General features: G+C 67.8%; 52 protein-coding genes, 4 tRNA genes and 1 pseudogene (2 of these 57 running past the window's edge). 27 read left to right on the forward strand and 30 right to left on the reverse strand.

What is annotated here, in order from left to right; translation table 11 throughout:
- Positions 1–493, reverse strand: a protein-coding gene (locus tag HMPREF1529_RS13315) for an IS3 family transposase (RefSeq protein ID WP_157533859.1) whose coding sequence is annotated in 2 segments (ribosomal slippage) — positions 1–206 and positions 209–493 — 1,191 coding nt in all (it extends 700 nt beyond the left edge of the window). Because the reading frame shifts where the segments join, the coding sequence is not laid out codon by codon here.
- 346 nt (positions 494–839) lie between these two features.
- On the opposite strand from HMPREF1529_RS13315, the gene HMPREF1529_RS15745 reads away from it, so the two are divergent.
- Positions 840–1,799 carry an IS481 family transposase gene (locus HMPREF1529_RS15745; RefSeq protein WP_084675221.1) on the forward strand — a complete coding sequence of 320 codons (960 nt, stop codon included), beginning with the start codon at positions 840–842 and terminating at the stop codon, positions 1,797–1,799.
- 32 nt (positions 1,800–1,831) lie between these two features.
- Here HMPREF1529_RS15745 and HMPREF1529_RS16505 read toward each other — a convergent pair.
- From HMPREF1529_RS16505 to HMPREF1529_RS13360, 7 genes and pseudogenes are all read right to left on the reverse strand, one after another.
- Positions 1,832–2,101, reverse strand: a pseudogene (locus tag HMPREF1529_RS16505) (helix-turn-helix domain-containing protein); the annotation flags it as partial.
- On the reverse strand, positions 2,067–2,318 hold the full coding sequence (locus tag HMPREF1529_RS13335) for a hypothetical protein (RefSeq protein WP_157533949.1): 252 nt from the start codon (positions 2,316–2,318) through the stop codon (positions 2,067–2,069). The gene HMPREF1529_RS13335 and the pseudogene HMPREF1529_RS16505, both read right to left, overlap by 35 nt.
- Positions 2,319–2,329: 11 nt before the next feature.
- Positions 2,330–2,662 carry a helix-turn-helix domain-containing protein gene (locus HMPREF1529_RS13340; RefSeq protein WP_016465193.1) on the reverse strand — a complete coding sequence of 111 codons (333 nt, stop codon included), beginning with the start codon at positions 2,660–2,662 and terminating at the stop codon, positions 2,330–2,332.
- A complete protein-coding gene (locus HMPREF1529_RS13345; RefSeq protein WP_016465194.1) occupies positions 2,659–2,931 on the reverse strand; it encodes a hypothetical protein in 273 nt (90 codons plus the stop codon). The genes HMPREF1529_RS13340 and HMPREF1529_RS13345 overlap by 4 nt, the downstream gene beginning before the upstream one ends.
- Entirely contained in the window at positions 2,928–3,395 is a 468-nt protein-coding gene (locus HMPREF1529_RS13350; protein WP_016465195.1) for a hypothetical protein, read from the reverse strand. The genes HMPREF1529_RS13345 and HMPREF1529_RS13350 overlap by 4 nt, the downstream gene beginning before the upstream one ends.
- A 3-nt stretch (positions 3,396–3,398) precedes the next feature.
- Positions 3,399–3,614 carry a hypothetical protein gene (locus HMPREF1529_RS13355; RefSeq protein ID WP_157533950.1) on the reverse strand — a complete coding sequence of 72 codons (216 nt, stop codon included), beginning with the start codon at positions 3,612–3,614 and terminating at the stop codon, positions 3,399–3,401.
- Between the two features lie 29 nt (positions 3,615–3,643).
- Positions 3,644–3,847: a helix-turn-helix domain-containing protein gene (locus HMPREF1529_RS13360; RefSeq protein ID WP_016465197.1), complete on the reverse strand. Its 204-nt coding sequence runs from the start codon at positions 3,845–3,847 to the stop codon at positions 3,644–3,646.
- A 117-nt stretch (positions 3,848–3,964) separates the two neighbouring features.
- Here HMPREF1529_RS13360 and HMPREF1529_RS13365 point away from each other — a divergent pair, with 117 nt between their 5' ends.
- Together HMPREF1529_RS13365 and HMPREF1529_RS13370 are read left to right on the forward strand one after the other, a co-directional pair.
- On the forward strand, positions 3,965–4,600 hold the full coding sequence (locus tag HMPREF1529_RS13365; RefSeq protein WP_036283559.1) for a hypothetical protein: 636 nt from the start codon (positions 3,965–3,967) through the stop codon (positions 4,598–4,600).
- Positions 4,600–5,685: a tyrosine-type recombinase/integrase gene (locus HMPREF1529_RS13370; protein ID WP_016465199.1), complete on the forward strand. Its 1,086-nt coding sequence runs from the start codon at positions 4,600–4,602 to the stop codon at positions 5,683–5,685. Before HMPREF1529_RS13365 ends, HMPREF1529_RS13370 begins: the two co-directional genes overlap by 1 nt.
- Before the next feature lie 116 nt (positions 5,686–5,801).
- Here the strand turns inward: HMPREF1529_RS13370 and HMPREF1529_RS13375 are convergent, their stop codons facing one another.
- Positions 5,802–7,049 carry an IS256 family transposase gene (locus HMPREF1529_RS13375; RefSeq protein WP_016463647.1) on the reverse strand — a complete coding sequence of 416 codons (1,248 nt, stop codon included), beginning with the start codon at positions 7,047–7,049 and terminating at the stop codon, positions 5,802–5,804.
- Between the two features lie 356 nt (positions 7,050–7,405).
- On the reverse strand, positions 7,406–8,830 hold the full coding sequence (gene glnA, locus HMPREF1529_RS13380) for a type I glutamate--ammonia ligase (protein WP_005049465.1): 1,425 nt from the start codon (positions 8,828–8,830) through the stop codon (positions 7,406–7,408).
- A gap of 131 nt (positions 8,831–8,961) precedes the next feature.
- Between glnA and HMPREF1529_RS13385 the strand changes: the two genes are divergently transcribed.
- Positions 8,962–9,411 (forward strand): RDD family protein, encoded by a 450-nt coding sequence (locus tag HMPREF1529_RS13385; RefSeq protein ID WP_016465201.1) that lies wholly within the window; start codon positions 8,962–8,964, stop codon positions 9,409–9,411.
- Positions 9,412–9,414: 3 nt separating this feature from the next.
- On the opposite strand, the gene HMPREF1529_RS13390 is transcribed toward HMPREF1529_RS13385, so the two are convergent.
- Positions 9,415–10,125, reverse strand: a complete 711-nt coding sequence (locus tag HMPREF1529_RS13390; RefSeq protein WP_005049467.1) for a DUF4191 domain-containing protein — start codon at positions 10,123–10,125, stop codon at positions 9,415–9,417.
- A 144-nt stretch (positions 10,126–10,269) separates the two neighbouring features.
- On the opposite strand from HMPREF1529_RS13390, the gene HMPREF1529_RS13395 reads away from it, so the two are divergent.
- The gene (locus tag HMPREF1529_RS13395; RefSeq protein ID WP_016465202.1) at positions 10,270–11,628 is read left to right on the forward strand and encodes a hypothetical protein; all 1,359 of its coding nucleotides are present in this window, start codon (positions 10,270–10,272) and stop codon (positions 11,626–11,628) included.
- Positions 11,629–11,656: 28 nt separating this feature from the next.
- On the opposite strand, the gene sucB is transcribed toward HMPREF1529_RS13395, so the two are convergent.
- The 3 genes from sucB to HMPREF1529_RS13410 form a co-directional block, all read right to left on the reverse strand.
- Positions 11,657–13,345, reverse strand: coding sequence for a 2-oxoglutarate dehydrogenase, E2 component, dihydrolipoamide succinyltransferase (gene sucB / locus HMPREF1529_RS13400; RefSeq protein WP_016465203.1), 1,689 nt, complete (start codon positions 13,343–13,345; stop codon positions 11,657–11,659).
- Between the two features lie 102 nt (positions 13,346–13,447).
- Positions 13,448–14,827 carry a dihydrolipoyl dehydrogenase gene (gene lpdA, locus HMPREF1529_RS13405; RefSeq protein WP_016465204.1) on the reverse strand — a complete coding sequence of 460 codons (1,380 nt, stop codon included), beginning with the start codon at positions 14,825–14,827 and terminating at the stop codon, positions 13,448–13,450.
- Positions 14,824–16,293, reverse strand: coding sequence for a leucyl aminopeptidase (locus tag HMPREF1529_RS13410; RefSeq protein ID WP_016465205.1), 1,470 nt, complete (start codon positions 16,291–16,293; stop codon positions 14,824–14,826). The genes lpdA and HMPREF1529_RS13410 overlap by 4 nt, the downstream gene beginning before the upstream one ends.
- A 124-nt stretch (positions 16,294–16,417) precedes the next feature.
- Between HMPREF1529_RS13410 and HMPREF1529_RS13415 the strand changes: the two genes are divergently transcribed.
- From HMPREF1529_RS13415 to HMPREF1529_RS13425, 3 genes are all read left to right on the forward strand, one after another.
- The gene (locus tag HMPREF1529_RS13415) at positions 16,418–17,386 is read left to right on the forward strand and encodes a proteasome assembly chaperone family protein (protein ID WP_016465206.1); all 969 of its coding nucleotides are present in this window, start codon (positions 16,418–16,420) and stop codon (positions 17,384–17,386) included.
- A 206-nt stretch (positions 17,387–17,592) separates the two neighbouring features.
- The gene (locus HMPREF1529_RS13420; RefSeq protein WP_016465207.1) at positions 17,593–18,924 is read left to right on the forward strand and encodes an RNA polymerase sigma factor; all 1,332 of its coding nucleotides are present in this window, start codon (positions 17,593–17,595) and stop codon (positions 18,922–18,924) included.
- A complete protein-coding gene (locus tag HMPREF1529_RS13425) occupies positions 18,921–19,622 on the forward strand; it encodes a coenzyme F420-0:L-glutamate ligase (RefSeq protein WP_005049476.1) in 702 nt (233 codons plus the stop codon). The genes HMPREF1529_RS13420 and HMPREF1529_RS13425 overlap by 4 nt, the downstream gene beginning before the upstream one ends.
- A 66-nt stretch (positions 19,623–19,688) precedes the next feature.
- On the opposite strand, the gene HMPREF1529_RS13430 is transcribed toward HMPREF1529_RS13425, so the two are convergent.
- Entirely contained in the window at positions 19,689–20,714 is a 1,026-nt protein-coding gene (locus HMPREF1529_RS13430) for a sugar-transfer associated ATP-grasp domain-containing protein (RefSeq protein WP_005049477.1), read from the reverse strand.
- A gap of 60 nt (positions 20,715–20,774) precedes the next feature.
- On the reverse strand, positions 20,775–20,993 hold the full coding sequence (locus HMPREF1529_RS13435; protein ID WP_005049478.1) for a DUF7455 domain-containing protein: 219 nt from the start codon (positions 20,991–20,993) through the stop codon (positions 20,775–20,777).
- A gap of 192 nt (positions 20,994–21,185) precedes the next feature.
- Here HMPREF1529_RS13435 and HMPREF1529_RS13440 point away from each other — a divergent pair, with 192 nt between their 5' ends.
- Positions 21,186–23,258 carry a DNA topoisomerase IV subunit B gene (locus tag HMPREF1529_RS13440; protein ID WP_036283561.1) on the forward strand — a complete coding sequence of 691 codons (2,073 nt, stop codon included), beginning with the start codon at positions 21,186–21,188 and terminating at the stop codon, positions 23,256–23,258.
- A 312-nt stretch (positions 23,259–23,570) separates the two neighbouring features.
- On the opposite strand, the gene HMPREF1529_RS13445 is transcribed toward HMPREF1529_RS13440, so the two are convergent.
- Complete coding sequence (locus tag HMPREF1529_RS13445; protein WP_232212133.1) at positions 23,571–24,740, reverse strand: sensor histidine kinase; 1,170 nt, start codon at positions 24,738–24,740, stop codon at positions 23,571–23,573.
- A gap of 212 nt (positions 24,741–24,952) precedes the next feature.
- Between HMPREF1529_RS13445 and HMPREF1529_RS13450 the strand changes: the two genes are divergently transcribed.
- Positions 24,953–25,615 (forward strand): response regulator transcription factor, encoded by a 663-nt coding sequence (locus tag HMPREF1529_RS13450; protein ID WP_051120865.1) that lies wholly within the window; start codon positions 24,953–24,955, stop codon positions 25,613–25,615.
- A gap of 6 nt (positions 25,616–25,621) precedes the next feature.
- On the opposite strand, the gene HMPREF1529_RS13455 is transcribed toward HMPREF1529_RS13450, so the two are convergent.
- Positions 25,622–28,066: a DNA gyrase/topoisomerase IV subunit A gene (locus HMPREF1529_RS13455; RefSeq protein WP_016465211.1), complete on the reverse strand. Its 2,445-nt coding sequence runs from the start codon at positions 28,064–28,066 to the stop codon at positions 25,622–25,624.
- 72 nt (positions 28,067–28,138) lie between these two features.
- Between HMPREF1529_RS13455 and HMPREF1529_RS13460 the strand changes: the two genes are divergently transcribed.
- Complete coding sequence (locus HMPREF1529_RS13460; RefSeq protein WP_016465212.1) at positions 28,139–29,275, forward strand: alkaline phosphatase family protein; 1,137 nt, start codon at positions 28,139–28,141, stop codon at positions 29,273–29,275.
- 30 nt (positions 29,276–29,305) lie between these two features.
- Here the strand turns inward: HMPREF1529_RS13460 and sepH are convergent, their stop codons facing one another.
- Complete coding sequence (gene sepH / locus HMPREF1529_RS13465; RefSeq protein WP_016465213.1) at positions 29,306–30,346, reverse strand: septation protein SepH; 1,041 nt, start codon at positions 30,344–30,346, stop codon at positions 29,306–29,308.
- 247 nt (positions 30,347–30,593) lie between these two features.
- Here sepH and HMPREF1529_RS13470 point away from each other — a divergent pair, with 247 nt between their 5' ends.
- Positions 30,594–30,884: a DUF4193 domain-containing protein gene (locus HMPREF1529_RS13470; RefSeq protein ID WP_005049487.1), complete on the forward strand. Its 291-nt coding sequence runs from the start codon at positions 30,594–30,596 to the stop codon at positions 30,882–30,884.
- 43 nt (positions 30,885–30,927) lie between these two features.
- On the opposite strand, the gene HMPREF1529_RS13475 is transcribed toward HMPREF1529_RS13470, so the two are convergent.
- The gene (locus tag HMPREF1529_RS13475) at positions 30,928–31,404 is read right to left on the reverse strand and encodes a DUF3093 domain-containing protein (protein ID WP_016465214.1); all 477 of its coding nucleotides are present in this window, start codon (positions 31,402–31,404) and stop codon (positions 30,928–30,930) included.
- 12 nt (positions 31,405–31,416) lie between these two features.
- On the opposite strand from HMPREF1529_RS13475, the gene dut reads away from it, so the two are divergent.
- From dut to dxs, 5 genes are all read left to right on the forward strand, one after another.
- A complete protein-coding gene (dut, locus tag HMPREF1529_RS13480) occupies positions 31,417–31,866 on the forward strand; it encodes a dUTP diphosphatase (RefSeq protein WP_198013073.1) in 450 nt (149 codons plus the stop codon).
- Entirely contained in the window at positions 31,863–32,447 is a 585-nt protein-coding gene (locus HMPREF1529_RS13485) for a DUF3710 domain-containing protein (protein ID WP_016465216.1), read from the forward strand. Before dut ends, HMPREF1529_RS13485 begins: the two co-directional genes overlap by 4 nt.
- Entirely contained in the window at positions 32,444–33,202 is a 759-nt protein-coding gene (locus HMPREF1529_RS13490; protein ID WP_016465217.1) for a DUF3159 domain-containing protein, read from the forward strand. Before HMPREF1529_RS13485 ends, HMPREF1529_RS13490 begins: the two co-directional genes overlap by 4 nt.
- 202 nt (positions 33,203–33,404) lie before the next feature.
- A complete protein-coding gene (locus HMPREF1529_RS13495) occupies positions 33,405–36,242 on the forward strand; it encodes an aconitate hydratase (RefSeq protein WP_016465218.1) in 2,838 nt (945 codons plus the stop codon).
- Between the two features lie 86 nt (positions 36,243–36,328).
- Positions 36,329–38,308: a 1-deoxy-D-xylulose-5-phosphate synthase gene (gene dxs, locus HMPREF1529_RS13500; protein ID WP_016465219.1), complete on the forward strand. Its 1,980-nt coding sequence runs from the start codon at positions 36,329–36,331 to the stop codon at positions 38,306–38,308.
- A 6-nt stretch (positions 38,309–38,314) separates the two neighbouring features.
- On the opposite strand, the gene HMPREF1529_RS13505 is transcribed toward dxs, so the two are convergent.
- Positions 38,315–38,818 carry a hypothetical protein gene (locus tag HMPREF1529_RS13505; protein ID WP_016465220.1) on the reverse strand — a complete coding sequence of 168 codons (504 nt, stop codon included), beginning with the start codon at positions 38,816–38,818 and terminating at the stop codon, positions 38,315–38,317.
- Positions 38,815–39,495 carry a TetR/AcrR family transcriptional regulator gene (locus tag HMPREF1529_RS13510; protein ID WP_016465221.1) on the reverse strand — a complete coding sequence of 227 codons (681 nt, stop codon included), beginning with the start codon at positions 39,493–39,495 and terminating at the stop codon, positions 38,815–38,817. Before HMPREF1529_RS13510 ends, HMPREF1529_RS13505 begins: the two co-directional genes overlap by 4 nt.
- A gap of 42 nt (positions 39,496–39,537) precedes the next feature.
- Here HMPREF1529_RS13510 and pepN point away from each other — a divergent pair, with 42 nt between their 5' ends.
- Positions 39,538–42,051, forward strand: coding sequence for an aminopeptidase N (gene pepN, locus HMPREF1529_RS13515; protein ID WP_016465222.1), 2,514 nt, complete (start codon positions 39,538–39,540; stop codon positions 42,049–42,051).
- A gap of 117 nt (positions 42,052–42,168) precedes the next feature.
- Here the strand turns inward: pepN and HMPREF1529_RS13520 are convergent, their stop codons facing one another.
- The 4 genes from HMPREF1529_RS13520 to HMPREF1529_RS13535 all read right to left on the reverse strand — a co-directional run bounded on the left by HMPREF1529_RS13520 (position 42,169) and on the right by HMPREF1529_RS13535 (position 47,396).
- On the reverse strand, positions 42,169–44,313 hold the full coding sequence (locus tag HMPREF1529_RS13520; RefSeq protein WP_016465223.1) for a 3-hydroxyacyl-CoA dehydrogenase NAD-binding domain-containing protein: 2,145 nt from the start codon (positions 44,311–44,313) through the stop codon (positions 42,169–42,171).
- Between the two features lie 13 nt (positions 44,314–44,326).
- The gene (locus HMPREF1529_RS13525; protein ID WP_005049503.1) at positions 44,327–45,529 is read right to left on the reverse strand and encodes a thiolase family protein; all 1,203 of its coding nucleotides are present in this window, start codon (positions 45,527–45,529) and stop codon (positions 44,327–44,329) included.
- Between the two features lie 72 nt (positions 45,530–45,601).
- Positions 45,602–46,798, reverse strand: a complete 1,197-nt coding sequence (locus HMPREF1529_RS13530; protein WP_016465224.1) for a ribonuclease D — start codon at positions 46,796–46,798, stop codon at positions 45,602–45,604.
- Entirely contained in the window at positions 46,791–47,396 is a 606-nt protein-coding gene (locus tag HMPREF1529_RS13535) for a DUF3000 domain-containing protein (protein WP_016465225.1), read from the reverse strand. Before HMPREF1529_RS13535 ends, HMPREF1529_RS13530 begins: the two co-directional genes overlap by 8 nt.
- Before the next feature lie 25 nt (positions 47,397–47,421).
- Here HMPREF1529_RS13535 and HMPREF1529_RS13540 point away from each other — a divergent pair, with 25 nt between their 5' ends.
- The 4 genes from HMPREF1529_RS13540 (at position 47,422) to HMPREF1529_RS13555 (ending at position 51,812) form a co-directional block, all read left to right on the forward strand.
- Positions 47,422–48,666, forward strand: a complete 1,245-nt coding sequence (locus HMPREF1529_RS13540; RefSeq protein WP_016465226.1) for an alpha/beta hydrolase family protein — start codon at positions 47,422–47,424, stop codon at positions 48,664–48,666.
- Positions 48,663–49,691 (forward strand): cell division protein ZapE, encoded by a 1,029-nt coding sequence (zapE, locus tag HMPREF1529_RS13545; protein WP_016465227.1) that lies wholly within the window; start codon positions 48,663–48,665, stop codon positions 49,689–49,691. The genes HMPREF1529_RS13540 and zapE overlap by 4 nt, the downstream gene beginning before the upstream one ends.
- A 191-nt stretch (positions 49,692–49,882) precedes the next feature.
- A complete protein-coding gene (locus HMPREF1529_RS13550; RefSeq protein WP_016465228.1) occupies positions 49,883–51,154 on the forward strand; it encodes an ammonium transporter in 1,272 nt (423 codons plus the stop codon).
- Positions 51,155–51,245: 91 nt separating this feature from the next.
- Positions 51,246–51,812: a type II toxin-antitoxin system PemK/MazF family toxin gene (locus HMPREF1529_RS13555; RefSeq protein WP_005049512.1), complete on the forward strand. Its 567-nt coding sequence runs from the start codon at positions 51,246–51,248 to the stop codon at positions 51,810–51,812.
- 24 nt (positions 51,813–51,836) lie between these two features.
- On the opposite strand, the gene HMPREF1529_RS13560 is transcribed toward HMPREF1529_RS13555, so the two are convergent.
- The 3 genes from HMPREF1529_RS13560 to HMPREF1529_RS13570 all read right to left on the reverse strand — a co-directional run bounded on the left by HMPREF1529_RS13560 (position 51,837) and on the right by HMPREF1529_RS13570 (position 52,824).
- Positions 51,837–52,184: a YnfA family protein gene (locus HMPREF1529_RS13560; protein ID WP_005049513.1), complete on the reverse strand. Its 348-nt coding sequence runs from the start codon at positions 52,182–52,184 to the stop codon at positions 51,837–51,839.
- A 12-nt stretch (positions 52,185–52,196) separates the two neighbouring features.
- Positions 52,197–52,664 carry a hypothetical protein gene (locus HMPREF1529_RS13565; protein WP_016465229.1) on the reverse strand — a complete coding sequence of 156 codons (468 nt, stop codon included), beginning with the start codon at positions 52,662–52,664 and terminating at the stop codon, positions 52,197–52,199.
- An 84-nt stretch (positions 52,665–52,748) separates the two neighbouring features.
- Positions 52,749–52,824: transfer RNA gene (locus HMPREF1529_RS13570), tRNA-Val, on the reverse strand.
- 160 nt (positions 52,825–52,984) lie between these two features.
- On the opposite strand from HMPREF1529_RS13570, the gene HMPREF1529_RS13575 reads away from it, so the two are divergent.
- The 4 genes from HMPREF1529_RS13575 (at position 52,985) to HMPREF1529_RS13590 (ending at position 54,222) form a co-directional block, all read left to right on the forward strand.
- Positions 52,985–53,057, forward strand: a tRNA-Gly gene (locus HMPREF1529_RS13575).
- Between the two features lie 67 nt (positions 53,058–53,124).
- Positions 53,125–53,195 (forward strand) — tRNA-Cys (locus tag HMPREF1529_RS13580).
- A 28-nt stretch (positions 53,196–53,223) separates the two neighbouring features.
- Positions 53,224–53,295 (forward strand) — tRNA-Val (locus tag HMPREF1529_RS13585).
- Positions 53,296–53,712: 417 nt separating this feature from the next.
- Positions 53,713–54,222 carry a glycine cleavage system protein R gene (locus HMPREF1529_RS13590; protein WP_016465230.1) on the forward strand — a complete coding sequence of 170 codons (510 nt, stop codon included), beginning with the start codon at positions 53,713–53,715 and terminating at the stop codon, positions 54,220–54,222.
- Positions 54,223–54,250: 28 nt separating this feature from the next.
- On the opposite strand, the gene HMPREF1529_RS13595 is transcribed toward HMPREF1529_RS13590, so the two are convergent.
- Entirely contained in the window at positions 54,251–55,411 is a 1,161-nt protein-coding gene (locus tag HMPREF1529_RS13595; RefSeq protein ID WP_016465231.1) for an SLC13 family permease, read from the reverse strand.
- 182 nt (positions 55,412–55,593) lie between these two features.
- Between HMPREF1529_RS13595 and thrS the strand changes: the two genes are divergently transcribed.
- Positions 55,594–55,897, forward strand: the start of a protein-coding gene (thrS, locus tag HMPREF1529_RS13600) for a threonine--tRNA ligase (RefSeq protein WP_016465232.1). It continues 1,715 nt past the right edge of the window; only the first 304 of its 2,019 coding nucleotides appear in the window; the start codon lies at positions 55,594–55,596; its stop codon lies beyond the right edge, outside the window.

Consider the following 55,897-nt stretch of genomic DNA (forward strand, 5'->3'; position numbering starts at 1 on the left):
GCGAGGAGCCGATGGCCGAACTCGGGGTCGTCCTGGTGGGCGTCGAACAGCGCGTTCGCGCGATACGCCTCGACCACCTCACTTGGGGTGATGGGGTTCGTCAGCCACCGGTAGTAGGGCTGGCGGGAGAGCTTGAGCACCCGACACGTCACCGTCACAGGGATCCCTGCGTCGGCGAGCTCGCTCACGAGCGGGTAGAGCCTTTTCCCGGCAGGTTCGCCTGCGACAGATACGCCGCCGCGCGGCGGAGGACCTCGTTCTCCTGCTCGAGCAGACGGTTCCGCTTCTTCAGCTCACGGATCTCCGCCGCCTCGGTCCGGGACTGGCCGGGCTTCGCACCTGCGTCGATGTCGGCGCGACGCATCCACTTCTGCAGCGTCATCGGGTGAACACCGAAGTCTTTCGCGATCTGCTCGATCGTCACTCCGGGCTCACGGTTACTCGCGACGCGCACGACGTCGTCACGGAACTCGGACGGGTAGGGCTTGGGCACAGCAACATCCTTCCAGGCCCACCCCCGCGGGCAAGCCAGATCAGATGTCACCTATTCGTGCAGCAGTCCCAACCCAGCGACTGGGAGTCTGCGGGGCGTGGTCGCTTCGGGATACGTCGGCCGCGGGCCGAATCCGCCCAGATGAACTGTGGCGTCTCGTCCGCGAGCGCCACGCTGTAGACGTTGGGCTTGTTCTCCCGGAGAGTGCTGCGCCGTTCCACACGGATCATTCCTCGACGCTCTAGGTGTACCGGGTCAGGACGTTGGTGGCTGGTTGGGGCTTGTGGATGGGGAGAACCTCCGGCTGAGTGGAGATGTCTGACGTCTTCACAAACCGGAGGTTCTCGTGCCCCACCGTAATGCTCGGCTGACTCCGCGGGGTCGGTTGCTGATCGTTGAGCGTGCTGCTGCAGGCTGGAAACATGCGCATATCGCTGCCGCGATGGGTGTCTCCCGTCGCTGCGTGCAGCGTTGGATCGCTCGACATCGATCCGAGGGCGTCGCCGGATTGAACGACCGGTCGTCTCGACCGGTGTCGTCGCCGTCACGTACCCCGGAACGCGTCGAGATTGAACTGCTCCGGTTGCGGCGGGAGCAACGCTGGGGCCGTGACGAGCTCGCGGCAGCGGTCGGAGTATCGCCGCGGACCGCGTCACGGGTCCTGGCTCGTCGCGGTCAGCCGCACCTGTCCCGGCTCGACCCGATGACCGGCGAGGTGATCCGAGCATCGAAGACGACCGCGGTCCGATACGAACGCGACCGCCCAGGCGAACTGGTCCACATGGATGTGAAGAAGCTCGGCCGCATCCCCGACGGCGGCGGTTGGCGCTCCCTCGGCCGCGCCGTCGCCGACCGGCACCGGGACACGCCGGTCGGGTTCGACTACGTCCACTCCCTCGTCGATGACCATTCCCGGCTCGCCTACTCCGAGATCCTCCCGGACGAGAAGGGTCCGACCTGCGCGGGATTCCTGGAACGCGCGATCGAGTACTTCGCCGAGCACGGCATCGCCCGCATCGAGCAGCTGATCACCGACAACGCCTGGGCATACCGATTCTCACTGCGGCAGGTCTGTGCTGAACGAGGCATCCGGCAGAAGTTCATCCGTCCGCACTGCCCCTGGCAGAACGGCAAAGTCGAACGCTTCAACCGGACGCTGCAGACCGAGTGGGCCTACCGGCAACCCTTCGAAACCAACGCTGCCCGGGCCGCGGCACTTGCGCCGTTCATCGAGCGATACAACACTCGACGCATCCACTCAGCCATCGGAACCCCACCGATAAGCCGAACCGCACCAACGTCCTGACCGGGTACATCTAGGGCGGGGATGGCGCGCTCGACGCTCTTACGCGAGATCCTGGCGCGATCAGCGATCGTGGTCATGCCCGGGAAGCACCTGCCGGTCTTCGGGTCGCGGAAGCGCAAGAGGACGGTGTAGACGACGAGTTCGTGCAGGGTGAGGTTGCTGTCGTCGATCAGCCAGTTCGGGCTACGGACGAACCCGTCAGTAGTCGAAGCCAACGTTTCCTCCTTCCATATGGGTAGGGCCGCCCCGTAGGGACGGCCCTGACCTTCAGTCGTCAAGCTCACGCAGGTGATCGTCGACATCGGCGGCTCGCCGAACGATCCTCACGGGTTCCGGCAGGTCGTCGGCAAGGTCGAGGAGGCGCAACGCGAGCGCCTTCGCGAGGTCGCGGTCTATCTCCTGCGCGACCTCACCGCACGGGTCCAGCAGCAGGATTGCGGTGACCGTCCCGGTAGCCAGATCGCGTCCGTGGACCGCGATGGTCGCGGCCTCGCAGGCGTACCACGCAGATTCGTCCATCGGGGTGTGCATCAGTACGCCCTTCCGTTGTGCCGGCGTGCGCGCGGAGGTTGAGCGAATGGGTCGTGCTGGAGTGGTGGCTCGGGTTCGGTTTCCTGCGTTTCGATGGGGTCCCCGATGCGCTTTCCGAGAATTGCCGACTCGATGAGCCGCAGCGTGTCCACACCGATCACGTCGGCGATCCGGTCGAGCTCTCGAATCGTGAAGGACGACTTCCCCGCAAGCCGCGAGTATAGAGTTGGACGGCTGACGCCGAGGGCATCAGCGACGTGTGGGGTCTTGATGCGCTGCCGGGCGAGCTCAGCCCGCACTGCATCAGCAACATGCTTGTCGGAATCGTTCATACTGTCACCCACTCCGCGATCGCGACACGAGCTTCCGTGAGTCCGGCGATCAGTTCGTCGAGCTCGTTGAGGTCGTCGGTGATCGAATCGGGATCGAACGTGAACTCCGAAATGTTGGGCACCCACGCGGCGCTCTTGACGTGCCCCTCGAGCGAGAAGGCGATCGTCACAGACTTGTGGTCGACGTCACGTACATGGAGATCGGTGAACCCGTTGGCGTGGTCCTCCGCGAGAATGCAGTCCTCAAAGTCGCAACACGCGGCGTTCATCGCGAGCGCTCCGAGACGACGGGGATGAACGTGTAGACGTCGACGGGTCTGAGCTCGCCGAACATCTTCGGCTCCACCACGGTCTCGATGCCTGCGAGGACGTGGTCTCCTCGGCGGGTGTAGAAGGTCCGGTTGCCGACGTGATGGTGCTTCGGGAACTTGACCCGATCGCCGGGGCGGCACCATTCGTGGTCGCAGCTGGCGGCGAGGTGGGCGGTGGTCTCGTCGTCTCCGCCTTTCCACTCGTGGTGGACGTCGGTGATGTGGAAGACGTCGCCGGGTGATGCGTGGTCGTTCTCGCGCACGTGGAAGTAGTAGAGCTGCAGGACGGGGATGTCCATGAACTCGCAGTCGTCGATGAGGTTGCGGAGGGCGAACGTGCGCTGCTCCTTGAGCGCCTCGATCTCCGCGGTCAGGCTGATCAGGGTGGCGACGCTGGGGGTCGGGACCGTTACGATGGTCATGAGTTAGTGCTCCTTCGTGAGTGCTTGGCCGTCGTCCTGTTGCAGCAGGGCGGCGGCTTCTTCTTTGATGCGGCCGTGGAGTTCGCCGGCCGGGTCGCGCCGGACATGGAGGATGCCGGCGAGGGTACGTGCGGTGGCTCGGTCGAGCCAGACACGTTCGGAGGTTGCGCCGCGGAAGACGAGCGCCGCGGTCCTGTCAGCGGTCTCGATGCTCCTCATCGCAGCTTTCGCGGTCGGGTCCTTCGGCATCAGCTGGCATCCGCGAATGCGTCGTTGACGAACTTCTCGAGGTCGATGCGCCGGACGACGACGCGTCCGCCGAGTTTCGCGGCCTTGAGCTGCTTGGTGTTGATGAGCCATCGGATGCTGTCGACCGAGCGGCGCAGATACTCTGCAACCTCCGGGACGAACAGGATGTCGGGGGCAACCTCCCCGAACGCGGTGCGTGCCATGCCAGTCTCCCTTCCACTATTGCGTCTTCCTGACAGAGGTAAGCAAATCAGACAGGCGCATACCTGTCAAGCGTGTGCAATAGCGTATTTCTGACGCGGAGCGGCTACAGTGGGCGAGTGCTCAAGATCACACGCAGTGCGACGGCGTTCCAATACGCCGCGCTTGGCGCCGGCTTATACGCCCCAAAGAAGTTCACGGCGACGTTCGAAGGTGACAAATGGCTATCTGTTCGAGCACGCGTCACTATCGATGCCGAATGGGAGAAGGCCGAGTTCGGCTACCGCGTGACCCGCCTTCAGGTCGACGAGGTCGACGGAGGCGAGAAGATCACGAGTGAGATGGTCCGCGAGATTCCGGTCACCACACTGCTGCGCAAAGCAGCACTTCGCGCGATACTCCGCGGTCCACATAGGACACCCCCAGTATTCCGGTTCTCGATCGACATCCCCGAGGAAGAGGTCCAGCGCCTTGTCTCTGAGGGACCAAAGCCGGCAACGCTCCGACTCGTATCCCACTTCTATACGGTCGCCAGCATCGTTGGACTACCACCGGTCGAGTTTGTGATCAAGAAACTAGGTCTGAAGCCACGAACTGCGTCGCACTGGATCAAGCTCGCCCGCGAACGTGGGTTCCTGAAAGTTATCGCACTGTCAGAAGTGACTAGGCAAGAAGAGGCGATGGAGTTCGAAGACGACGTCGCCGGCCCTGACTTGATTGAGAACGTCGGAATGGAACAAGTCTCGGGAGCCTAATGGCGAGCATCAAGCAGAGGCCCGACGGCTCGTGGCGGGCACGCTATCGGGGGCCTGATGGCCGCGAGTATGCGAAGCACGCGAAGCTGAAGCGCGACGCGCAGGCGTGGCTCGACGATGCGACGGCTGCTATGAAGGCCGGCACGTGGGTGGACCCGTCGACGTCGAGGATGACGGTCGGGGAGTGGCTCACGAAGTGGGAGGCGGGTTACGCGGTCAATAAGCCGGGGACGGTGAAGTCCGCGTCCGTGCATGTGAAGCTCATCCGGGCGAAGTTCGGGGCCCGGCAGTTGCGGACGATCCGTGCGTCGGACGTGAAGGAGTGGATGGCGGAGCTGTCGCAGAAGTACGCCCGCTCATACGTGTACTCGATCCACAGGCGCCTGCACCAGGTGCTCGAGGATGCGGTGCACGACGGCATCCTCATGAAGAACCCGGTATCGCGGCGCACGTCACCACCGACACCGCAGCAGCGGCCCTACGTCGCTACGACGGAGCAGGTGTGGGCGCTGTACGACGCGCTGCCGAAGGAATACCGGTCGGTGGTGCTCCTCGGTGCGTTCGCGGGCCTCAGGGCGGGGGAGATGGCCGCCCTGACCCGAGATGACATCGACTGGGGCGGGCACTCGATCACGGTGTCCGCTCAGCATAACGACGAGGATCTGAAGTCAGACGCATCTGCCGGGACGATCCCGATCCCCGCGGCGCTCACAGCGATGCTGCAGGCGGATGCTGGCGCGCGAATGATCGTTCCCGGGGTCTTCGGTCGCGGTGTCACCGCCTGGCAGCTCAACCGAGTGTGGGCAGACACGCGGGGGAGTGTGAATGGTCTACCCAAGGGGTTCCGCATTCACGACCTGCGGCACTACTTCGCGTCGCTGCTAATCGCTGCGGGCCTCGACATCAAGGTCGTGCAGACCCGCATGCGCCACGCGTCGCCGGTGGTTACGCTGCGGACGTACGGCCATCTCTGGCCGGACACCGACGACACTTCGAGGGCAGCTGTGGCGGTAGCCCTCAGCGAGCGGACGAGCGTCCCGCGAGCTTCTCCAGGGCTGCACCCTCTACCCAGTACACAAGCTTGACCTCAACGGCGTAGCCCGACGGCGTTTCGGTAGTTGGTGTCCGCTGCAACACCTCGACCTGGTCAAGCCCCAGTACGTGGTGTAGCGGTCGGTGATCCTTCTGCTGTTGTTTTCGGTTAGGCGCTGAGTTCGAGGACGGTGTCGGTGTTCACCTCGCTTCCGGTGTCGGGGACGAGGGCGAGGCGGCTCTTGGTGAGGATCTCGAGGCCAAGGTAGCGGCGGCCTTCGACCCATTCGTCGGTTTGCTCGGCGAGGACGGCGCCGACGAGGCGGATGATCGCGTCGCGGTTGGGGAAGATGCCCACGGAGTCGGTGCGGCGGCGGATCTCCCTGTTCAACCGCTCGTTGGGGTTATTGGACCAGATCTGCTGCCAGAGCCCGTCGGGGAACCCCGTGAACGCGAGGATGTCCGCGCGGGCGTTGTCGAGGTGCTCGAACGCGTCGGGGAGCTTCTCCTCGACGTAGTCCAGGAGCCTGTCGAACTGCGCGTTGACGGCGTCGGCGTCGGGTTGGTCGTAGACGGAGTGCAGCATCGCCTTAACGGCCGGCCACATGCTCTTCGGGCAGACACTCATCAGGTTCGCTGCGTAGTGGGTTCTGCAGCGTTGCCAGACCGCGCCGGGCAGGTTCGCCGCGATCGCGTCCACGAGCCCGGCATGGGCGTCGCTGGTGACGAGGCGGACCCCGCCGAGACCGCGGGCGACCAGGTCAGCGAAGAACGAGTTCCAGGCGGCCCCCGTCTCGCTGGTCGCGACCCGGAGGCCGAGGACTTCCCGGTGCCCGTCGCCGTTGACGCCGGTCGCGACGAGCACGACCGCGTTGATCACCCGCCCGCCCTCACGGACCTTCATCGTGAGGGCGTCGGCGGCGACGAACGTGAACGGCCCCGCGTCACCCAGGGGGCGGTGCCGGAACTGGTCGACGTGCTCGTCGAGGTCTGCGGCCATCCGTGAGACCTGAGACTTCGACAAGCTATGGATCCCGAGGGTCTTCACGAGCTTGTCCATCCGGCGGGTCGAGACGCCGGCGAGATAGCAATCCGCGACGACGGTGATCAGCGCGGTCTCGGCCCGCTTGCGGCGCTCAAGCAGCCATTCCGGGAAGTACGTGCCCTGGCGGAGCTTCGGGATCGCTACGTCGATCGTCCCGACACGGGTGTCGAGGTCGCGGTGCCGGTAACCGTTGCGTTGCGCGGTCCGGTCGGGACTGGGCTTTCCCCATTCCGCGCCCACGACGGCATCCGCGTCAGCGGAGAGGAGCGCGTTGATCGTGGTCTGCAGCAGGCTGCGCATCAGATCCGGCGACGCGTCGGTCAAGGCTTCAGCGAGCACGCTCGCAGGGTCGACAATATGAAGTGCGGTCATCGTGATGATGCCTTTCGAGTGGGATGTGAGAGTTTCCTCGAAGGATCACACGGTGACCGCGCCTACGTCGTGAACGACGAGCCGGCCACCGTGGGCTACACCACCTTAAGGGGCACTACTCTCGACCTCCACATTGTTCGCGTCACCGCGTGAGAAGCCGTGCGTAGCCGCGAGGTGCTCGAGGAGGGCATCATCGGGAATGGTGAACTTGATCGTTGCCATAGCACCCACCTTGGCATCGCTCGCCGGGCACCGAAAAGGGCCCGCCAGAGTGAATCGGGCGGGCCCTCTCGAGGATTCTGCGGACTAACCGCGGACTCAGAGGCGATCAGGCCCCGGAATCACGCGGCAGAACGTCAGACGCCGAAGTACAGCTCGTACTCGAACGGGTGCGGACGCGCGGCGAGCGGCTTGATCTCGTTCTCGATCTTGTACTCGATCCAGGTCTCGATCAGCTCGGGCGTGAACACACCGCCGGCGAGGAGGAACTCGTGGTCTGCACGAAGCGCCTCGAGCGAGTCGAGCAGCGAGTTCGGCACCTGCGGAATGTTCTTGGCCTCCTCGGGCGGCAGCTCGTAGAGGTCCTTGTCGACCGGCTCGTGCGGCTCGATGCGGTTCTTGATGCCGTCGAGGCCGGCCATCATCTGCGCCGCGAAGGCGAGGTAGGGGTTGCCCGAAGCGTCGGGCGCGCGGAACTCGATGCGCTTGGCCTTCGGGTTGCTGCCCGTGATCGGGATGCGGATCGCGGCTGAGCGGTTGCCCGCGGAGTAGACCAGGTTGACCGGAGCCTCGTAACCCTTGACGAGACGCTTGTAGGAGTTGAGCGTCGGGTTCGTGAAGGCGAGGACGGCCGGCGCGTGCGCCAGCAGGCCACCGATATACCAGCGGGCGAGGTCGGACAGGCCGCCGTAGCCCTTCTCGTCGTAGAAGAGGGGCTTACCCTCGAGCCACAGCGACTGGTGGGTGTGCATGCCCGAGCCGTTGTCACCGAAGAGCGGCTTCGGCATGAAGGTCGCGACCTTGCCCCACTGCTCGGCGACGTTCTTGACGATGTACTTGAACTTCAGGATGTCGTCCGCCGCGTGCACCATCGTGTCGAAGCGGTAGTTGATCTCCTGCTGACCACCGGTGCCCACCTCGTGGTGCGCGCGCTCGAGGATGAGGCCGGACTCGATGAGGTGGAGGCTGATGTCGTCGCGGAGATCGGCCGTCTTGTCGACGGGGGAGACGGGGAAGTAGCCGCCCTTGTAGGCCGTCTTGTTGGCGAGGTTGCCGCCTTCTTCGGCGCGACCCGTGTTCCAGGCGCCCTCTTCGGAATCGACGCTGTAGAAGGAGGCGTTCTGCTTCACTTCATAGCGGACGTCGTCGAAGATGTAGAACTCCGCCTCGGGGGCGAAGAACGCGGTGTCGGCGATGCCCGTCGACGCGAGGTACTTCTCGGCCTTCTTGGCGACCTGACGCGGGTCCTTGCTGTAGATCTCGCCGTTGCGCGGGTTGTAGATGTCGAAGAGCATGATCAGCGTCTTCGCTTCGCGGAACGGGTCGAGGTAGGCCGTCGACACGTCGGGGATGAGCTGCATGTCCGACTCGTGGATGTTCGCGAAACCGCGGATCGACGAACCGTCGAACAGCTGGCCGACCGTGAAGAACTCCTCGTCGACGGTCGAGGCCGGGATGTTGAAGTGCTGCTGCACACCAGGCAGATCCGTGAACCGGATGTCGAGGAACTTGACGTCCTCGTCCTTGATGAACTTCAGAACCTCGGATGAATCTTTGAACATGGAGTCTCCAAGATCGGGTGCGGAACACGCCTGAACGGGATCAGGCCCGCCTCGACGCTATCGATGACCGGTTGCCCGGCAGTATCCCCCGTGTTTCGGGGATGTTACAGCGACGCGGATAAGCTGGCCCGGTGACGGCAGGTACCTCCGACAATACGGGACATCGCGACAGCACCTATCCCGGGGAGCGACTCGGGCTGCCCCGGTCGGGCTCGGGGAGCATCGCGAGACTCGGTCGACGCGTCGGCGCTCTCGCCGTCGATCTGGCAACGGCGACATTGATCGCCTCCGCGTTCTTCCCGGTCCTGGACGAGGTCACCGGGTTCCGGTACGCCAATCCGGTCGCGTCGAACCTGATCTTCGTCGCCGTGCAGGTGCTGTTCATCCCGACGCTCGGGGGAAGTCCGGGACATCGACTGTTCGGCATGCGGATCGTCCGTGTCGACGGGGGCTGGAGCGGCCTCTGGCGTCCGGTGGTGCGCACACTGCTGCTCGCCCTGATCATCCCCGCCGTGATCTGGGATGGCGATCACCGCGGCCTTCACGACAAGACCGCGGGGACGGTCCTCGTCCGCGGTTGAGGCTCAGCGCGGGCGCGGCGCGCGCGCACGCATCGGGTCGATGCCCTTCGGGATCGGCAGCGAGGTGACGGACTGCGAGACCGAGTCCACGCGCTTGACGACAGCGGCCATCGTCGTACGGTCGACCTTCTTGGGGAACGACTTGATGGTCGCGGAGAGCTTCGAGATGGGCACGTCGCCCTCACCGTGGCCGATGTACAGCACATTGATCGGAACGCCCGAGGCCACGCGCTGGACCTTCATCTTCTCGTCGTTGACGAGTCGGGTCAGCCGCCCCCGCGCGCCCTCGCCCACGATCACGACACCACCGCGGCCGATCACGCGGTAGACCGCGTCCTGCGTCTTCGGGTTGACCCCCACGGGCATCTCCGAGGCCACCCAACTGCGGCCGAGCGAGGTCGACAGCACGTGACCGGCAGCTCCCGGCATCCCGTCGAGCTTGATGTACATCGCGCGGGTGGACAGACGTGTGAGCACGATCATGGCGCCCAACAGACCGAACAGCAGGCCGGTGACACCCCACAGGATCACGCTCCAGATGGCCGCAGGCGGGATGAGGAACCCGATGAGGACGCCGATGCCGATTCCGACGACCACGACAGCGGCCAGCACCCACGGCAGCCACGAGAATTCGGCCTTCGTGAAGGTGTAGAGCGAGCGGATCTGGGAGAAGAAGCCAGGGCCCTTGTCGGGTGCGGAACTGCGGGATGCCATGGCACACAGCCTACCGTCGCGGCGACACGGCGCACGCGCACGCGGTGCGACGAGAACTCCTCCCCAGCGTGGCGAACCCTTGGCGTCTGCACAGGTTGACCCGCGCGGCGGCCGGCCCGGTCCACGAGCGGCGACACTCACGATATGAGCATCGATTCCGGTGTGCTCGCCCCGTCGCCGCTGCTGAGGACGCTGGGCGCCGCCGACGCCCCGTTTCCCGGCGACCTGCGCGCGGGCACGCCTCCGAGAGTGTGGGTGCCCCTGCAGGATCTGCCGAGCGAGATCTGGCGGGTACGGGGCGGCGAGCACGTGCTCACCCCCGTCGACCTGGCGCGCACTCCGGACGGTCACGCCGCCCTGCTCCCGCACTGCCCGCACCGACTCATCACTCTCGTCGCCGGGCGTGTGTGGGAGGCGGGAGCGCTCGTCACCGCCGCCGTCAGTGTGCTGCGTGGCGCCGCCGAGGCAGAGCGCTGCGGGTTCACCGTCGGCTCCTGGTGGGTGGATGCCGACGGGTGTCCACTCCTCGCTACGACCGGACCGGCCTGGCGGGACGATTCCGTCGCACTGCTGAAGGAGCTCGCCGAGGCTGCCGCGCCGGGTCTGCGGCAGGCGGTGCTCGACGCCGCGGAACTGATCAGCGAGGGTCGCATCACGCCGGGGCGGCGCGAGCGTGCGGAAGATGAGCTCTTCGCCGCCGCTGAACCGGCTCCTCTGCCGACCGCCGACGCGAACAGGGGGGTCGCGGCCATCCCGGCGCCGCGTCGGGCCGTACACCGCGGTCGAACCGGCGACGACCTCGCCTCGGATGCGTCGAGCTGGGTCGCGCCGCTCGTCGAGCGCGATCTTGCCGCTCGTGCGCTGAACGTCCTGGGCGATGTTCGCTCCGCGCTGAGGCGCACGATGAGCGCGACGCGCAGGCACGGGCTGACGGCGGTACGAGACCGGGCCGGACGCCGCGCCCTGTCGGCGACGACCACACGGGCGCACAAGGATCGTGCGCCACGCCGCCGCCGGCGATCCCCGCTGCTCGTGGCCGCTGCCGCGGCCGCGATCATCATCGCCGTGGGTCTCGCGTGGCCGGTCGACGAGAGCGCTTCATCCACGACGCCCGCGGCATCCACACCGTCGCTGGACAGCGGCGCCGTGTCCACCCCGGCGGCGACCCTCGACTCCGGCGCGTCGGATGCCGCAGCGCCTGCGCCGTCGCACAGCGCCGACGAAGGCGACATCGCGCGCCGCCTGCTTGCCGATCTCGCGTCATGCGCCCGGGAGCAGGTCGCCGACTGCTCCGACATTCTGGAGGACCCGAGCGCCGGCGTTCCTGACAGCGTCGTCGTCGAGGACGCTGAACTGCGCGAGGTCACCCTCCTCGACGAGTACGGCGGCGTGGCCGCCTATCGCGTCTCCGGCGGACAGCAGCCCAGCCAGGTGCTCGTTCTCGTGCAGGTCGACGGAAAATGGCTGATCCGCGACGTGTACGACGTCGCGGATCAGCCATGACATGCGAGCCCGTTGGCCGGGCGCGCGCTCAGATTCCCAGGTTGGCCTCGAAGTCCGCCGTCTCCAGGCGGGTCTTGACCGCACCCAGGAAGCGGGCCGCGTCGGCGCCGTCGACGATGCGGTGATCGTACGACAGTGCCAGATAGACGTAGGAGCGCACGGCGATCGCCTCGACGCCGTCGACCTTGACCACACCGGGCTCCTTCACGACCGCGCCGGTGCCGAGGATCGCGGACTGCGGAAGGAAGACGACCGGGGTGTCGAAGAGGGCGCCGCGGGAGCCGGTGTTGGTCACGGTGAACGTGCCGCCGGCGAGCTCGTCGGGCTTCAGCTTGTTGTCGCGCGTGCGAGCGGCGAGGTCGGCGATCTCGGACGAGATCCCCGCCAGCGTCTTGGCGCCGGCGTCACGGAGAACGGGGGTCAGCAGGCCGCGCTCGGTGTCGACCGCGATCGAGATGTTCTCGGTGGCGGGGTAGACGATGTCGGTGCCGTCCACCGTGGCGTTGATCACCGGGAACGCCTGCAGCGCCTCGGCGGCAGCGAGGACGAAGAACGGCAGGAACGACAGCTTGCCGCCCGTCTTCGCGACGAAGTCCTTCTGGACCGCCGTGCGGTACGACGCGACCTTCGTGACGTCCACCTTCACGACCGTGGTGAGCTGGGCCGTCTGCTGCATCGAGGCAACCGCGCGCTCGGCGAGCACCTTGCGAAGTCGGGACATCGGCTGGGTCGTGCCGCGCAAGGGCGAAACCTCGAGCGGGGCGGCCGCCGCCGGAGCGGGCGTGACAGCCGCGGCTGCAGGAGCGGCCTGGGCAGCCTCGGCTGCCTTGAGCACGTCTTCCTTGCGGATGCGACCACCGACACCGGTCCCGGTGACGGACGCCAGGTCCACACCCTGCTGCTGCGCGAGTCGGCGCACGAGGGGAGTGACGTAGGTCGCCGCGTCGTCGGCAGGCGCGGCAGCGGGAGCAGGAGCAGCGGCCGGTGCAGGCGCCGCAGCGGGAGCAGGAGCGGCAGCGGCAGCAGGAGCGGCCGGCGCTTCGGCAGCCGGAGCGGCCGGTGCTTCGGCAGCCGGAGCAGGCGCAACTGCCGCCGGAGCAGCGGCTGCAGGGGCACCCGAACCGATGCGCGCGAGCACGGCGCCGACGGCGACCGTCTCATCCTCGGCGACGAGGATCTCCTGCAGCGTGCCGGCGATCGGAGAGGGGATCTCGGTGTCGACCTTGTCGGTCGAGATCTCGAGGAGCGGCTCGTCGACGGCGACCTCTTCGCCGACCTGCTTGAGCCAACGCGTCACCGTTCCCTCGGTGACGCTCTCACCCAGCTCGGGAAGAACGACGTCCTTCGCATCGCCGGACGGCGCAGCGTTGGCCTCAGGAGCCGCGGGAGCCTGATCGGGGGCGGGAGCCGCTTCGGCCGGAGCCTGCTCAGCGGCGGGCTGCTCCGCGGCGGGCGCATCGTCGGACGGTGCGGCAGCCGAGCCGTCTCCGATCTTCGCGAGAACGGCGCCGACCTCGACGGTCTCGTCCTCAGCGACCAGGATCTCCTCGATCACGCCGCTGACGGGAGAGGGGATTTCGGTGTCGACCTTGTCGGTCGAGATCTCGAGCAGCCCTTCGTCGGCCTGGATCGTGTCACCGACCTTCTTGAGCCAACGGGTGACCGTTCCCTCGGTGACGCTCTCTCCGAGCGCGGGGAGGACCACGGATGTGCTCATGACTGTGTCTCCTTCAGAAGTTCGATGTCCGACAACTAGCTTAGTGACCCTCACGGGGCCGAAGCGGTGACGTGTCGGACGGGGGAGGAATGGTGGGGGCTTTCAGAGGGCGTGCAGAGGCTTGCCCGCGAGGGCGAGGAACGCCTCGCCGAGCGCCTCGCTCTGCGTCGGGTGCGCGTGCACGTACGGCGCGATGTCTTCCGGGTGCGCTTCCCAGGCGACGGCCAGCTGGCCCTCGCTGATGAGCTCGCCGACGCGATCGCCGACCAGATGGACGCCGATCACGGGCCCGTCGACCAGGCGGACGATCTTGACGATGCCGCCCGTGCCGATGATCTCGCTACGGCCGTTGCCTGCCAGGTTGTACTCAGAGACGGCGACCGCGTCGCCGTGCGCGGCACGCGCGGCTGCCTCGGTGATGCCGACGGAGGCCACCTCGGGGTGCGAGTACGTGACCCGCGGGATGGTGTGCTCCGCGACCATGACGGGGCCGAGGCCCGCGATCTCCTCGGCCACGAAGATCCCCTGCTGAAAGCCACGGTGGGCCAGTTGCAAGCCGGGGACGATGTCGCCCGCCGCCCAGACGTGCGGGACCGATGTCCGCAGGCGCTCGTCCACGCTCACGAAGCCGCGCTCGAGAGCCACCCCCGCCTCATCGAAGCCCATCCCGGCCGTCGACGGACCGCGTCCGACGGCCACGAGGAGGTAGTCCGCGCTCAGCTCGCTGCCGTCGGCCAGGACGATCGTGACCCCGGCATCCGTCTGCGAGACGGAGGCGAAGCGGGAACCGAGTCGAGAGACGATGCCGCGCTTGCGGAAGGCACGCTCCAGGGCTTTGCTCGAGGAGATGTCCTCCGCGGGCAGGAGGTGGTCGAGCGCCTCGACGATCGTGACCTCCGCACCCATCGATCGCCACGCGCTCGCGAACTCGACGCCGATGACCCCGCCGCCGAGGACGATGACCGACGCCGGCACCTCTGCGAGCGCGAGGGCCTCTTCGCTGGAGAGGACCCGGCCGCCGATCTCGATGCCGGGGAGGGTTCGCGTGTGCGAGCCGGTGGCGAGAAGGACGTCGGCACCGCGATAGGTGTCCTCGCCGACCGCGACGGCGGGACCGTCGTCGTCGACGACCAACCGTCCCTCTCCGGTGACCACCGTGATCCCGCGCGCCTTGATGAGGCCGGTGAGTCCCGCGAACTTCTTGGCGACGATGCCCTCGCGGAAAGCGGTGACCCCCGCCACGTCGATGCCCTCGAACGTCGCCGCCACGCCGACGCTCGACGCGTCGCGGACGGCATCGGCGATCTCTGCCGCATGCAGGATCGCCTTGGTCGGGATGCAGCCGCGATGAAGGCACGTGCCGCCGAGCTTGTCCTTCTCGACGAGGGTGACCGAGCGACCGAGCTCGGCCGCGCGGATCGCCGCTGCGTATCCGGCCGACCCGCCGCCCAGGACGACGAGATCGGAGTGGTGTGCGGTCATCGTGCGTCTCCTTCGACGAATGCGAGCAGGGATCGAACGGTGGCCGCGGTGGGGCCCTTGTCCGTGGCACCGGTCGCGGATTTGGTGCTCCCGCTGCCGGCGATGTCCAGGTGCACCCAGGGGATGCGAGGCGCGTCCGCGTCGTCGGAGACACGCCCGACGAACCGCTGGAGGAAGAGTCCGGCGAACAGCGAACCGCCCGTCGGGTCGCCGATCTTCGCGTTGACGAGGTCGGCGATGGGGGAGTCGAGCTCCTCTTCCATATGCGCCGGCAGCGGGAGCGGCCAGGCCAGCTCGTCCGCGGACTCCGCCGCATCCAGGTACTCGGCAACCGCTTCCTCCGAGCCCATGACGCCGGTGTGGCGAGAGCCCAGCGCCACCGAGATGGCTCCGGTGAGCGTGGCGACGTCGACGATCACGTCCGGGTGCGTGCGGCTGGCCGCGACGAGACCGTCGGCCAGGACGAGCCGTCCCTCGGCGTCGGTGTTCAGCACCTCGACAGTGGTGCCGCCCAGAATCCGCAGCACGTCTCCGGGACGCGTTGCTCGTCCCGACGGCATGTTGTCGGCGAGACACAGCCATCCCGACACGCGCACCGGCAGACGCAGCTGCGCGGCCGCACGGACCACGGCCAGAACCGTCGCCGCACCGGCCATGTCGTACTTCATGCCCACCATTCCCGCGGGCGGCTTGAGCGAGAGCCCACCGGTGTCGAAGGTGATGCCCTTGCCGACGATGGCGACGTGGCGCTCGGCATCCGCAGGGGAGTAGTCGAGTCGCACGAGACGGGGCGGTCGGTCCGACCCCTGCCCCACGCCGAGGATGCCCCCATAGCCGTCAGCGGCGAGCTGCTCCTCATCGAGGACGACGACGTCCACGGGGAGCTCCGCCAGCGCCTCCCGAGCGGCATCCGCGACATCCTGCGGCCCCAGCCACTCGGCCGGGGTGTGGACGAGATCCTTGACGAGCGCGGCGGCAGCGCCGACGGCCTGCGCTCGAGCCAGCGCCGAGGCGGCGGGGGGACGCTCACCACGAATGACCACGTGTGACGCGCGAGCGGCAGCGGCAACCGACTTGTACCCGTCGAAGCGGTACGCGCCGAGCGCGGCGCCCTCCGCCACGGCTCGCCACCCGTCCTCATCGACTGCCGGGGCTTCGACGGCCACGGTGTCGAAGCCGGTCGTCGTTCTCAGAGCGGCGCCGACCGCTTCACGCAGCGCCGCGGTGTCGGGCGCGGGTCCGGTGCCCACGACGATCAGGGGCAGCGACGTCGCCTCCGGCGCGTAGGCGCGCACCGTTGAGCCGAGAGCGCCCGAGAAGCCCACGGCGTTCAACGCCGAGGCCAGCCCCGGCCACTGGTCGAGAGCACCCGCATCATGATCGAGGGGAGGGAGGGCGAGCACGAGGGCATCGGCCTTCGTCTCGCGCAGCGGATCGGTCGTGCACGACAGCTCGGGAAACGCCATGACCTCCATCCTAGGTTTGCGTCCTCCGGGGTCGGCGACGCTCGACGGCGGCGAGCCGCACCCCGCGTGTTCGCTGTCAGCGGCACGCGGACCTGCGCCCGGGGAAGGCTCGTACAGTGGACTCATGCCCTTGAGCGGTCCCCTGTACGAGCGTGTGGCGTCGGCCCCACCGGTCCCTGCCGACCTTCCGCTGGTGATCGTGCTGACCGGGTTCACGGATGCCGGGGGCGCCGTCTCGCAGATGGTGGCGATGTTCCGCGACGACCTCGAGCCGGCGCCGATCGTGACGTTCTCGGCCGACGTGCTCCTGGATTACCGCGCGCGCCGCCCGACGATCACCTTCGACGCCGACCATCTCGCCGACTACCGCCCGCCGCGCCTGGAGCTCTCGCTCGCGCATGATGCGCTCGGTCAGCCCTTCGTTCTGCTGGCGGGGTACGAGCCGGACTTCGCCTGGGAAGCATTCACCGAGACGGTCGTGGGCTTGGCCGAAGGGTTGCAGGTGTCGTCGGTGACGTGGGTGCACGCCATTCCCATGCCTGTACCGCACACGCGCCCGATCGGCACGACGGTGAGCGGGACGCGCGCCGACCTGACACAGGCGCACTCGGTGTGGCAGCCTCACACGCAGGTGCCGGCGACGGTCGGTCATCTCCTGGAGCACCGCTTCGCGCAGAGCGGAGCCTCGGTCGCAGGATTCGTGCTTCTGGTGCCCCATTACCTCGCCGACACCGACTACCCGGCCGCCGCACTGGCGGGACTGGACAGCCTCTCGGTGGCCAGTGGCCTCGTCTTCAACGTCGACGATGTGCGCGAGGAGAACCGAGAGTACGTCGCGAAGGTCGACGACCAGGTTGAGGGCAACGCCGAGCTGACCTCCATGCTGCACGCTCTGGAAGAGCGTTACGACGCGTACATGGCTGGATCGAACCTCGGTCAGCCGATCATCCACCCCGGTGATCTGCCCAGCGCAGACGAGCTCGCTGCGGAACTGGAGCGCTTCCTCGCTGACCGTCGCACCGACGACCACCGCCGGGACGACGACCGCCGAGGCGACGACTGGCGCGGCGAGGACCGCCGCGGTCGACGCTGAGCGGAATGCGCAGCGTCCCCGCGATGTTATGGATGCTGTGGGGATCCTGACGGACTGTTGCGCACGGTCTGTCCGATGATGTATGCGACAATGGAAACCTGACCCGTTGTCGAACCGGGGTCGGCTCGTGACGAGGCGACTGCGGACTTGACAAGGGTCTTACTCCTGTCCGAAAACCCGGCGCGTGCGTCGGTGAAAGGCAAGACGTGACCTCAGGCACGAAGACCACCCGCTCCCGCAAGGTCGAGGAGGAGGAAGCCACGGAGTCCGCCACGGAACAGGCGACGACCACGACCGCCGCCAAGAAGGCGACGTCGAAGGCTCCGGCCAAGGCGAAGGCGGCGCCCAAGAAGGCGTCGAAGAAGACCGCGGACGACGACGAAGAGATCGACGACGACGTCGAGCTCGATGACACCGACATCGAGGACGCCGCGGACGACGAGTCCAGCGATGATGCTGCCGAGGCGTCGACCGGAGCCGCCGGCAAGAAGGGCGAGGACGACGACGAGGACGAGGACGGCACGACGAAGCCTGCATTCTCCGAGCCGCTCCCCACGGGCGCCATCGTCATTTCCTCGAGCGACGAGGACGATGTTCCCGTCTACTCGACACAGATCACCGGCGCGACCGCCGACCCCGTCAAGGACTACCTGAAGCAGATCGGTAAGGTCCCGCTGCTGAACGCGGCCGAAGAGGTCGAGCTCGCGATGCGGATCGAGGCGGGTCTGTTCGCCGAAGAGAAGCTCTCGCACATGTCGGCGTCGGAGAAGTCGAGCCAGCTCGGGCTGGACCTCCAGTGGGTCGCTCGCGACGGCCAGCGCGCCAAGAGCCACCTGCTCGGCGCCAACCTGCGCCTGGTCGTCTCCCTCGCCAAGCGCTACACGGGCCGCGGCATGCAGTTCCTGGACCTGATCCAGGAGGGCAACCTGGGCCTCATCCGCGCGGTCGAGAAGTTCGACTACACCAAGGGCTTCAAGTTCTCGACGTATGCCACCTGGTGGATCCGTCAGGCGATCACGCGCGCCATGGCCGACCAGGCTCGCACGATCCGTATCCCCGTTCACATGGTCGAGGTCATCAACAAGCTTGCGCGCGTGCAGCGTCAGATGCTGCAGGACCTCGGCCGCGAACCCACGCCCGAAGAGCTCAGTCGCGAACTCGACATGACCCCCGAAAAGGTCATCGAGGTGCAGAAGTACGGGCGCGAGCCGATCTCGCTGCACACCCCCCTGGGTGAGGACGGCGACAGCGAGTTCGGTGACCTCATCGAGGACACCGAGGCGGTCGTCCCGGCGGATGCCGTCGGGTTCACCATGCTGCAGCGTCAGCTCGAGTCGCTGCTGGACTCGCTGAGCGAGCGCGAGGCGGGTGTGATCCGCATGCGCTTCGGCCTGGGTGATGGACAGCCCAAGACGCTCGACCAGATCGGCGATACCTTCGGCGTCACGCGCGAGCGCATTCGTCAGATCGAGTCGAAGACCATGGCGAAGCTCCGACACCCCTCGCGATCGCAGTCGCTGCGGGACTACCTCGAATGAGCGGGGAGCTTCCCAACGACGGCAAGGCCCTCACCGTCACCATCGAGGGGACGACGTTCGCACGGATTCCGATCCGCACGCGCGTCGTCATGCCCGGTGACGATCTCGACGAGGTCGTCACCGCGTACGCAGCCGACCAGGTGACGGACGGCGACCTGCTGTTCATCACGGAGAAGATCGTCGCGATCACGCAGGGCCGTTCCTACACGCTCGACGAGATCCGCCCACGCCGCCTGGCGCACTTCCTGTCGAAGTACGTGACGAAGACCTCCTACGGTATCGGGCTCGGCATGCCGGAAACGATGGAGATGGCCCTTCGGGAGTGCGGCACCCCGCGGATCCTCTTCGCTGCGGCGATCAGCGCGGTGACGAAGGCGTTCGGACGCCGCGGCGACTTCTACCGCATCGCCGGCGACAAGGCGCGCGCGATCGACGGTCCGACCAACGGGACCATCCCGCCGTACGACCGCGCGGTCGTTCTGGGCCCGACGCGCCCGGCTGAGGTGGCCGCACGCGTTCAGGCGCTGCTCGGCGGGAACGTGCAGGTCGCGGTCGTCGACATCAACGACATCGGTGGGAACATTCTCGGCTCGACGCTCGACAAGGCGGGGGAGCGTCAGCTCGTCCGCATCCTTGCGGACAACCCCCTGGGCCAGGGCCGCGAGTCCACCCCCCTCGGCATCATCCGGGCGGCGTGACACCGCGCTGAAAAGTGCGAAACGCCGGCGACCTCCGTGAGAGGCGCCGGCGTTTCTCGTCGGTGATCAGAATCCCATTGCAGCGCGGTAGCGGGGAAGATGCCCGTGGCGGATCCCCGTCGCGGACGGCTTGTTCTCGAACACGCCCGCACCCCAGTTGCCTTCGACCAGGACGGGGCCGGTCGGAGTGACGACGACGTCCCAGCCGACGTAGCGCACCTCGGGGATCACCAGCGCCACGTCGGTGATGAGCGCACGCACCTCGTCCATCATCGGCAGCCGGTAGTCGGCGATGCGGAAGCCGGTGTCCGGGTGGGTCTCGAAGAGCTCGCCCGACGTCGAGTAGCCCATCCCCATGGCGCGCCCGTCTTCGTGGAGGGCGGTGTAGAACCCGCCGAACGACGCCTGGTCGCTGACCTGACCGCGCCCGAACTTCTGCGCCATGTTGATGATCGCGACCGTTCCGTCATCCTTGACGAAGGTCGTGACGCGGGTCGTGTTGGCCGTGCCGGGAGCGATGGCTTCGAGGTCCGGATGCTGCATGATGCGCTCTTCGATCAGGACCTCGCCCTTCGCCAGCAGCTCAGCGTGGAACGCCTCCCAATCGGCGACGGCGCTCGCGTCGTAGCGGCGCACCCCGAGTCCGGACTTGCTCACGGGGACCTTGGCGATGAACACGGGATGCCGCTGGGCGAAGGCCGCGAGCTGGTCAGCATTGCCGGCGACGAGCTCGAGCCACTCTCGGCCCAGGAAACGATCGAAATCGCGATTGAAGTCCACTTTGTTGTGGAAGCGATGGACCTGAGCCGGATCGTCGTAGCGGTTCGAGAGCTCCAGTGCCAGGGGACTGGTCACCCATGTGGCCCGCTCGGCGCGCGTCAGGATGGCGAAATCGAACTCCATGTAGTCGTTGAATCCGACGCGATGGCGCGCCGCCGACCAGAGCATGTCGACGAACACCAGCGGATAGCTCTTCCCGTGCACGCGCGCAGTGAAACGCGCCCTCTCACGCACCGATGCGAGATCGAGCCCGCGGGCACGCTCGAAGAGCACTTCGAAACGGTGCAGGAGAGGAAGGCCTCGAGGCGCCATGACAGAGTCCTTCCGGGGACGGACGGAAAAGGGGAACTCCGCCAGTCTACGTGTGAGGGCTCAGCGCGCGTCGGCCAGACGAGCCGTCTCGTCGTGCCACGACGTCGCGATTGCGCGCAGCTTCTCTTCGTACTTGCGTCCGTGGTGCGCGCAGAACAGCAGTTCGCTGCCGTTGACTTCGGCCGCGATGTAGGCCTGGGCTCCGCACGAGTCGCAACGGTCCGTCGCGGTCAGTCGGTACTCGAGGACGTCAGGCTCAGCGGTGGTCGACATGCTCATTTCGGTTCCTCCTCGGTACATGAGATGCGGTGCGGTGTCATGACATACAACCACGCCGCGAGCTCAGCAATGCCGCGATCCGGTCACATTTCGCTGTGCGCGTACCCCGCCTCCGTCGCCATCGCCCGCGGTAGGAGGTGCTTCTGTGTGTCGTGGCGCGGGTGTCCGTGGGGCTGGATACGCTTGAGGATTGTGACCGCCGAGTATTCCGCCCACCACCTCCAGGTGCTTGAGGGCCTGGAGGCTGTCCGCAAGCGTCCCGGCATGTATATCGGCTCGACCGACTCCCGCGGGCTCATGCACTGCGTGTGGGAGATCATCGACAACTCGGTCGACGAAGCCCTCGCCGGCTACGGCTCACGAATCGACATCGTCCTGCACTCCGACGGCAGCGTCGAGGTCCGCGACCGCGCACGCGGCATCCCTGTCGACATCGAGCCGCGAACCGGGCTCAGCGGCGTGGAGGTCGTGTTCACCAAGCTGCACGCCGGCGGCAAGTTCGGCGGCGGCTCCTACGCGGCATCCGGCGGTCTGCACGGTGTGGGCGCCTCCGTCGTCAACGCATTGTCCGAGCGTCTGGACGTCGAAGTCGACCGGGGCGGCAAGACCTATGCGATGTCGTTCCGTCGCGGAGAGCCCGGCCTGTTCGCAGGCCCGGGGCCGGAGTCGCCGTTCACCCCGTTCGAGAAGGCCTCGCAGTTGCGTGTCATCGGCACGGCGCCCAAAGGCGTCACCGGGACGCGCATCCGCTACTGGGCCGACCGTCAGATCTTCACCAAGGACGCGACGTTCCATGCGGAAGAGCTGGAGCAGCGGGCGCGCCAGACGGCCTTCCTCATCCCCGGCCTCGAGATCGCGATCGTCGATCAGCGCGGCGAGGAGCCCGTCGAGACGTCTCATCGATACGACGGAGGCATCTCCGAGTTCGCGGACTTCCTCGCACCGGATGCCGCGATCACGGACACCTGGCGTCTGACCGGAGTCGGCACATTCACCGAAACCGTCCCCGTGCTGCAGGCCGGTGGAGCGATGGTGCCGACGGAGGTCGAACGCGAGTGCGAGGTCGACATCGCGCTGCGTTGGGGGACAGGCTACGAAACAGTCACGCGCTCGTTCGTGAACATCATCTCGACGCCGAAGGGCGGAACCCATCAGACCGGCTTCGAGCAGGGGCTGATGAAGGTCGTCCGCGGCCAGGTCGAGCAGAACGCTCGACGCCTCAAGGTCGGCGCGGGGGAGAAGCTCGAGAAGGACGACATCACTGCCGGCCTGACGGCTGTTCTCACTGTCCGACTGCCCGAACCCCAGTTCGAGGGCCAGACGAAGGAGATCCTGGGCACGCCCGCGGTTCGCGCCATCGTCGCGAATGTGGTCGCCAAGGAGCTCGCCGAGCGATTCTCGTCGAGCAAGCGCGACGACAAGGCGCAGACAGCGCTGCTGCTCGACAAGGTCGTGTCCGAGATGAAGGCGCGCATCTCGGCTCGCACGCACAAGGAGACCCAGCGTCGTAAGAACGCCCTCGAGTCGTCGTCGTTGCCGGCGAAGCTCGCCGACTGTCGAACCTCGGATGTCGAGCAGTCGGAGTTGTTCATCGTCGAGGGTGACTCGGCCCTCGGCACGGCGAAGCTCGCGCGCAACAGCGAGTATCAGGCGCTGCTGCCCATTCGCGGCAAGATCCTCAATGTCCAGAAAGCGTCGATCAGCGACATGCTCTCGAACGCGGAATGCGCGGCGATCATTCAGACGATTGGGGCCGGCTCCGGTCGAAGCTTCGACCTCGATGCGGCGCGCTACGGCAAGATCATCCTGATGAGCGACGCCGACGTTGACGGCGCGCACATCCGCACGCTTCTGCTGACGCTGTTCTTCCGCTACATGCGCCCTCTCATCGAAGCTGGCCGCGTATACGCTGCCGTGCCGCCGCTGCACCGCGTCATCGTGGTCAATCCGGGCTCGAAGCCGAACGAGACGATCTACACGTACTCGGAGCAGGAGCTGCACACTCTCCTCGCGAAGGTGCAGAAGTCGGGACGGCGCTGGCAGGAGCCGGTGCAGCGCTACAAGGGACTCGGCGAAATGGATGCCGATCAGCTCGCCGAGACCACGATGGACCGTGCGGGGCGACTGCTGCGGCGCGTACGCGTTCAGGATGCCGAGGCGGTCTCGGGAGTGTTCGAGCTGCTCATGGGGAGCGATGTGGCACCGCGACGCGACTTCATCGTCACCTCCAGCGACCGACTCGACCGTGAGGCCATCGACGCCTGACCGCCGGCGTCATCCGGGCCCGCTCTCGCGGAGCCCAGAAAAGACGCGGGGCCCGAGGCCGATCTGGGGGGATTCGGTCTCGGGCCATCGCCGCGGCTACGGGGGACATCCGGATGACGTCGAGCCCCGAACGGTCTCTTCGTCCCCGAAATCACGGACGTCTCGCGCCGTGCCCTGTGAAGAACCGACTGGGGATCAGTTCTTCGGCTAGCAAAAGGTTAGGCGCGCATAGGCGCCGCCAACGTGAACCATCGGCGGATTCGACTGCGACTTTCGTCTACTTTGACGCTGCGCGTAGAAATCTCGTGCTGATCAGCCCGAGAGCGGAAGTGAGGCACTGACGACCCAGCCCTGGGACTTTCGTTCCGATTCGAAAGTGCCGCCGAAAAGTCGGAAGCGCTCACGAAGACGCATGATGCCGTAACCCGACGCGGGCAGACCCGCCGTGCGGGCAGGCGGCGAGTCGTCGGCAAAGGTGAGGTGCACCCAACCACGCTCGACCCGAAGGACGATGGAGACGGTGTGGGCGCCGGTGGCGTGCTTGAGCACGTTCGTTGCACTCTCGCGGATCACGCGGGTGAGAGCAACGAGGGATGCACTCGGCAGCCGCAGGTCAGAGGGGACATCCGCGGTCACCGCAATGCCCGCCTGTCCGAGTTCTTTCGTGACGGCGGCGATGGTGCCCGTGATCCCGTCCGGCGAAGACACGCGTTCGGGGGAGAGGTTCTCTTCACCTCGAACCATCCCGAGCACGCGACGGATGTCGGTGAGCGCCTGAACCGCCGCTTCGCGGATCGCCGTCTGCGACTGCGACCGCGTCTGCATGTCTTCGGTGCGGTCCAAGACCGCGGCGTGCAGAGCGACGATGGTGATCTCGTGCGCGACGATGTCGTGCAGTTCGTCGGCGATGAGGTCTCGTTCGTGTTTGAGCTGCTCCGCGACCTCTCGCTCGCTCACTTCGAGTTGCAATGCCAAAGATTGTGCCCTCTCGAACTGCCGCCGAATCGCCAGCCCGATCAGGAGACTCACGAGGCTGAGAAGTGCTATGACTAATCCGCCTAGAGGTTGGAAGCCGGACTCGGGTCTGCCGAGAACCGCTAGTAGCCATCCACCGAGCGAAACCGCGTAAAGCAACGTCAGCGCTGCGCTGCAGGTGTAGCTGACAAGTCCCAGGATCGCCGCACCGGCAATCAGGCTGTCCGCAACCCCCGCCGCACCGGCCACGGCTGCCGCAGCGATAAGAACTATGGTAGCCACCGGAGGACGCCACACGAAGATCCAGACGGCCAGCGTGATGCTGGTGGTCACGATCGCCGAGGTTATGCTGCTCGCGCCGCCCACGGTCGCTCGAAAAAGGGAGTCGATCACGATCGCCGTAACGACGAGAATGATGACAAGTCGCCGAACCACAGGGCTCAGCGATTGATACGCCCAGAAGGGCGTCCGCACGTAGCGGAGGACGTTGTCTCGGACGGAGGTCACCTCGCGATTATCTCGCGAACCCACCATCACTTACTTCCAGATGCCCAGCTGCTGACCGATCCAGTACCACATGTGTTTCACCTCCTGCAATCTCTCGAATCGATTCTTCAAACAGAGGTCATCGCGCACGACCGACGTATGGCTACATCAATAGCGACTTTCGTCGACATCGATCGAAAGAGTGCACATCGCGCGGTTCGTAAGATGGTGCTGTGACCCAACCGATTCGCGTGATCATCGTCGACGACGAGTCGCTGGTGCGCGCTGCACTGCGCGTCTTCCTGGACTCTTCGGACGGGTTCGATCTCGTCGGAGAGGCCGACAACGGCATCGACGCCATCGCGCTGGTGCGCAGCACGCACCCCGACGTCGTGCTCATGGACGTGCAGATGCCCAAGATGGATGGCATCGAGGCGACCCAGCGCCTCACCCGGGAGTTTCCCGGGATCAAGATCGTCGCGCTGACCACGTTCTCCTCGGAGCGCGTCATCGTCCCGATGCTCAGTGCCGGCGCCGCGGGCTTCCTGGTGAAGGACACGTCGCCCGACCGCATCCTCGACGCCGCGCTCCTGGCTCACGAGGGCGGCTACGTGCTGTCGCCACGCGTCGCGAAAGAACTCGTCAGCTCGGTGCAGCAGAACGAACCTCCCGCGCCGCGCCAGCTGGGCCGAGAGGAGGAGCTCACCGAACGGGAGCTCGAAGTGGTCACCCTTCTTGCCCAGGGAATGTCGAACGCCGAGATCGCCGCCGCCATGTTCGTGTCCGAGGCGACCGTCAAGTCACACCTCGGCCGCATCACGGCGAAGTGGGGTGTGCGCGATCGCATCCAAGTGCTGATCCGTGCGACCCAGTACGGTCTCGTGTCGCTGGGCTGACGCTCGTCAGGCGATCGCCGCGCCCACGGCAGCGACAACGGCATCCAGCGGGTGACCGGACGCATCCCGCTTCGCGCCCGCGTCCGGCAGCGTGCGCACAGCACCGTCTGCAGCAAGCCCACGGGGCTCTGTACCGACCCAGGCGAGGGTGAGGACGTCCTCGCCCTTCAGGAAGCGCTGGGCGCGCACACCGCCGGTGGCGCGGCCCTTCGGCGGGAACTCCTCGAACAGCGACACCTTCGCGCTGCCCGCGTCGGTTCCGGCGATCGCCTGGGATGAACCGGCGATCGTGACGACCACGGCATCGGCCGGTTCAGTCACCACATTGAAGGCCACGACGGAGGCTCCCGTGCTCAGCCGGACTCCGGCCATGCCCCCCGCCGCGCGGCCCTGCGGTCGCACGCTCGCAGCATCGAAGCGCAGGAGCTGAGCGTCGGAGGCCACGAAGACGAGTTCAGCGCCGTCGGGGGCCACGGCAGCGCCCACCACGAGGTCTCCGTCCTTCAGCGCGATGATCTCGGCCTCGTGCTTTCCGGGCGCGAGCTCCGAGGTCGCAACGCGTTTGACGACTCCCTGTGCGGTGCCGAGCGCGATGACGACGTCACCCAAGGGCACGACGGCCACGACGTGCTCACCCGATCCCAGACCGAGGTACTGATCGGCGCGGGTGCCCGCTGCGAGCTGCACGGCATTGGCCGGCACCGACGGCAGATCGACGGGCGAGAAGCGCACCAGCCGGCCGCGCGTTGTCACTGCACCGAGCTCGCCCCTCGTCGTCGTGTCGACAGCGGACAGGATGCCGTCGTGCTTCGCCCGCCGCGTCGGAGCGACGATCTCGCCGGACTCGCCGAGTTCGGCGCGCACCATCCGCCCGGTCGCGGACAGGAGCACGCGGCAGGGGGAGTCGGCGATCTGCAGGTCTGCCGCTGCGGCGCTGCGTGAGCGCGCTGCGACGGGTCCGCCGTTGAGCAGAAGGGTGCGGCGGGGTGTGCCGAAGGTCTCGGCCGCGGCATCCAGCTCTCGGGCGACGTGCTGCCGGAGGAGCACATCGCTGGCCAGCAGAGCCTGGAGGTCGGCGATCTCCTTCTTGAGCGTGTCCTGCTCGGACTCCAGCTCGATCCGGGAGAAACGCGTGAGACGCCGCAGACGCAACTCCAGGATGTATTCGGCCTGCACCTGCGACAGGTCGAAGACGCTCATGAGCTTCGCTCGCGCCTGCTCGGTGTCGTCGGAGGCGCGGATGACCTGGATGACCTCGTCGATGTCGAGGATCGCGATGAGAAGACCCTCGACGAGGTGGAGGCGTTCCTGCTTGCGCGCGAGGCGGTAGCGGCTGCGGCGCGTCACGACCTGGATACGGTGATCGAGGTACACCCGCAGCAGCGGCTTGAGACCGAGGGTCTGCGGCTGCCCGTCCACGAGGGCGACGTTGTTGATGCCGAAGGAGTCCTCAAGCGGCGTGAGCCGGTAGAGCTGCTCGAGGACGGCTGCGGGATCGAAGCCGGTCTTGATGCCGATGACGAGGCGCAGGCCGTGGTTGCGGTCGGTGAGGTCGTTGACGTCGGCGATGCCCGTGAGCTTCTTGGCGTTGACCGCATCTTTGATCTTCTCGATGACGCGCTCGGCGCCCACCATGTACGGCAGCTCCGTCACGACGATGCCGGTGCGGCGGGGGCCGAGCGACTCGATCGATGTCTTCGCACGCGTGCGGAAGGTTCCGCGTCCGGTCTCGTAAGCCTCGGTGATGCCGTCGAGTCCGACGATGATGCCGCCGCCGGGGAGGTCCGGTCCGGGGACGAACTCCATCAGCTCAGCCGTCGTGGCGTCGGGGTTCTCGAGCAGATGGATCGCGGCGGCGACGACCTCGTTGAGGTTGTGCGGAGCCGTGTTGGTCGCCATGCCCACCGCGATGCCGGAGGCGCCGTTGACGAGCAGGTTGGGGAATGCGGCGGGGAGGACCGCCGGCTGCTGGAACTGCCCGTCGTAGTTCGGGACGAAGTCCACGACGTCCTCGTCGAGGTTCTCCGTGAGGGCGAGGGCGGCGGGAGCGAGGCGCGCCTCCGTGTAACGAGCCGCCGCGGGCCCGTCGTCGAGCGAGCCGAAGTTGCCGTGGCCGTCGACCAGGGGCACGCGCAGCGCGAACGGCTGGGCCAGGCGCACGAGGGCGTCGTAGATCGCCGAGTCGCCGTGCGGGTGCAGCTTTCCCATGACCTCGCCGACGACGCGGGCGCTCTTTACGTGCCCCCGGTCGGGTCGCAGTCCCATGTCCGCCATCTGGAAGAGGATGCGCCGCTGCACCGGCTTGAGACCGTCGCGGGCATCGGGGAGAGCGCGCGAGTAGATGACCGAGTAGGCGTACTCCAGGAACGAGTCCTGCATCTCGGCGGAGACATCGACATCCTCGATGCGGCCGTGGTCTTCAGGAATGGACGCGGTGCGCGAAGCTGCCATGGATCTGCGGTTCCCTCGGTGCTCGGGTGGGCCGGGAAGTGGGGCCGCGCGCCATGTGCGAGACTGGCCCCGATGTCGTTCAGCCTACCCGCGGACCCGCCCACAGCCCGGAGCCTCACCGCCATCGTGCCGCAATTGCTTGCGTCGCTGACGGGCGACGGTGACTGGTTCGCGCCGGCCCGATCGGCGATCCTGATCCTCGTCGACGGTCTCGGTCGCGGGAACCTCACTGCCCGGGCCGGACACGCCCGGTTTCTGACGGGCGCGATGACGAAGAAGGATGCCGCGCGCAGCACTTTTCCGTCGACGACTGCCACGGCCCTCACCGGGCTTCTCACGGCGACCGATGCCGGCACCCACGGGATCGTCGGATACCGCGCCCGTATCCCGGGGACCGACATCGCCCCCAACCAGCTCAAGGGGTGGGAGAGCGACGGACTCGACCCGATGACGTGGCAGCGCTCGGCGCCCCTGCTCGAACGGGAAGCCCACGCCGGACGACCCACCTTCGTGGTCACGAAGGGGCTGTATCGCGACAGCGGCTTCACGCGGGCGATCCAGCGCGGGGCGGAGTTCGTCGCCGCCGCGACGCCGTCCGAGCGTCTCGCCGCTGCCGCGGCGCGCGCGGCCGCGCACCCCGGCGCGCTGGTCTACGTGTACATCCCGGAGCTCGACACCCTCGGACACACCTACGGGTGGGAGTCCCCGCAGTGGCTGCAAGGACTGGAAGAGCTCGACGCGGACCTTCGCCGGTTCGACGCTCTGCTCGCCCCGGGTGTCGGCGCCCTCGTGACGGCCGACCACGGCATGGTCGACGTGCCGGCTCATCGGCAGGTACTGCTGCGGGACGGCGATCCGCTGCTCCAGGGTGTGCGGCTGGTGGCGGGGGAGCATCGAATGCTGCAGCTCTACACGGAGGACGGCGAGTCGCACGCCGTCGCGGAGCGCTGGCGTGAAGCCGAGCAGTCGCGCTCGTGGGTGATGACGCGCGACGAAGCGATCGATGCCGGCCTGTACGGCGCCGCGGTGCACCCCGACGTCCGTCCCCGCATCGGCGACGTGCTCGTCGCGGCCCGCAGCGCGGTGGCCTACTACGACGACCGCCTGGCCGACAAGAAGCCACAGCGGATGATCGGCCAGCACGGATCGTTGACAGATCAGGAACGCATCGTCCCGCTCATCAGACTCGGCGCGCTCGCGACGGGCTGAGCATCCGTCCCGCGCCGACCTCGACGCGACTCACCCGTCTTCGGTGCGCGCTCCGAAGACGATCTCGTCCCACGACGGCATCGAGGTGCGCCCCTTGCGGCGAGACGAATCGCTGATGACGGTGTCTTCCATCGTGGATGCCGAGTCCTCGGCATCCGTCGCCGATTCGTCGTAGCCGGGCTCGAGCGCGTCGAACAGCGCCACGGGGGAGTGGGGACGCTCCGTGGAGGACTCCTCCGCGGGCATGGGCTCACGCTGGCCGCGACGGCGGCGCAGCGCCTCGAGGAGGTCGGCTGTCTCGGCCGATGTGACCGCGTGGTCGGGAGCGCGCTTGATCGCGGCATCCTGAACCGCGGGCGCGACGGGCACGCGCACGTCCGGCCGCGTGATGTCCGCGTCGGGAGCGAGGGAGTCGGCGTCCAGTCGCCGCGGGCCGAACGCGCCGGAGTCGAACCGCGGCGCGTCCTTCAGCGGCGATGCATCCAGCGCGCGCAGGCGGGGGATCAGTCCTTCGGGGAGCGACCCCTGACGAGAGAGCTGGGTCGCATCGGCGTTGAGCGGAGCGAGACTGCTGCGGCGCGGGTCGAAGCCCCACCGTGCGTCGTGGTCGACCTCGTTCGCCGTGAACTCGAGCTTGACGACCCAGCCGTCCTCGTCCTTCCAGCTGGTCCACCGTTCACCGCTCGCGCCCGCTTCGGCGAGCTTCGCCCGCACCGCGACCCCGAACGTCGGCTGCGCCGCGGCATCGAGCTCACCCGCGATCAGCACCGGGACGGCCAGCGCCTGGCCCACGATGTGCTCGCGCTCGGCGAGAACGGGACGCTCGAAGCGCTGCACGTCCTCCAGACGAGCGCCGAGCAGCTCCGCGACCTCCTGCGCCGACAGACCGGAACGGATATGCGCCTGGATGTCGCGAGGGCTCGGCCGCGCCGCACGCGGCTCGTTGTCGCGCTGTGCGCGGCGCAGCTGACTGCGCAGCGTCTCGTCGATCGGCAGCGCGTACCGTTCGCCGGACTCCGTGGCGAGAACGAGGACACCTTCCTCGGTTCCGATCACCTTGAGCTGTTCCATGCGAAACACCCTCCCGTTCCCTGTTCGGGCACGATTCGATTGCCGGGGCCATGCTGTCACAGCACTTCGCCGCACTCGGGAATATCGCGGGCGCGCCGCGAGTTCCATGCGACGCACCCGCCGGAAGCGGGCACGCACACGACGATCATTTGCGAAATCCGAACCCGTCGTGCAAACTATCGCCGCCCCACGTCGGTCCCCCCGGCCGCGAGTCGGCACTTTGGCAACACACCTGGAAGTTGAGAGCATGGCGACCGATTACGACGCCCCCCGTAAGACCGACGACGACAGCGAGTCGATCGAGGCTCTGAAGGAGCGCGTTCCCGACAAGATGTCCGGGGCCGTCGACGTCGAGGATGCCGACAACCCCTCGGGCTTCGAGCTGCCCGGCGCCGACCTCTCCGACCTGGAGCTGGACGTCGTCGTCCTGCCGCCGCAGGAAGACGAGTTCACCTGCGTCGAGTGCTTCCTCGTGAAGCACCGCACCCAGATCGACCACGAGATCGCGGGCGGCGCCGTCTGCATCGAGTGCGCCTGAGAACCCTCGGCCCCGCAGAGCCGATCCCGCTGTCGAGCTGATCTCAGCGCGACTGCGCACGCGTGATCGCGGCGACCACCCGGTCAGGTGTGCGCGTCGCGAACACCCACTCCGTGACGGGGTCGCCGGGATCGAGGACGGGAACGCGGACCACGGGGTCGATCCCGCCGCGGAACATGTGCCATGCCGTCGCGGACAGCTGAGGACCACGCGCGGCGCGCGCCTCGTCTGCCCACAACGGGTCGGCGGTACCCAGCTGATCGACCGGGATATGCGCGCGACCGACTCGCAGCTCGCCGCCTCGCACCTCCACGACCGGAGACGCGAAGACGAGCAGGCAGATCAGGACGGCACCCACGGCGATCCCCGCGGCGAGGGCGATGGTCGGATCCAGCGGGACGAACACCAGCGCGACCATCGGCGCCACCACCGCCGAGCTGAGCAGCGTCCACAGCGACGGACTGAGCCGTTCGCGGTAGCGGACGTCGGAAACGGGAGCGGCTGGAGCGGCGATGTGCATTACCCTCGTGGAGTGATCGAATCCGTGGACGTTCCCATTATCGCGCCGCAGGTTCCCGTCTATGCACATCCCGGCGACGCCGGCGCAGATCTGGTCTCCTCCGAGAGCGTAAGACTCGAACCGGGCGCCCGCGCACTGGTGGGCACGGGCGTGCGGATCGCCCTGCCGGACGGATACGCCGCTTTCGTCGTGCCGCGCAGCGGTCTGGCCGCGAAGCACGGCATCACCATCGTCAATGCGCCCGGAACGATCGACGCGGGCTACCGCGGTGAGATCAAGGTCGCGCTCCTGAACACCGATACGCGCGAGGCGTACGACATCGCCGTGGGCGACCGCATCGCACAGCTCATCGTCATGCCCGTCCCGCGCGTCCACTTCCTCCCCGTCGACGACTTGCCCGACACCGCACGCGGCGAGGGCGGGTTCGGCTCGACGGGCTATCAGACAGGAGTCACCGCATGAGCGATGAACTGCAGCCCACCGGCGCGGGCGACCGCGCTTCGACGGGGCCCTTCGACGAGACGGAGGCGAACCCCGTTCGCCCCTACATCGATCTCGGTGGCATCAAGGTGCTCCCGCGCGAGGGACTGAACCTCCGCCTCGAAGTCGAGGAGCAGACGAAGCGCATCGTCGCGGTCGGGCTCGACTACGCCGATTCGACCCTGCAGGTGCAGCCGTTCGCCGCCCCGCGCTCCAGCGGACTGTGGGAGGAGACCCGCGACCAGATCCGCCAGCAGATCCGCCAGCAGGGCGGGCGCGTGGAGGAGCGCCACGGCCCGCTCGGCGCCGAACTGCTCGCGGAGGTTCCCGTGGTGAGCGGGCCAGACGCGGTGGCCGGCAAGCGCCTGGCACGGTTCGTCGGCGTCGACGGACCCCGCTGGTTCCTGCGCGGGGTGATCGGGGGAGCGGCCACGACCGACGTCGAGGCGGCTGCGCGCGTGGAGGATCTCTTCCGCTCGATCGTCGTGGTGCGCGGCGGTAGCCCCATGCCGCCGCGCGATCTCATCCCGCTGAAGATGCCCGCCGCCCCCGGCACCGCATGAGCTCGCCGGCGCAGGAGCCCGAGGACGCGGCATCCGATCCGCTCACGCCGCCACCACCGTCGGCGTCGGATCTTCTCGGAAGCGCACTCGGCAATGCGGCGCGACGGGCCGGCCTCGATCCGTCCCGACAGTCGCACACTGGACACGTCGTCTGGGCCGCCATGGGCGGCTGGCGGGGGGTGCTGGAGAGCGTGCTGCCCGGACTCGCGTTCGTCGTGCTGTTCACGACCACGGCCGACCTCGCGCTCTCGCTCGCGATCTCCGTGGGCGCAGCGGCGATCTTCACGATCGTCCGTCTCATCCAGCGCTCGCCCGTCAGTGCCGCACTGGGAGGACTCATTGCGACCGGTGTCGCCGCGGTCCTGGCCCTGTGGACCGGGCGAGGACAGGACAACTTCGTTCCCGGCCTGATCACCAACGCGGCCTATGGGACGGCATTCCTCGTCTCGGCGCTGATCGGTTGGTCCCTGATCGGGCTGGCCGTGGGTTTCCTCATGAACGAAGGCACGCGGTGGCGCGTCGATCCGCGCAAGCGCCGTGTGTTCTTCTGGCTCGCGATCGCTTGGGCCGCACTGTTCTACCTGCGCCTCGCGGTGCAGCTGCCCTTCTACTTCGCCGGCGATGTGACGACCCTCGGCACTCTCAAGCTCGTGATGGGCCTGCCGTTGTTCGCCCCGCTCGTCGCCGTCACCTGGCTCGCCGTTCGGGCTGTCTACCCCCGCCCGCACGAGACCGACTCGGCATCCGCGGCGTGATAGATTTATCTTGATATCAAGATAAATTCCTTCGCCCTCGATGCGCCCAGGTCGACATCGCCGGGTAAGGACAACCTCACTAGCCCGCCGCCGCGGCGGCGGGGAAGATGGAGAATCAGGCGACGGCCGTCCATGCCCGACCCTGACCCCGCCGACCGACTGAGCCCGCGGCCTCAGGAACTCCCAACGAAGGAGAGCAGACGTGTCCACTGTTGACAGCTTCGGAGCCAAGAGCACCCTCACGGTCGGTGGCACCGACTACGAGATCTATCGGATCGACACCGTCGCCGGTTATGAGAAGCTCCCGTTCAGCCTGAAGGTGCTCCTCGAGAACCTGCTTCGCACCGAGGACGGCGCGAACGTCACGAAGTCGCAGATCGAGGCCCTCGGCAACTGGGATGCCGACGCCGAGCCCGACACCGAGATCCAGTTCACCCCGGCGCGCGTCGTCATGCAGGACTTCACCGGCGTGCCGTGCATCGTCGACCTCGCCACCATGCGTGAGGCCGTCACGGCCCTCGGCGGCGACCCGGCGAAGATCAACCCGCTGTCGCCGGCGGAGATGGTCATCGACCACTCCGTCATCGCCGACCTGTTCGGCACCGAGAACGCGCTCGAGCGCAACGTCGAGATCGAGTACGAGCGCAACGGCGAGCGTTATCAGTTCCTGCGCTGGGGTCAGACCGCGTTCGACGACTTCAAGGTCGTCCCGCCGGGGACCGGCATCGTGCACCAGGTGAACATCGAACACCTCGCGAAGGTCATCTACGACCGCACCGGCCGCGACGGGGTGCTGCGCGCCTACCCGGACACCTGCGTCGGCACCGACTCGCACACGACCATGGTCAACGGTCTCGGCGTGCTCGGCTGGGGCGTCGGCGGCATCGAGGCCGAGGCCGCGATGCTCGGCCAGCCCGTCTCGATGCTCATCCCGCGCGTCGTCGGCTTCAAGCTGACCGGCGACATCCCCGCCGGCGTGACGGCGACGGACGTCGTGCTCACCATCACCGACATGCTCCGCAAGCACGGCGTCGTCGGCAAGTTCGTCGAGTTCTACGGCGCCGGCGTGGCCTCCGTCCCGCTCGCCAACCGCGCCACCATCGGAAACATGAGCCCGGAGTTCGGCTCCACCGCGGCGATCTTCCCCATCGACGACGTCACGCTGGAATACCTGCGCCTCACGGGACGCGACGAGCAGGCGGTGGCCCTGGTCGAGGCGTACGCCAAGGAGCAGAAGCTCTGGCACGACGCTGACAGCGAGCCGGTCTTCAGCGAGTACATGGAGCTCGACCTCTCGACGGTCGTGCCGTCGATCGCCGGCCCGAAGCGTCCCCAGGACCGCATCCTCCTCAGCGAGGCGAAGACGCAGTTCGAGAAGGACATCGTCAACTACACGACCCCGTCGGTGTCCAACTCGATCGTCGACCTCGACTCGATCCACTCGTTCCCCGCATCCGACCCGGGCTCCACCCCGGGCGAGGAGGAGCCCGCGACGCGCGACGTACGCATCTCCAGCGGGGCGCCGGCCGCGGCATCCAACCCCGTGCCGGTCACGTCACCGGCAGGTGAGTCCTATCTGCTCGACAACGGCGCCGTGACGCTCGCCGCCATCACCTCCTGCACCAACACGTCGAACCCCTCGGTGATGATCGCCGCCGGCCTGCTCGCCCGCAAGGCGCGCAACAAGGGCCTCACGCAGAAGCCGTGGGTCAAGACGACGCTCGGCCCCGGTTCGAAGGTCGTCACCGACTACTACGAGAAGTCCGGCCTCGACAAGGACCTCGAGGGCCTCGGCTTCTACACGGTCGGCTACGGCTGCACCATCTGCATCGGCAACTCGGGACCCCTCATCGAAGAGGTCTCGGCGGCGATCAACGAGAACGATCTCGCCGTCACGGCGGTACTCTCGGGCAACCGCAACTTCGAGGGCCGCATCAGCCCCGACGTGAAGATGAACTACCTCGCCTCGCCGCCCCTCGTCGTCGCGTATGCCCTCGCCGGATCGATGCACTTCGACTTCGAGACCGACCCGCTCGGAAAGGATGCCGAGGGCAACGACGTGTTCCTCAAGGACATCTGGCCCTCGCCGGACGAGGTCCAGGAGGTCATCGACTCGTCGATCTCGCGCGACCAGTTCATCAAGCAGTACGCCACCGTGTTCGACGGTGACGAGCGCTGGACGAGCCTGCCCACCCCCGAGGGCCCCATCTTCGAGTGGGATGCCGACTCCACGTATGTCCGCAAGGCACCGTACTTCGAGGGCATGTCGATGGACCTCACCCCGGTGAGCGACATCCACGGCGCACGGGTGATGGCGACCCTCGGCGACTCGGTCACCACCGACCACATCTCGCCCGCGGGAAACATCAAGGCCGGAACCCCCGCCGCCCAGTACCTCACCGAGCACGGCGTCGCGCAGAAGGACTTCAACTCCTACGGATCGCGCCGCGGCAACCACGAGGTCATGATCCGCGGCACCTTCGCGAACATCCGCCTGAAGAACGAGCTGGTCGCCGCGGTCAACGACGGTCAGATCGTCGAAGGCGGCTTCACCCGCGACTTCACGCAGGAGGGCGGCCCGCAGTCGTACATCTTCGACGCCTGCGAGAACTACCGCGCCGAGGGCACCCCGCTCGTCGTCTTCGGCGGCAAGGAGTACGGCTCGGGATCGTCGCGCGACTGGGCCGCGAAGGGAACGTCGCTGCTGGGCGTCAAGGCCGTCATCACCGAGAGCTTCGAGCGTATCCACCGCTCGAACCTCATCGGCATGGGCGTCGTCCCGTTGCAGTTCCCCGAGGGCCAGAGCTGGGCCTCGCTCGGCCTGGACGGTACCGAGATCGTCTCGATCGAGGGCCTGGAGCAGCTGAACGAAGGGGTCACCCCGAAGACGGTGAAGGTCACCGCGGCACCCAGCGAGTTCTCGCCGGAGGGCAAGGAGACGATCGTCTTCGACGCCAAGGTGCGCATCGACACCCCCGGTGAAGCCGACTACTACCGCAACGGCGGCATCCTGCAGTACGTGCTGCGTTCGCTCGTCTGAGCGCCGGTTATAACGCCCCGGCATCGGTCCCCGCAAGGGGACGCCGATGCCGGGGCGTCGGCGTTGGCGAGACGTAGACTCGGAGGATGAGTCTGCTCGCTTCGATCACGGGTCCGCGCGACCTGGACTCCCTGACCGCCGAGCAGCTCGAGCAGCTCGCGCAGGAGATCCGTGACTTCCTCGTCGAGAACGTCGCGCGCACGGGAGGCCATCTCGGACCGAATCTCGGTGTGGTGGAATTGACCATCGCTCTGCACCGCGTCTTCGACTCACCCAATGATCCCTTCGTGTTCGACACGGGTCACCAGTCGTACGTGCACAAGCTGCTGACCGGGCGTCAGGACTTTCGCGGGCTGCGCTCGCGCGGCGGCCTCGCCGGCTACCCGCAGCGGGCGGAGAGCGTGCACGACGTCGTCGAGTCCTCGCACGCCTCGAGTTCCCTCAGCTGGGCGGACGGCATCTCGCGAGCGTTGACCCGCACCGGACGCAAGGATCACCACGTCGTCGCTGTCGTCGGAGACGGCGCGCTCACCGGCGGGATGACCTGGGAGGCGCTGAACAACATCTCCGACGACAACGATCGCAACCTCGTCATCATCGTCAACGACAACGGGCGCTCCTATGCGCCCACGATCGGCGGCATGGCGCGCTACCTGAACCGGGTGCGCACCACCGAGGGGTACGAGAGCCTGCGCAAGAGCTCGGCATCCTTCTTCCGCCGCCTCGGGCCGATGGGTCGCGCCGTCTACCGCGGTGTACGCGGCGGCACGCATGGATTCCTCTCGCGCTTCTCGAACAACGAGGCGCTGTACTCGAACCTCGACATCAAGTACCTCGGTCCGATCGACGGGCATGATCTCGTCGCGCTGCAGGAGACGTTGCAGCTGGCCAAGGACTACGGTGCCCCGGTGATCGTGCACGTCATCACCGAGAAGGGCCGCGGCTACGAGCCCGCACGCAACGACGAGGCCGATCAGTTCCACGCCGTCGGCAAGATCGACCCGGCGACGGGCGAGCCGCTGGGCTCCTCGGATGCCGTCGCCTGGACCGACGCTTTCGCTGACGCACTCGTGGCGGCGGGGGAGCGACGCGACGATGTCATCGCGATCACGGCGGCGATGCTGCGTCCGACGGGCCTGCAGCCGTTCGCGCAGCGCTTCCCCGATCGCGTCTACGACGTCGGCATCGCCGAGCAGCACGCGGTGGCCTCGGCGGCGGGCCTCGCCTTCGGCGGACTGCACCCGGTGGTCGCGATCTATGCGACGTTCATGAACCGCGCCTTCGACCAGGTGTTGATGGATGTGGCCCTGCATCGCGCGGGCGTGACGTTCGTTCTCGATCGCTCCGGTGTGACCGGACCCGACGGCCCCAGCCACCACGGTGTGTGGGATCTCGCGATGCTGCAGCTGGTGCCCGGCATCCGCATCGCCGCGCCCCGCGACGAGGCGCGGTTGCGGGAGGAGTTCGACGAGGCGATCGCCGTCGATGACGCGCCCACGGTGATCCGCTTCCCGAAGGGCGCCGTCGCGGTGGATCAGCCGGCCCTCAAACGCCTCTCCGACGGTGTCGACGTGCTGTGGCAGGACGGCGCCGAGGATGTTCTGCTCGTCGGCATCGGCCCGATGACGCAGCTCGCGGTGGAGGTCGCCGAGCGCCTCCGTGCCCAGGGGATCGGAGCGACCGTCGTCGACCCGCGCTGGGTCGTGCCCGTGCAGCCCTCGATCGTGAAGCTCGCTGCCGCCCATCGCCTGGTGATCACGATCGAGGACGGCATCCGCGTGGGTGGTGTCGGAACACGCGTGCGTCAGGTGCTGCGCGAGGCGGGCGTGGACACGGCGGTCGACGAGCTCGGCCTGCCCGATGCCTTCATCGATCACGCAAGCCGGGAGCAGATCCTCGAAGACGCCGGCCTGTCGGCCGCGAAGATCGCGCAGGACGTCGTCGCGCAGGTGCTCGGCACCCGCATTCCGATCGCCCGTCCGTCCACCGATACTGGGGCGATCTGGACCGTGCGGGGCGGCGCCGACAGCTCCGAACACGCCGACCACGGCGACGCGCGGGGCTGAACCCCGTCAGCCGCGGAGCGGGCGATCCTCCTCCTCGATCGGGGGATCACGTCGATTCGGCGTTCGGTCGGCCTGCCATCGGCCGTAGACCGTCGCGCCCGCGCACACCGCGATGACAACGCCGACCATCACAGGATCGAGCATCGCCGGTCGCGACATCGCAGTGAAGATGCTCATCACCGCCGCACCGATGGCGATGCCGAAGGCAGCGAACGCACTGAGATGAACCCATCGGCGACGCACGCCGCGAAGCGCATAGCCGACAAGCGCGGCGACGGGCAGTCCCAGGACGGTCACGAAGATCGAGACGACGCCGCCGACAGCGGCGACCCAGCCGGCAGCGTAGACCGCCGCGCCGACGCTTGGCGGGGTGAAGGGCCTCATGCTGGCAAGCGCTGCCCACACGAAAGCAGCGATCGTGAGCAGCGTCACGAACCCGAGCCAGGCGTGCAGCGCACCGCGCCACAGCTGGTCGCGTGTGAACGCGCCCGCTGCCGACGGAGGGTTCACCGCCCGGCCTCGGCGATGAGCTCCAGAAGCTCGCGGACGACGCCGCGCACGATGGGCAATCGTGCAAGCGGCAGCGTCGTCCGCAGCAGCGCCAGGCCGCGATCGAGCAGGCGCCGCGTCCGCTGCTGACCGTCGGAGCGGTCGTAGACCCAGAAGAGCGCCAGCAGGAGATGCCCGAGGAAGAGCACCGTGGGCAGCGCCTGACGGAGATCGCTCGGGACGGTTCCGGAACGTGCGCCGTCCACCGCTTCCCCGAAGAGTGCTTCCGTGATGGCGCGCGCCTGGCCGGACGCCTCGGCGAGCGGGTTGATCTCCGAGCGTGGGGAGACGGCGGCAGAGAGGAACTCCACCGCATGCTCGTGGTACGTCGTCAGCTCGTCGAGCCCGGTGCGGTAGACGATGGCGATGCGTTCGACGAGATCGTCCGTGTCGGCGAGGGTCGGTTCGGCCGCCGCCCGATGGCGGCGTTGCACGTCGAGGTACAGCTCCTGGACCAGGTCGTTCTTGGTGGCGAAGTGGTAGTAGGCGTTACCCACCGACACGCCCGCCTCCTGCGCGATGAGGCGCATGGTCGTCGCTTCGTACCCGCGCTCGCGAAACGAGGTGAGCGCCACCTCGCGCAGCCGGGCACGCGTGCGTTCGCTTTTCGTGGACGCGGGCCCTTCAGAAGTGAACATGTTCGGAAAATATCACAACGTCCGGCGTGACAGCATGGAGCAATGAGTTCCGCCAACCTCACTCGCGAAGAGACGGCGGCTCGCGCCGCCGGCATCCGACTGCACACCGTCGAGGTCGACCTCGACCTGCGTTCAGCCCCGGATGCCGCGGCGACGACATTTCCCACGCGGTCGACGTTCGCGTTCACGGCAGTGACCGACACCACGTGGGTCGACTTCATCGGTGAGAGCGTCATCGAGGTGATCGTCAACGACCGTGCGCAACCGGTCGAGTGGGACGGTGCGCGCATCCGTCTGCGGGGACTCGTGGCCGACGCGACGACGCCGAATGTGGTGCGCATTCACGCGACGGCGCGGTACAGCACGTCCGGTGAGGGTCTGCACCGCTTCCGCGACCCCGTCGATGACGCCACCTATCTGTACACCCAGTACGAGCCTGCCGACTGCCGTCGCGTCTACCCGTGCTTCGAGCAGCCGGACATGAAGGCGCGCTGGCGCTTCACCGTCGCCGCCCCGACGGGCTGGGAGGTGTTGTCCAACGGCGCTGAGACCTCGCGCGACGAGGTCGCCGGGGGAGTGCGCGTGCACTTCACCGAGACGCTGCCGCTGTCGAGCTACATCACCGCCGTCGCCGCGGGTCCCTACCATCGCGTCAACGGCACGCATCGCGGCACGCAGGCCCCCATCGCTCTCGGTGTGCTCTGCCGCGCGTCGCTCGCCGCTCACCTGGACGCCGACGAGATCCTCGACATCACCCGACAGGGGCTGTCGTTCTTCGAGAACGCGTTCGACTTCCCGTACCCCTGGGGGAAGTACGACCAGATCTTCGTCCCCGAGTACAACCTCGGGGCCATGGAGAACCCCGGACTGGTGACCTTCACCGAGGCGTACGTGTTCCGCGGTGCGTCGACGACCGCTCAGCACGAAGCCCGCGCGAACACGATCCTGCACGAGATGGCCCACATGTGGTTCGGCGATCTGGCGACGATGCGGTGGTGGGATGACCTGTGGCTGAAGGAGTCGTTCGCCGACTACATGGGCACGCGTGCTGCCGCGGCCGTGGGGGGCTTCCCGGACGCGTGGGTCAGCTTCGCCACCCGGCGCAAGGGATGGGCATACACGCAGGACCAGCTGCCCACCACGCACCCGATCGTCGCCGATATCCCTGATCTGGAAGCCGCCAAGCTCAACTTCGACGGCATCACGTACGCAAAGGGCGCGTCGGTGCTCAAGCAGCTCGTCGGCTTCGTGGGGGAGGAGGCCTTCTTCCGCGGAGCGCAGCGCTACTTCGCCCGACACGCCTTCGGCAACACGACCCTCCCCGACCTTCTCACGGCTCTCGAGGAGGCGTCGGGGCGTGATCTGGCGGCGTGGAGCGCAGCGTGGCTGCAGACGACCGGTGTCACCGAGCTCAGTGCCGAGCGCACGTCGGACGGCTTGGAGCTGGCCGTCTCGACGGTACGCCCCGACCGGGTGACCGTGGGGCTGTACGGCGACGCGGGCGGGCGTCTCGTGCGCCGCGGCGAGATCGCGACCGATGTCGTCGCACCGCGCACGCCGCTCGAGGGGGCCCGGCGTGATGACGTCGTCCTCGTCGTCCCCAACGACGACGATCGCACCTATGCGAAGGTCCGTCTGGATGCCGCGTCCACCGCGGCCGTCGCCCGCGGTCTGTCGACGATCGACGACGCGCTCGCGCGCGCCGTGATCTGGGCGGCACTGTGGAATGCGACGCGCGACGGCATCCTGCCCGCGCGGCGCTACATCGACATCGTCGCGCGCCATGCGCCGGAGGAGACGGATGCGGCGCTGCTGACGGATGCGACGGCCCGCGCCGCGTTTACGATCGGCCATTTCGCCGCGGATGATGACCGCGCCCCGCTGGCCGCGCAGTGGCTGGACACGGCGTGGAATGCGCTGAGCCACGCGACACCGGGCTCTGACGCTCAGCTCATCTGGGCACGCACGGTGGGCACCGCGGCATCGGTCTGCGGCGACCGCGCCGCCGACCTGCGGGCAGTGCTGTCCGGAGCCATCCCGCCGCCGGCGGGTCCGCCGCTGGACCCCGAGCTCCGCTGGGCGTGGCTCATCGCCCTCGCCACGAGCGGAGACGCCGACGAGGCAGACATCGCACGCGAGCTGCGCACCGATGACACCGCGTCGGGACGCGTGGCCGCGCGGACCGCGCGGACGGCGCACCCCGCGGCCGCCGTGCGCGCCGCGGCATGGGATGCGGCGTGGGAGGACGAGACGCTGACCAACGATCACCTCGATGCCACGATCGCCGGCGTGCGCGCGGGCGGACGCCGTGACCTGGTCGCCGACTTCGACGACGACTACTTCGCACGTATCCTGCCCACCTGGCAGTCACGGTCGATCGAGATCGCCCGTCGCCTGGTGATCGGCCTGTTCCCGGCATCCCCGTCGCTCGACGCCGCCGACGCCTGGTTGCGAGATCACCCGGACGCGCCGGGGGCCCTCCGCCGTCTCGTGATCGAGCAGCGCGACGGCCTCGCCCGCGATCTGCGCGTGCGGGCGGCACAGCCCTCGCGCTGAGCCTGCCCCGGCGTCGCCACCGGACGCGGACATGAAGAACGGAATCGGATGCCGCGAGGTGCGGCATCCGATTCCGTTGCGTTCGTCCGGATCCGTGACGACGGATCCGGCAGTATGTCAGGCGCCGATACCGCGAATCGGCGGGTGGTGGAAGGTGTCGCCGAACGCCCGCTCCGACGCGCCCTCGCGGTCGAGGTAGGGTGAGGCGCCGCCGTCGATGAACGGCCAGCCGGCGCCCAGGATGAGGCACAGGTCGATGTCTTCGACCTCGGGCACGACACCCTCGTCGAGCATCAGCTTGATCTCGGTGGCCAAGCCGTCCTGCACGCGGCGCAGGATCGTGTCGGCGGATGCCGGGGTCGACGCAACATGCCCCTTCAGCGCCTTCTCGGCGGCCTTGGTGAAACCGGTGACCCGTCCGCCCTTGTCCTTCTCGACGACCTCCGGCAGCTCTGCGAGCTGATGGAAGTTCTCGTTCGCGTAGAAGCGGTCGGGGAACGCATGGACCATCGTGTCTTGGACGTGCGCAGCGACCTTCCAGCCGACGAGATCGATCAGCTGGAACGGCCCCATCGGCAGGCCGAGCGGCGCGAACGCCTTCTCGACATCCGCGACGGGAGTGCCCTCATAGACGGCGCGGGCCGCCTCGCCCATGACCTTGGCCAGAAGACGGTTGACGACGAAGCCGGGGGCATCCGCGGTCAGCACCGCGTTCTTGCCGAGGCCCTTCGCCACCACGAAAGCGGTCGACAGCGCGGCATCCGTCGTGTCCGACGTCTTGACGATCTCGATCAGCGGCATGACCGCGACCGGGTTGAAGAAGTGGAATCCGACGAGCCGCTCGGGGTGCGCGAGCTTCGAGCCGATCTCCGCGACCGACAGCGACGAGGTGTTGGTCGCGAGAATCGCATCCTCGGCGACGATCTTCTCGATCTCACCGAAGACGGCCTGCTTGACGCCGACCTCCTCGAAGACGGCCTCGATGACGAAGTCGCAATCGGCGTACAAGCTCTTGTCGGTCGTCCCGGTCACGAGCGCGCGCAGCTTGTTCGCCGCATCGGCATCGAGGCGGCCCTTGGCCTCGAGCTTGCCGATCTCGTCGTGAATGTAGGCGACACCCTTGTCGACGCGAGCCTGATCCAGGTCGGTGATGAGCACCGGCACCTGGAGCTTGCGCACGAACAGCAGGGCGAACTGGCTCGCCATGAGTCCGGCACCGATGATGCCGACCTTCGTGACCTTCTTCGCGAGTGCCTTGTCGGGGGCGCCGACGGGTCGCTTCGCCCGCTTCTGTACGAGGTCGAAAGCGTACATGGATGCCGCGAACTGATCGCCCGTGACGAGATCGGCCAGAGCCTCGTCTTCCCGCGCGAAGCCTTCGGCCTTCGTGCCGCTCTTGGCCTTGTCGAGCAGTTCGAGCGCGGCGTAGGGGGAGCGGGGGACGGTGCCGATCTTGGATTCGAGCATGCCGCGGGCCATCTTGATGGCGATGGGCCACTTGGTGAGGCGCTCGATCTTGCCCGGCTCGTTCTTGCGCTCGACCTTGACGGCGCCCGTGAGCACCGCGTCGGCCCAGGCCAGGGAGCTCTCGAGGTAGGTCGCCGCGGGGAAGATCGCGTCGACGATCCCGTAGTCGAACGCCTGCTGCGGCTTCAGCATGCGGTTCTGCTTGAGCGGGTTGCTGATGACGACCTCGAGCGCGTTCTCGATGCCGATCAGGTTGGGCAGCAGGTACGCGCCACCCCAGCCGGGGATGATGCCCAGGAACACCTCGGGCAGCGCGATCGCGGCTGCCGAGGCATCGACCGTGCGGTACGTCGAGTTCAGCGCGATCTCCAGGCCGCCTCCGAGAGCGAGGCCGTTCACGAAGGCGAAGGAGGGCACCCCGAGATCGCCGAGCGAGCCGAGCACTTTGTGGCCGAGCTGCGCGACCAGTCGGGCGTTGTCCTTCGAGCCCACCCGAGTGATGTCGGAGAGATCGGCGCCGGCGGCGAGGATGTACTGCTTGCCCGTGATGCCGACGGCCTGGATCTCGCCGGCGGCTGCGCGGGCCTTGAGTGCCGCCAGCGTCTCTCCGAGCTGGGTGAGGGTCGCCGGCCCGAGGGTGTTGGGGCGCGTGTGGTCGCGACCGTTGTCAAGCGTGATCAGTGCGAGCACTTTGCCCGAGGGCAACGTGATGTCACGCACGCGCGAGTGGGTCACGACCTCACCGTCTGCGAGTGCGGTGAGCGGGGAGAAGTCGATCTCGTCGTAGTTCGTCATGTCCGTCGTCCTCTCAGCGCTTGCGACCGTTGTAGTGCGGGTTCTCCCAGATGACCGACCCGCCCTGGCCGAGCCCCACGCACATGGCCGTGAGGCCATAGCGGACGTCGGGGCGTTCGGCGAACTGCGCGGCGAGCTGGATCATCAGGCGCACGCCCGACGCGGCCAGCGGGTGGCCGAGGGCGATCGCCCCGCCCCACTGGTTGACGCGCGGGTCGTCGTCGGCGATGCCGAAGTGATCCAGAAGCGAGATGACCTGCACCGCGAAGGCCTCGTTGAGCTCGAACAGCCCGATGTCGGCGATGGTCAGACCCGCCTTCTTGAGCGCCTTCTCGGTGGAGGGGATCGGGCCGATGCCCATGATCTCCGGTTGCACTCCGGCGAAGGCGAACGAGACCATGCGCATCTTCGGGGTGAGACCGAGTTCCTTGACGGCGCCGCCCCCGGCGAGCAGCGACATCGTCGCCCCGTCCGTGAGCGGTGAGGACGTGCCGGCGGTGACCCGCCCGTGGGGACGGAACGGGGTCTTCAACGCGGCGAGGTCTTCCATCGTGGTCTGCGGGCGACGGCCCTCGTCCTCCGTCGCCAGGCCCCAGCTGCCCTCGGCATCCTTCACCGCGACGGGCACCAGATCGGGCTGGAACTTGCCGGCCTCGTATGCGGCCTGCGCCTTGTGCTGGCTGAGCATGCCGAAGCGGTCGGAGCGCTCCTTGGTGAGCTGCGGGAACCGGTCGAAGATTCTCTCGGCCGTCACGCCCATGTTCAGCGCACCCGGGTCGACCATCCTCTCGGCCACGAACCGCGGGTTGGGGTCGGCGTTTCCGCCGATGGGGTAGTGGCCCATGTGCTCGACACCGCCGGCGAGGGCGACGTCGTACATGCCGGCGCTGATCGAGGCGCCCATCATGGCGACGCTCGTCATGGCGCCGGCGCACATCCGGTCGATCGCGAAGCCCGGCACGGTCTGCGGAAGGCCTGCGAGGATGGCCACGGAGCGCCCGAGCGTGAGGCCTTGTTCGCCCGTCTGACTCGTCGCGGCGATCGCGACGTCGTCGACCCGGTCGGCGGGAACCGCGGTGTTCCGCGCCATCAGTCCGATCGTCGCCTTCACGGCGAGGTCGTCCGCGCGGGTGTTCCAGTACATGCCCTTCTCGCCGGCGCGACCGAACGGGGTGCGCATTCCATCGACGAAGTAGACGTCCGAGAGCTCGGCCACACTGCCTCCAAGGGTTGAGATTCAGTCCAGCGTACGGTGAAACTCAGTCTCACGGAAACGCTTGGAACGATTCTACGACGCGAGGTCGGAGGCAGCCTCGGTGGTCTGCACGGATTCGACAAACGCGCCGGCGATGACCCTCGCCGTCGTCTCGATCTGCCACGGACGCGCGCCATGGGCCGCGAGCGCTTCGCCGATGGATGCCGCATCGATCTCGGCCGGGGGAGCCCACGCGACCCGCCGCAGGGTGTCGGGGGTCAGAAGGTTCTCCGTCGGCATCCGCAGGTCGACGGCAAGCTGTTCCACGAGCGGGCGCGCCGCCTTCAGCCGGAGGTCCGCCGCCGGGTTGCGCTCCGCCCATGCCCGCGGAGGCGGCATTCCATCGCCGGAGGCGCGCTCCGCGGGCAACGCGGGATCGGCGCGGCCGGCCTCGATCGCGGCCCACCACCGGTCGAGCTGACTGCGGCTCGCGCGGCCAGTGAAGTCCTTGACGCGCGCCAGATCCTGCTTCGTCTTGGGGTCGGCGATGACGACGGCCACCAGAGCGCGATCGGGAACGAGTCGACCGGGCGAGGTGTCCTGCTCACGCGCGTACTCCTCGCGGGCGATCCAGAGGGCTCGCGCGATCGCCAGCGCTCGGCGACCGCGGACGGTGTGCAGACCGCTGAGGCGCCGCCAGGGCTCCTCGCGAGCGGGCTTCACGGGCCGCGTACGCACCGTCTCGAACTCCTGAGCCGCGATGTCGGTCTTTCCCTGCTCCTCGAGCTCGTCGCGCAGCACCTCGAAGACATCCACGAGGTGCAGCACATCCAGCGCGGCGTACTCGAGCCAGGGCTGAGGCAGCGGACGCGTCGACCAATCCGCCGCGGAATGCGCCTTCGCGAGGGTGATTCCCAACGTGTCCTCGACGACCGCGCCGAGGCCCACGCGCTCATGCCCGAGAAGACGGGCGGCGAGTTCGGTGTCGAAGATCTGAGGCGGCTCGAGGTTCTCCTCCCGAAGGGAGGGCAGGTCCTGGCTGGCGGCGTGGAGGATCCAGGTGATGTCTCCGATCGCCTCTTGCAGCGGCGACAGATCGCCCACCGCAGGAGGGTCGACGAGGAAGACGCCGGCACCGCGCCGGTACACCTGGATGAGATACGCCCGCTGCGAGTAGCGGAAGCCTGATGCGCGCTCCACGTCGACGGCCACCGGGCCGGTGCCCGCGGCGAGCGCGTCGGCGGCGGCGGCGAGGCCGGCGGCATCCGTGATGACGTCGTACTCAGCCACGCGTTCCCCTTCCTGATGCACCCCGCTGCGAGCCGAACACGGCGATGCCCTCTGATCCCGGCGGCAATCCCGCCAACATGCACACGAGCTCCGCCCACGCCTCGATGTGGGCCATCAGGTCACCGGCGGGCGTCCAGGACGACCGCAATTCGATCTGCGCCCCGTCGCCCTCGGCGGCGAGCGAACCGAACCCCTTCGACAGGGTCTTGGTCGCCGTACCGGACTCCGAATGGAAGGCCGCGCCGCGCGCCTCGAGCGCATCGACGAGCCACGACCAGGCAACGTCCGCGAGCAGCGGGTCGACGCCGATCTCGGCTTCGAGTGGAGCTTGCGCAAAACACACGATACGCCACGGCCCACCCCATGCGTCCGGTTCGGCAGGGTCGTGCATGAGGACGAAGCGCCCGGTGCCGTAGGGCGAATCCAGCCCGTCCGCATCCGGACGGACGTCACCCGCGAAGGCGATCGCCTCCGGGGCGAGACTCGTCGGAGCGGCGATCTCGCGCACGGAGAAGTCAGACCGGAAAGTCAGGGACCGCAGCTGCTCTGCGGCGCGTGCGAAGGCCGGTGTCTCAGCGGCGGGACGGGTGTCATCCACGGTCACAGACTAGGATGGGCCCACGATGAAGGCACCCAGGCGCGCCGCCCTCGGCGCCTTACGAATCGGCGCTCCGGCCACCCTGCGGATGCTAGCCCTCTCCCTCGCTGCAGCCCTGTTCGCGACGGCCGCGATGGCTTTCGCCGTCGCACTGCGCATGGCACGGCGAGTGGTCACCCCGTCACGGCGCGTCCCCGACACGCGCATCGTCGACATCGACGTGCCCGCGCAGACGATCACGCTGGCGCGCACGCCCGACACGGTGCTGCCCGGACGCTACGGCCTGTTCACGACCGGCTCCGCCGATTATCTCAAGGTGGGCTCGGTGCTGGCCAGCGACGGCGACACCGTCAAGCGGAAGCTGCTCACGCAGGTCGGCGGTCAGTCGAGCCTCGATGCCGACGCGGCGTTCAGCGGCTGGTACTACCAGCGCCCGGAGGAACTGCATCTGCCGTTCACGCGCGAGCACGTGCCGGCGGCGATCGGCGCCTGCCCGGCGTGGCTGTTCCCGGCAGAGCCGTCGAGCGACCTCGACGACGAGACCTGGGTCATCCAGATCCATGGACGCGGCACGACGCGTGCCGAATGCCTGCGTGCCGTGCCGGTGTTCCATGCTCTGGGCATCACGTCGCTCGTCGTGTCGTACCGCAACGACGGCGACGCTCCGCGCAGCCGTGCCGGAGCCTACGCGCTCGGCGCGACCGAGTGGCGCGATGTGGATGCCGCCGTCAGCTGGGCTCTGCGACACGGCGCCCGCCGCATCGTGCTCATGGGCTGGTCGATGGGCGGCGCGATCGCGCTGCAGACGTCGCTCGGCTCCGCGCACCGAGAGCAGATCGTCGGCGTCATCCTCGATTCGCCGGTGGTGGACTGGCGCACCGTCCTCTCCTATCAGGCCAAGGCGTTGCACGTGCCCGCGCCCGTCACCGATCTGGCGATGGGAGCACTGCGCACGGGATGGGCGGCGCCCGCGATCGGCGCCGACGGAGCGATTCCGCTCGACCGACTCGACATCGTGGCGCGTGCCGCAGAACTGCGCCATCCCGTGCTCATCCTGCACAGCGATGACGACGGGTTCGTCCCATCCAGCGCCTCGCACCGCCTGGCCGATGCCCGACCCGACCTGGTCGAGTTGCAGGTGTTCCGCACGGCGCGTCACACGAAGCTCTGGAACTACGACCAGCAGCGCTGGACCGACGCGATCGGCGACTGGCTGCGCACACACGATCTGGTGCCCGCGCCGGCGCCGGTCGACGAGGGAGAACGATGACATCCACCGGCTCCGGCACGATCCGCCTCGTCGATCGCCAGCCGGCGGTGTCCGGTGCCGAGATGGTCGCCGCGCTGGTACCGCCGCCGCAGTTCGACGGCGCCACCTTCGACACGTATCGCGCCGACCCGGCGTTTCCTTCGCAGCAGGAGGCGAAGGAGCGACTCATCTCGTTCAGCCTGGGCGGAGGACCGGCAGAACGCGGAGGACTCTTCCGTCGTGCGAAGAAGGTCCCGGAGATGAAGCCGGGCGTGTATCTCGACGGCGGTTTCGGCGTCGGCAAGACCCACCTGCTGGCGGCGATCTACCATGCGATGCCGGCGCGGCGGAAGTACTTCGGGTCGTTCATCGAGTACACCGCACTGGTCGGAGCACTCGGGTACCAGAAGACGGTCGAGCTCTTCCGCGGTGCGGACCTGCTGTGCATCGACGAGTTCGAGCTCGACGATCCGGGCGACACGATGGTGATGACGCGGCTGCTGGGGGAGCTGGTCCCGACCGGCACACGGCTCGCGGCGACGTCGAACACGCCGCCCAATGCGCTCGGCGAAGGGCGGTTCGCCGCGCAGGACTTCCTTCGCGAGATCCACGCCATGGCGTCGAGCTTCGAGACCATCCGCATCGACGGCACCGATTACCGTCAGCGCGCCCTCGACGGGCACGCCGAGGTGTGGGACGACGATGCCTATCGCGCGGCGATCGATGCCGCCGCGGCATCCGGTGTCGTCTCGGACGACGCCTTCGCCGAACTGATCCGCCATCTCGCGACGGTGCATCCGTCGCGCTACGTGCGGCTGATCGAGAACCTGTCGACGATCGGCCTACGCGATGTCGTCACGCTGCAGGACCAGTCCGCGGCGCTGCGATTCGTCGCCTTCGTGGACCGGGCGTACGACGCGCAGATTCCCGTGCGCGCGACCGGTCGACCGCTCGACGAGGTCTTCGGCGAGGAGATGCTCGCGGGCGGCTACCGCAAGAAGTACCTGCGAGCGATCTCCCGCCTGAATGCACTCACGCATTCCTGACCGCTCTCACGGGCGACGGATGCCGCGCCGAAACGTGATGTTTACCTGGGCGCGTCGGCCGTAACGAGCGCGAAACACGACGCGGGTACCGGCGGTAACCGCGTACCGCAACACTGAGTGCGCTGGGACGTCCCGACCCCGAAACCGCGACGCCCCGGTCCGAGTTACACAACACATCAGTGAGGACCTTCATGGACAGCGGAAATCTCGCTTGGTATATCGCCGCTACGGCTCTCGTGCTCTTTATGACGCCGGGCGTGGCTTTCTTCTACGGCGGCCTCGTCAAGGCGAAGAGCGTCATCAGCATGATGATGATGAGCTTCGGCGCGATGGGTCTCGTCGCGGTGCTCTGGATCCTCTACGGATACAACATGCAGACCGCCGACTGGTGGGGCGGCATCCTGGGCAACCCCTTCTCCGACTTCGGCCTCGGCGCGATGGCGACCGGTGAGAACGCGACCGTGAACCTCACGGCCGTCGCCTACGGCGCCACCTTCGCCATCATCACCGTGGCCCTCATCTCCGGCGCCATCGCCGACCGCGCCCGCTTCGGCTCGTGGATGATCTTCGCGTTCTTCTTCGCGACGATCGACTACTTCGCCGTCGCCGGCTGGGTGTGGAACACCAACGGCTGGATCTTCAACCTCGGCACCACGCTGGGCTTCTCGACCGAGGTGATCGACTACGCCGGTGGAACCGCTGTCCACATCAACGCCGGTGCCGCCGCCCTCGCTCTCGCGCTGGTGCTCGGCAAGCGCGTCGGCTTCCAGAAGGGCATCCACAAGCCGCACAACGTGCCGCTGGTGATGCTGGGAGCTGCGATCCTGTGGTTCGGCTGGTTCGGCTTCAACGCCGGCGCCGCGGCCTTCTACGCTGCCCCCGAGGGCACCTCGGGGGATATCCTCTCCGGCATCGCCGGGGTCGGATCGCCTGCCGGCCTCATCGTCCTGAACACGCTGGGCGCGACCGCTGCCGCCATCCTCGGTTGGGCGATCGTCGAGAAGCTGAAGGACGGAAAGCCGACCGCCGTGGGCGCCGCCTCGGGTGCCGTCGCGGGTCTCGTCGCCATCACGCCCTCCTGCGCCAACCTGGCACCGGGCTGGTCGCTGCTGCTCGGTGTCATCGCCGGCGCGGTGTGCGCCCTCGCGGTGGAGCTCAAGTGGCGTCTCGGCTTCGACGACTCGCTCGACGTCGTGGGCGTCCACCTCGTCGGTGGTCTGATCGGAACGCTGTACCTCGGCTTCTTCGCCACGGGCACGGGCCTGTTCCTCGGCGGCAACGCCGACCAGCTGATCCTCCAGGCGATCGCTGCCGTCACCGTGCTGGTGTTCTCCTTCGTGGTCGCCTACGTGCTCGGCTTCATCATCGAGAAGACGATCGGCTTCCGCGTCAAGAACGAGGACGAGATCGCCGGCATCGACACCGTCGTGCACGGTGAAGAGGGCTACGCGCTCGTCGACTGACACGAATCCCTCGAAGGGGCGTCGGATCTCACGATCCGGCGCCCCTTCGGCGTGTGCGAACACATCCGACAGCGATTGGTAGCGTGAAGCCATGGCATCTCGCGACGGACGCGGCACTCTGACATCGCTCGTCCGGGGGATTCTCGGCCTCTTCGGTGGCCGCTCCCGCCCCTCGGCGCCCGCGAGGACGCCGGGGCCGTCGCGGCCCACCGCCCCCACGACGCTCAGCCCCGGTCAGGACGGACAGACGGCGACACGCGAGGTCCGCCCGCCGGCGCGTGGCGGTCTGACGATCAGATACGCCCCACAGCGTGACGGGGCTCCGGATGCCGGGGAGGTCGTGTGGACCTGGGTGCCGTACGAGGAGAACGACGGGCGCGGCAAGGACCGCCCCGTCCTGGTGATCGGCCACGACGGCGCCGACCGGGTGTTCGCGGTGCGTTTGACCAGCAAGGCCCACGACGGCGACCGTGATTACCTCTCCATCGGCACCGGGGCGTGGGACTCGCAGGGCCGGCCGTCGTGGGTCGATATCGAGCAGCTCTACAGCGTGCACGTGCGCGGGATGCGACGCGAGGCCGCAGCCCTGGACCGTCGACGGTTCGCGGGGGTCGCCGCGGCACTTCAGGGTCGCTACGGCTGGCTGAGCGAGGTCTGAGCGGCCCGGCGCACCCGGTGCCGGCTACTCCGCCCCGCGCTGGAGTGCGGGGGCGAAGATGATGATCGCGGCTCCGAGGAGCGCCACAGCCGAGCCGATGTAGTCCCAGAGCGTGGGTTTGAAGCCGTCGATGACGATTCCCCAGGCAAGGGAGCCGGCGACGAAGACTCCACCGTACGCCGCGAGCACACGCCCGAAGTGTGCGTCGGGCTGGAAAGCCGCGACGAACCCGTAGCCGCCGAGGGCGATCACCCCGAGCACGGCGAACAGCCACCCCCGGTTCTCACGGACCGACTGCCAAATGAGCCAGGCCCCGCCGATCTCGGCGATCGCCGCGAGCACGAACAGGATGATGATCCGCGCGGTGGTCATCACGCCAGTGTGTCAGGCGGACGTATCGGCCGTGTTTCCCGTGCCGGTGCGGGATCGTCTCGGCATCCGGGCGAGGAGCGGCCGCGGCCAGGCCCCGAGGGCGAGAACGGCGAGCACAGTCTGCAGGAGCCCGGTCGTGAAGTAGATGCCGTGCATCGGCGACCAGACCAGCAGCAGGGCGATCTCGACGAAGATCCAGATCATCATCACGAGCCCGGATGCCGCGTGCAGCCCCCATGCGACGACGCACCGCCTTCGTTGCGCGATGATCGCCAGCAGCTGAGAGCCGCCGACGATGACACCGAGGATGAGTCCCGGCCACACCCACGAGGAGAAGGGCGTGCGCTCGAGCCACTCGTGCGGCATTCCGACACGGTCGCCGCCCACGAGCACGAGGAGCACGCACCCGGCGACGGCCGATGCCAGATTGAAGAGGGCGACGACCGCCAGCGTCACGCGGATGCCGGGGGATACGCTCACGATCGTGACGCTACGCGTCAGCGCCGCCGGGCGTCCGGCGGTTCGCCGTGAATAGAGAAACCCCCGGCGGGGCCGGGGGTTTCGTGGTGGGCGATACCAGACTCGAACTGATGACCTCTTCCGTGTGAAGGAAGCGCGCTACCAACTGCGCCAATCGCCCAAGACCCGTGCGGGCCGAGACTCGATGCTACCGGATGCCGGGCGCTGACACGAATCCTGCGGCCGCCCAGACCGCGAGACACGCGCGGGCGGCGCTCGGTTTTGCGATGGCGAAATAGTCGGCTAAAGTCGATCAAGTTCCCGGGGCAACCAGGAAGCATGCGGATGTAGCGCAGTTGGTAGCGCATCACCTTGCCAAGGTGAGGGTCGCGAGTTCGAGTCTCGTCATCCGCTCGAGTGCAGGGATCGTTTTTCGAAACGATCACGGCACGTGGGGTCAAACCACACGGTTAATCCACACGGTGGCGTGGCCGAGCGGCTAGGCACCGGCCTGCAAAGCCGTTTACACGGGTTCGAATCCCGTCGCCACCTCGCCTCATAACTGAACAAGCCTGTATAGGCGCGATTGGCGCAGCGGTAGCGCGCTTCCCTGACACGGAAGAGGTCACTGGTTCGATCCCAGTATCGCGCACCGAAGAAACCCCGGTCAGCCGGGGTTTTTTTGTGCCCGGAAGGTGCGGCGCAACGTGTGCAGACCGCGCCGGGACCATGGGCAGAGCCGGAAACGCAGAGAGGCGGGACGCGGCACTGCGACCCGCCTCTCCATAGCTCGCATCAGCTATCGAAAGTGGAACTCGATGACCCCCAGGCCATCACGATCACCATAGGGTGTTGCGATCCCGCGAGGCAACGAAAAGGCGGGACGTTTGCATCTGACGTCCCGCCTTGCGCAGTTCATCTCGGGGGATTGCTCTGCGATCGTGATGGTCCCCAGACCGTTCACCCTCTCACCGTAGCCACACCCGATCCGAGAGGACGTCATGGCGTCCGGCGTGGCGTCGCGCGGCGACCCTCGCACCCGCCGCAGCCTGAGCGTTAGGCTCGCCGCATGGCCCACCTCGTGCTCACCGTCGTCGGCGACGATCGTGCCGGACTCGTCAGCGCTCTCGCCCGCACCATCGCCGATCACGGCGGCAACTGGGAGCAGAGCGAACTCGCCGAGCTGGCCGGCGCGTTCGCGGGCATCGTGCTCGTCGCGGTGCCCGACGACCAGCAGCGGGCCCTCACGAGCGCCCTCAGCGGCCTCGACGGATTGCTGCGTGTGACGACGCACGACGCGCCGGCGGCGGCATCCGCCGACGCGCCTCACACCGTCTCGTTCACCGTCCTGGGCAACGACCGCCCCGGCATCGTCCGCGACGTCACCGCCGCCATCGCCGCGCACGCGCTCAGCATCGACACGTTCCGCAGCCGCACCCTCGACGCACCCATGTCCGGGGGCACACTGTTCGAGGCGACCGTCACCGTCAGCCTGCCGGCCGCAGCGGATGCCGAGACGCTCACCTCGGCACTCGAAGCCCTCGCGGGGGAGATCCAGGTCGATCTCACCGTCGCCTGAGCCGAGAGGGCATCTCCGTGAGCGGTCGTCAGTGCAACGCGAGCGGGATGACGGCGAGCGCGACGGTGACCGGCGCGACGACGAGGCCCCACAGGATGTAGCGCTTCCACGGGACGTCCACGCCGACGGCATGCAGACGCTCGTGCCACAGGAGTGTGGCCAGCGAGGCCCACGGGGTGATCAAAGGTCCCGCGTTGACGCCGATGAGCAGCGCGGCGAGGCGCACGGGGGAGCCGGCCGCCGACTCCAGGGCGAGATAGGCCGGCAGGTTGTTGACGACATTCGCTCCCAGCATGCCGACGCCCGCGACTTGCCAGAGGGAAAGGAGATCTTCACCCGAGCCGGTCGCGGCGGCCAGGAGCAGTCCCGAGCCGAGGGCCTCCGCCGCACCGACGGCGAGGAACAGCCCCGAGGCGAAAACGACCAGCTGCCACGGCACGAGCTCCCAGCGCAGGGCGGTCGGCGAGCGCCACGCGAAGACGATCGTGAGCACGACGGCGGCGCCCAATGCCGGCATCCACGGTGCGATGCCGATGACCAGCAGCGGCATCATGACGACGAGGACGACGGCCGAGATCCGCAGCAGCACGGGGTCGGACACCCGGAGCGGACGGGCGGGTGTGAAACGACCCCGCAGATCGCGCCGGTTCGTGAGCCACAGCAGGATCACCGTGACGACCGTCGCGATGATCGCCGACGGTCCCAGAAGGCCCAGGAAGCCGAGCGCGTCGAGATCGCCGAGCCGATGCGCGGCGAGCAGGTTGGTGAGGTTGGAGACCGGCAGGAACAGCGACGCGGTGTTGGCCAGCCACACGGTCGCGAACGCGAAGGGCATCGGCGAGAGCCCATTGGCGCGGGCGACCGCGACGACCACCGGCGTCAAGAGCACGGCCGTGGTGTCCAAGGACAGGAACGCCGTCACGACGGCGGCGAACGCCACCACCATGAGCCACAGCAGGATCACCCGACCTCGCGACAGTCGCGCCAGGCGCGCTGCGGCGGCGTCGAACACGCCGGCCCGGGCGGCGAGTTCGGCGACGATCGTCACGGCGACGACGAACAGGAGGATCGGCCACACGCGGTCGCCGATCTCCAGCGCCGCATCCAGCGGAAGAACTCCGAACACGACGGCTGCGCCGCCCAGGAGCAGGAGCACCGCTCCAATCACGGCAAGCATCACGGCATCCATCATGGACCCTCATCGACCCGTCCCGTGCGGCGATAGACTGCACATATGGAACTGAGCCGGATCACCGCCTTCGCGACCGGCGCGCACACGCCCGGCGTACGAACGATCTGGGCCTGAGCGGGCAGGGCGCACGGCGCCCGAAGCTGAGCACCCCATCCGATCCCTCTTCTGGAGACCTTCCCTTGACCGATGTCTCACCCGCGGCGGACGTGACCTATCCCGCCGACGGCTTCGCCCTGTTCCCCGACCGCTCCGTCGTCGCTCTGCGCGTCAACGGCGACCTGAAAGACCTCTCGACGGTCGTCACGGCCGATGACGCGGTCGAGCCCGTACTGGTCGACAGCGCCGACGGTCTGTCGATCCTGCGCCACTCCACCGCGCACGTGATGGCCCAGGCCGTGCAGCGCATCAAGCCGCAGTCGAACCTGGGCATCGGCCCGCCGATCACCGACGGCTTCTACTTCGACTTCGGTAACGTCGACCCGT

Origin of the sequence: Microbacterium sp. oral taxon 186 str. F0373, assembly GCF_000411455.1 — a bacterium.
In the GTDB taxonomy this organism is placed as follows: domain Bacteria; phylum Actinomycetota; class Actinomycetes; order Actinomycetales; family Microbacteriaceae; genus Microbacterium.

Excerpts from the sequence above, each read along its gene's own strand:
- HMPREF1529_RS13335 (WP_157533949.1), bottom strand. The coding sequence starts at position 2,318 with ATGGACGAATCTGCGTGGTACGCCTGCGAGGCCGCGACCATCGCGGTC.
- HMPREF1529_RS13340 (WP_016465193.1), bottom strand. The coding sequence starts at position 2,662 with ATGAACGATTCCGACAAGCATGTTGCTGATGCAGTGCGGGCTGAGCTC.
- HMPREF1529_RS13345 (WP_016465194.1), bottom strand. The coding sequence starts at position 2,931 with ATGAACGCCGCGTGTTGCGACTTTGAGGACTGCATTCTCGCGGAGGAC.
- HMPREF1529_RS13350 (WP_016465195.1), bottom strand. The coding sequence starts at position 3,395 with ATGACCATCGTAACGGTCCCGACCCCCAGCGTCGCCACCCTGATCAGC.
- HMPREF1529_RS13355 (WP_157533950.1), bottom strand. The coding sequence starts at position 3,614 with ATGAGGAGCATCGAGACCGCTGACAGGACCGCGGCGCTCGTCTTCCGC.
- HMPREF1529_RS13360 (WP_016465197.1), bottom strand. The coding sequence starts at position 3,847 with ATGGCACGCACCGCGTTCGGGGAGGTTGCCCCCGACATCCTGTTCGTC.
- HMPREF1529_RS13370 (WP_016465199.1), top strand. The coding sequence starts at position 4,600 with ATGGCGAGCATCAAGCAGAGGCCCGACGGCTCGTGGCGGGCACGCTAT.
- HMPREF1529_RS13375 (WP_016463647.1), bottom strand. The coding sequence starts at position 7,049 with ATGACCGCACTTCATATTGTCGACCCTGCGAGCGTGCTCGCTGAAGCC.
- glnA (WP_005049465.1), bottom strand. The coding sequence starts at position 8,830 with ATGTTCAAAGATTCATCCGAGGTTCTGAAGTTCATCAAGGACGAGGAC.
- HMPREF1529_RS13390 (WP_005049467.1), bottom strand. The coding sequence starts at position 10,125 with ATGGCATCCCGCAGTTCCGCACCCGACAAGGGCCCTGGCTTCTTCTCC.
- HMPREF1529_RS13395 (WP_016465202.1), top strand. The coding sequence starts at position 10,270 with ATGAGCATCGATTCCGGTGTGCTCGCCCCGTCGCCGCTGCTGAGGACG.
- sucB (WP_016465203.1), bottom strand. The coding sequence starts at position 13,345 with ATGAGCACATCCGTGGTCCTCCCCGCGCTCGGAGAGAGCGTCACCGAG.
- lpdA (WP_016465204.1), bottom strand. The coding sequence starts at position 14,827 with ATGACCGCACACCACTCCGATCTCGTCGTCCTGGGCGGCGGGTCGGCC.
- HMPREF1529_RS13410 (WP_016465205.1), bottom strand. The coding sequence starts at position 16,293 with ATGGCGTTTCCCGAGCTGTCGTGCACGACCGATCCGCTGCGCGAGACG.
- HMPREF1529_RS13415 (WP_016465206.1), top strand. The coding sequence starts at position 16,418 with ATGCCCTTGAGCGGTCCCCTGTACGAGCGTGTGGCGTCGGCCCCACCG.
- HMPREF1529_RS13425 (WP_005049476.1), top strand. The coding sequence starts at position 18,921 with ATGAGCGGGGAGCTTCCCAACGACGGCAAGGCCCTCACCGTCACCATC.
- HMPREF1529_RS13430 (WP_005049477.1), bottom strand. The coding sequence starts at position 20,714 with ATGGCGCCTCGAGGCCTTCCTCTCCTGCACCGTTTCGAAGTGCTCTTC.
- HMPREF1529_RS13435 (WP_005049478.1), bottom strand. The coding sequence starts at position 20,993 with ATGAGCATGTCGACCACCGCTGAGCCTGACGTCCTCGAGTACCGACTG.
- HMPREF1529_RS13455 (WP_016465211.1), bottom strand. The coding sequence starts at position 28,066 with ATGGCAGCTTCGCGCACCGCGTCCATTCCTGAAGACCACGGCCGCATC.
- HMPREF1529_RS13460 (WP_016465212.1), top strand. The coding sequence starts at position 28,139 with ATGTCGTTCAGCCTACCCGCGGACCCGCCCACAGCCCGGAGCCTCACC.
- sepH (WP_016465213.1), bottom strand. The coding sequence starts at position 30,346 with ATGGAACAGCTCAAGGTGATCGGAACCGAGGAAGGTGTCCTCGTTCTC.
- HMPREF1529_RS13470 (WP_005049487.1), top strand. The coding sequence starts at position 30,594 with ATGGCGACCGATTACGACGCCCCCCGTAAGACCGACGACGACAGCGAG.
- HMPREF1529_RS13475 (WP_016465214.1), bottom strand. The coding sequence starts at position 31,404 with ATGCACATCGCCGCTCCAGCCGCTCCCGTTTCCGACGTCCGCTACCGC.
- HMPREF1529_RS13485 (WP_016465216.1), top strand. The coding sequence starts at position 31,863 with ATGAGCGATGAACTGCAGCCCACCGGCGCGGGCGACCGCGCTTCGACG.
- HMPREF1529_RS13490 (WP_016465217.1), top strand. The coding sequence starts at position 32,444 with ATGAGCTCGCCGGCGCAGGAGCCCGAGGACGCGGCATCCGATCCGCTC.
- dxs (WP_016465219.1), top strand. The coding sequence starts at position 36,329 with ATGAGTCTGCTCGCTTCGATCACGGGTCCGCGCGACCTGGACTCCCTG.
- HMPREF1529_RS13510 (WP_016465221.1), bottom strand. The coding sequence starts at position 39,495 with ATGTTCACTTCTGAAGGGCCCGCGTCCACGAAAAGCGAACGCACGCGT.
- pepN (WP_016465222.1), top strand. The coding sequence starts at position 39,538 with ATGAGTTCCGCCAACCTCACTCGCGAAGAGACGGCGGCTCGCGCCGCC.
- HMPREF1529_RS13520 (WP_016465223.1), bottom strand. The coding sequence starts at position 44,313 with ATGACGAACTACGACGAGATCGACTTCTCCCCGCTCACCGCACTCGCA.
- HMPREF1529_RS13540 (WP_016465226.1), top strand. The coding sequence starts at position 47,422 with ATGAAGGCACCCAGGCGCGCCGCCCTCGGCGCCTTACGAATCGGCGCT.
- zapE (WP_016465227.1), top strand. The coding sequence starts at position 48,663 with ATGACATCCACCGGCTCCGGCACGATCCGCCTCGTCGATCGCCAGCCG.
- HMPREF1529_RS13550 (WP_016465228.1), top strand. The coding sequence starts at position 49,883 with ATGGACAGCGGAAATCTCGCTTGGTATATCGCCGCTACGGCTCTCGTG.
- HMPREF1529_RS13555 (WP_005049512.1), top strand. The coding sequence starts at position 51,246 with ATGGCATCTCGCGACGGACGCGGCACTCTGACATCGCTCGTCCGGGGG.
- HMPREF1529_RS13560 (WP_005049513.1), bottom strand. The coding sequence starts at position 52,184 with ATGACCACCGCGCGGATCATCATCCTGTTCGTGCTCGCGGCGATCGCC.
- HMPREF1529_RS13590 (WP_016465230.1), top strand. The coding sequence starts at position 53,713 with ATGGCCCACCTCGTGCTCACCGTCGTCGGCGACGATCGTGCCGGACTC.
- HMPREF1529_RS13595 (WP_016465231.1), bottom strand. The coding sequence starts at position 55,411 with ATGGATGCCGTGATGCTTGCCGTGATTGGAGCGGTGCTCCTGCTCCTG.